The sequence below is a fragment of the Bartonella sp. CL162QHHD genome, assembly GCF_042195435.1.
Classification (GTDB): Bacteria; Pseudomonadota; Alphaproteobacteria; order Rhizobiales; family Rhizobiaceae; genus Bartonella.
In genome coordinates this window covers 57672-100903 of record NZ_JBHIOG010000050.1, presented here as the reverse complement: position 1 = coordinate 100903, position 43232 = coordinate 57672, and the positions used below count along the sequence as shown (strand labels likewise).

At 37.1% G+C, this 43232-nt stretch carries 28 protein-coding genes, 1 tRNA gene and 1 pseudogene (1 of these 30 only partly in view); 13 read left to right on the top strand and 17 right to left on the bottom strand.

The genetic code is table 11. The features are described from left to right. Positions 1 to 146 precede the first annotated feature (146 nt). Positions 147 to 221: transfer RNA gene (locus ACFILD_RS04895), tRNA-Glu, on the bottom strand. A gap of 1346 nt (positions 222 to 1567) precedes the next feature. Between ACFILD_RS04895 and ACFILD_RS04890 the strand changes: the two genes are divergently transcribed. Beyond that, positions 1568 to 2884 (top strand): homoserine dehydrogenase, encoded by a 1317-nt coding sequence (locus ACFILD_RS04890; protein WP_375664838.1) that lies wholly within the window; start codon positions 1568 to 1570, stop codon positions 2882 to 2884. 141 nt (positions 2885 to 3025) lie between these two features. Next, a complete protein-coding gene (glpX, locus tag ACFILD_RS04885) occupies positions 3026 to 4012 on the top strand; it encodes a class II fructose-bisphosphatase (protein ID WP_375664836.1) in 987 nt (328 codons plus the stop codon). A gap of 105 nt (positions 4013 to 4117) precedes the next feature. Here glpX and ACFILD_RS04880 read toward each other — a convergent pair whose 3' ends face one another. Next, a complete protein-coding gene (locus ACFILD_RS04880) occupies positions 4118 to 5224 on the bottom strand; it encodes a branched-chain amino acid aminotransferase (RefSeq protein ID WP_375637461.1) in 1107 nt (368 codons plus the stop codon). Positions 5225 to 5534: 310 nt separating this feature from the next. Between ACFILD_RS04880 and ACFILD_RS04875 the strand changes: the two genes are divergently transcribed. Further along, positions 5535 to 5810: a hypothetical protein gene (locus tag ACFILD_RS04875; RefSeq protein WP_375664835.1), complete on the top strand. Its 276-nt coding sequence runs from the start codon at positions 5535 to 5537 to the stop codon at positions 5808 to 5810. A gap of 176 nt (positions 5811 to 5986) precedes the next feature. Here the strand turns inward: ACFILD_RS04875 and ACFILD_RS04870 are convergent, their stop codons facing one another. The 3 genes from ACFILD_RS04870 to ACFILD_RS04860 form a co-directional block, all read right to left on the bottom strand. Next, complete coding sequence (locus ACFILD_RS04870; protein ID WP_375664833.1) at positions 5987 to 8503, bottom strand: SPOR domain-containing protein; 2517 nt, start codon at positions 8501 to 8503, stop codon at positions 5987 to 5989. Between the two features lie 151 nt (positions 8504 to 8654). Next, the gene (gene argS, locus ACFILD_RS04865; RefSeq protein WP_375637463.1) at positions 8655 to 10412 is read right to left on the bottom strand and encodes an arginine--tRNA ligase; all 1758 of its coding nucleotides are present in this window, start codon (positions 10410 to 10412) and stop codon (positions 8655 to 8657) included. 30 nt (positions 10413 to 10442) lie between these two features. Continuing rightward, entirely contained in the window at positions 10443 to 11645 is a 1203-nt protein-coding gene (locus ACFILD_RS04860) for a deoxyguanosinetriphosphate triphosphohydrolase (RefSeq protein ID WP_273791198.1), read from the bottom strand. A gap of 108 nt (positions 11646 to 11753) precedes the next feature. On the opposite strand from ACFILD_RS04860, the gene ACFILD_RS04855 reads away from it, so the two are divergent. The 5 genes from ACFILD_RS04855 (at position 11754) to glmS (ending at position 17299) form a co-directional block, all read left to right on the top strand. Then, the gene (locus ACFILD_RS04855; RefSeq protein ID WP_273791197.1) at positions 11754 to 12077 is read left to right on the top strand and encodes an iron-sulfur cluster assembly accessory protein; all 324 of its coding nucleotides are present in this window, start codon (positions 11754 to 11756) and stop codon (positions 12075 to 12077) included. A 39-nt stretch (positions 12078 to 12116) separates the two neighbouring features. Further along, the gene (locus tag ACFILD_RS04850) at positions 12117 to 13106 is read left to right on the top strand and encodes a carboxypeptidase regulatory-like domain-containing protein (RefSeq protein ID WP_375631277.1); all 990 of its coding nucleotides are present in this window, start codon (positions 12117 to 12119) and stop codon (positions 13104 to 13106) included. Positions 13107 to 13149: 43 nt separating this feature from the next. Then, entirely contained in the window at positions 13150 to 13938 is a 789-nt protein-coding gene (locus ACFILD_RS04845) for a cytochrome c biogenesis CcdA family protein (RefSeq protein WP_375660616.1), read from the top strand. A gap of 14 nt (positions 13939 to 13952) precedes the next feature. After that, entirely contained in the window at positions 13953 to 15302 is a 1350-nt protein-coding gene (glmU, locus tag ACFILD_RS04840; RefSeq protein WP_375664832.1) for a bifunctional UDP-N-acetylglucosamine diphosphorylase/glucosamine-1-phosphate N-acetyltransferase GlmU, read from the top strand. Between the two features lie 173 nt (positions 15303 to 15475). Further along, the gene (gene glmS, locus ACFILD_RS04835) at positions 15476 to 17299 is read left to right on the top strand and encodes a glutamine--fructose-6-phosphate transaminase (isomerizing) (protein ID WP_375664831.1); all 1824 of its coding nucleotides are present in this window, start codon (positions 15476 to 15478) and stop codon (positions 17297 to 17299) included. 391 nt (positions 17300 to 17690) lie between these two features. Here the strand turns inward: glmS and recG are convergent, their stop codons facing one another. Continuing rightward, entirely contained in the window at positions 17691 to 19799 is a 2109-nt protein-coding gene (gene recG / locus ACFILD_RS04830; protein ID WP_375664830.1) for an ATP-dependent DNA helicase RecG, read from the bottom strand. A gap of 376 nt (positions 19800 to 20175) precedes the next feature. Here recG and dnaE point away from each other — a divergent pair, with 376 nt between their 5' ends. Next, entirely contained in the window at positions 20176 to 23643 is a 3468-nt protein-coding gene (dnaE, locus tag ACFILD_RS04825; RefSeq protein WP_375664829.1) for a DNA polymerase III subunit alpha, read from the top strand. 193 nt (positions 23644 to 23836) lie between these two features. Here the strand turns inward: dnaE and ACFILD_RS04820 are convergent, their stop codons facing one another. Together ACFILD_RS04820 and ACFILD_RS04815 are read right to left on the bottom strand one after the other, a co-directional pair. Next, positions 23837 to 25084 (bottom strand): FAD-binding protein, encoded by a 1248-nt coding sequence (locus tag ACFILD_RS04820; protein ID WP_375657881.1) that lies wholly within the window; start codon positions 25082 to 25084, stop codon positions 23837 to 23839. A gap of 52 nt (positions 25085 to 25136) precedes the next feature. Then, positions 25137 to 25385: a zinc-finger domain-containing protein gene (locus ACFILD_RS04815; RefSeq protein ID WP_375657882.1), complete on the bottom strand. Its 249-nt coding sequence runs from the start codon at positions 25383 to 25385 to the stop codon at positions 25137 to 25139. 325 nt (positions 25386 to 25710) lie between these two features. Here ACFILD_RS04815 and ACFILD_RS04810 point away from each other — a divergent pair, with 325 nt between their 5' ends. Together ACFILD_RS04810 and ppx are read left to right on the top strand one after the other, a co-directional pair. Further along, a complete protein-coding gene (locus tag ACFILD_RS04810) occupies positions 25711 to 27876 on the top strand; it encodes an RNA degradosome polyphosphate kinase (RefSeq protein ID WP_375657899.1) in 2166 nt (721 codons plus the stop codon). Positions 27877 to 27897: 21 nt separating this feature from the next. Further along, complete coding sequence (gene ppx / locus ACFILD_RS04805; RefSeq protein ID WP_273791189.1) at positions 27898 to 29415, top strand: exopolyphosphatase; 1518 nt, start codon at positions 27898 to 27900, stop codon at positions 29413 to 29415. 271 nt (positions 29416 to 29686) lie between these two features. Here ppx and ACFILD_RS04800 read toward each other — a convergent pair whose 3' ends face one another. After that, complete coding sequence (locus ACFILD_RS04800; protein WP_375657900.1) at positions 29687 to 29872, bottom strand: DNA-binding protein; 186 nt, start codon at positions 29870 to 29872, stop codon at positions 29687 to 29689. Between the two features lie 648 nt (positions 29873 to 30520). Then, positions 30521 to 31675, bottom strand: coding sequence for a ribonuclease D (rnd, locus tag ACFILD_RS04795; protein WP_375657883.1), 1155 nt, complete (start codon positions 31673 to 31675; stop codon positions 30521 to 30523). Positions 31676 to 31807: 132 nt separating this feature from the next. On the opposite strand from rnd, the gene aspS reads away from it, so the two are divergent. Together aspS and parC are read left to right on the top strand one after the other, a co-directional pair. Continuing rightward, the gene (gene aspS / locus ACFILD_RS04790) at positions 31808 to 33601 is read left to right on the top strand and encodes an aspartate--tRNA ligase (protein ID WP_375637467.1); all 1794 of its coding nucleotides are present in this window, start codon (positions 31808 to 31810) and stop codon (positions 33599 to 33601) included. Between the two features lie 771 nt (positions 33602 to 34372). Then, a complete protein-coding gene (gene parC, locus ACFILD_RS04785) occupies positions 34373 to 36622 on the top strand; it encodes a DNA topoisomerase IV subunit A (RefSeq protein WP_273791186.1) in 2250 nt (749 codons plus the stop codon). Positions 36623 to 37099: 477 nt separating this feature from the next. On the opposite strand, the gene ACFILD_RS04780 is transcribed toward parC, so the two are convergent. From ACFILD_RS04780 to purC, 7 genes and pseudogenes are all read right to left on the bottom strand, one after another. Continuing rightward, positions 37100 to 38356, bottom strand: coding sequence for a multidrug effflux MFS transporter (locus ACFILD_RS04780; protein WP_273791185.1), 1257 nt, complete (start codon positions 38354 to 38356; stop codon positions 37100 to 37102). Positions 38357 to 38427: 71 nt separating this feature from the next. Then, on the bottom strand, positions 38428 to 38760 hold the full coding sequence (gene grxD, locus ACFILD_RS04775; RefSeq protein WP_375606638.1) for a Grx4 family monothiol glutaredoxin: 333 nt from the start codon (positions 38758 to 38760) through the stop codon (positions 38428 to 38430). 98 nt (positions 38761 to 38858) lie between these two features. Continuing rightward, positions 38859 to 39092, bottom strand: coding sequence for a BolA family transcriptional regulator (locus ACFILD_RS04770; protein WP_273791183.1), 234 nt, complete (start codon positions 39090 to 39092; stop codon positions 38859 to 38861). A 59-nt stretch (positions 39093 to 39151) separates the two neighbouring features. Next, positions 39152 to 41363: pseudogene (gene purL / locus ACFILD_RS04765) on the bottom strand (phosphoribosylformylglycinamidine synthase subunit PurL). Between the two features lie 292 nt (positions 41364 to 41655). Then, complete coding sequence (purQ, locus tag ACFILD_RS04760) at positions 41656 to 42327, bottom strand: phosphoribosylformylglycinamidine synthase subunit PurQ (RefSeq protein WP_273791181.1); 672 nt, start codon at positions 42325 to 42327, stop codon at positions 41656 to 41658. An 11-nt stretch (positions 42328 to 42338) separates the two neighbouring features. Further along, a complete protein-coding gene (purS, locus tag ACFILD_RS04755) occupies positions 42339 to 42578 on the bottom strand; it encodes a phosphoribosylformylglycinamidine synthase subunit PurS (RefSeq protein ID WP_273791180.1) in 240 nt (79 codons plus the stop codon). Between the two features lie 79 nt (positions 42579 to 42657). Continuing rightward, positions 42658 to 43232, bottom strand: partial view of a phosphoribosylaminoimidazolesuccinocarboxamide synthase gene (purC, locus tag ACFILD_RS04750; RefSeq protein ID WP_273791179.1) — the 3' portion only. It continues 190 nt past the right edge of the window; only the last 575 of its 765 coding nucleotides appear in the window; its start codon lies off the right edge, out of view; it ends in the stop codon at positions 42658 to 42660.

The window sequence follows — 43232 nt, the reverse complement described above, 5'->3', positions numbered from 1 at the left end:
GAGATGATTAGCGAAGCGCAAAGAAAAGAAAATGCTACTGTTGTAGACAAATGTTAGAAAATCCTATTCCCTAACTTTTATCCACATATCCCGTACTTTAAAAAAGATATATAAAATCAATAGACTGTGTACAGTAAAAAGAAACATGGTACGCCCAAGGGGAATCGAACCCCTGTTTCCGCCGTGAAAGGGCGATGTCCTAACCGCTAGACGATGGGCGCAAACCAATGATGAGGCTTATAGAGAGGATCTTTTTACTTCGCAAGCCCTCTGTGTCATTTTTTTTGAAAAAAGTGTGTTTTATTGAATAATTTTTGAGAAACTCTTGTTTGAATCATCTTATTTTCTAAGATTTTTTGTAGAAAAAATGTAAAGTTATCATCATTGATAGAAAGTTTTGATGTGGGTATCATCTCAGCAAATGATATTTGCATTTATTTTCAGTTTGAAAAGTAGGCAAAAATGATCAAAACAGCATTTTAAATGTATTTATTTTTTACATATTTTATCGTTTGTTATCTTTGTTGTCACATGAGAATATTATTTAACTTGCTTGAAAGAGCCTTTATACGGAAGATTTCTCATTTGAGCTTATCATAAAGCAAAAACTGTATAATTTATAAAGTAGAAATACAATATTTATTACCAAATAAACAAATAATACCAATCATACAAAAGTTTTTTTATGAATAATCCATAGATTACTTACAATTTAACAAAATATAAATAGATATCTGTATAATAAAAATGAAAATATTAAATCAATTTTTATAGAATATATTAAAAATATTTTTTATATTTACTTTTACATGTCTGTAAGAAATTTAAGATTAAAAACCCTTCATTTGCTCTTTTATATATTGAGAAGGTTCTTGATTTGAAAATGAATTAGCGTGGATAAAGGGTAGATTGAGTTTTTTTTCATTTCAATTCGCTAGTTTTTTAAAGAGGTGGCAATAAGTTGAGATAAAATATTCAAATTTTGAAACTTTATTCTCTATATTTATAATATTTCAGAATTATGGTGTGCGCATATTAAGTTTTGTTTTTTACTTTAATGTAAGGTTCTATTTTGATATATGAGTGCGTTAAGATTTTGCATTAAAGATTTATATTTAAAGCTATGGAATGGTAGGAAGAAATGTGTTATTATGTACTGATCTACTTTATTTTATCCATTCTCTTAATTTATCATATAAAAGAATGTTTTTTGTTCCATACTTGTTGATTTAGAAGAGATGTTTTATTCTTTCTTACTAAGTCTTCAATATTCTTTAACTTGTTATTGATTATTTTTTAGAACTTTTCTTTATGGAAACTTGCATTTATCAGTTTTACAGATTTTCATTCTGAATTAAATATTTTATAAAGATTCTGAAATCTTTGAAGACAATAAATATTATATTTTTAGGAATGTTGATTGAACAAGCGGGGATAATTCTATTGGAAAAAATGAAGTGAATAGAGCGGGGTATTTCTTTTGTTCTTATGGATGTAAATATTCTTTGTGTTGATTGGCACATCATTTAAACGATTTTTCAATGAAGATAGGGATCAGTGGTTAATAATGGCAGAAGCTTTAAAAGTTGGTGTTGCGGGACTTGGTACGGTTGGTACTTCAGTTGTTCGAGCTCTATGTGAAAAAGCGAATAGTTTAGCTTGTCAATGTGGGCGATTCATCAAAGTTGTTGCTGTTAGTGCGCGCGATAAAGGCCGCAATCGTGGACTTGATCTCAGTGATATAAAATGGTTTGATTCACCTGTGGAGTTGGCTGCTTCTGATGAGATTGATGTTTTTGTAGAGTTAATTGGTGGTGAATTGGATGTGGTGTATACCGCTGTTAAGAGAGCGCTTGAGGCGGGACGTCATGTTGTAACAGCCAATAAAGCTCTTCTTGCTCGACATGGAGTAGAGCTGGCTATAATTGCAGAAAAAAAAGGTGTTTTTCTTCATTTTGAAGCAGCTGTTGCAGGGGGGATTCCTGTCATCAAAGCGATGAGAGAATCACTTGTTAGTAATCGCATATCGCGAATTTATGGTATTCTCAATGGAACCTGTAATTATATATTAACACGCATGTTTACGGAAGGTCTTTCATTTAAAGATTGTTTAGCAGATGCACAGAGACTTGGGTATGCTGAAGCAGATCCAACTTTTGATATTGAGGGAAATGATACTGCTCATAAATTAGCTTTGTTGACAAGCTTGGCATTTGGAACAGCTATTTCGTTAGATGATGTTTATGTTGAAGGAATTCATAATATTTCGCAAATTGATATTCGAGCAGCTGATGAATTGGGGTATCGGATTAAGCTTTTAGGGGTTGCATTAAAAACGGATTCTGGAATAGAGCAACGCGTTCATCCAACAATGGTACCAGCATCCTCAATGATTGCACAGATAAATGGTGTAACCAATGCTCTTTCTATTCAAAGTGATTTATTAGGTGAATTACTGTTTTCTGGTCCTGGCGCTGGAGGAAAGGCAACAGCATCAGCCGTTATTGGTGATTTGGCTGATATAGCAAAAGCGCGTTCTGGTTTTCAGTATGCACCTGTTTTAAGACGCCCAGCATTAGAACTTGCTCCTCATAAAAAAGCACGTATTTCGCATCATGCAGGTGGTTATTTTATTCGTTTAAATGTTCATGATCGTACTGGTGTTTTTGCCGCGGTCGCAAGGCATATGGCTGATAATCACATCTCATTGGAGTCGATTGTTCAAAGATCTTTTGTAGAAGATCAAATTGAAAAAACAATTATTTTAATTACGCATGAAACAACAGAGGTGAATGTACGACAGGCACTTGCAGAAATTGAAAAAGATGGACATCTTGTTGCAAAATCTCAATTTATTCGTATTGAACCTATGGCAAAGAATTGAGAACTTTCTTGATAATAAAAAAAGCACGCTTGAGCTCTTTTATCTCTTGTGGAAAATTTTCATCTTTGCCAAAAAACTTTATTCTTAGTATTTAATAAGGACTCATATTTTTCTGGTATTCATTCGGTAGGATTTTTTCATATGCCCACAACTCAGAAGATTTTAAATGGACTTGATCGTATTTTGACGCTTGAATTGGTGCGTGTTACTGAACGTGCTGCTGTTGCTGCTGCACGCTGGCGCGGACGTGGCGATGAAAAGGCAGCGGATCAGGCTGCTGTAGATGCAATGCGGCAAGAACTTAATCGATTGCCTATTGATGGTACAGTGGTGATTGGTGAAGGTGAGCGGGATGAAGCGCCTATGCTTTATATTGGAGAAAAAGTGGGTCTTCAAAGTGGATTGGCGATCGATATTGCACTTGATCCACTAGAGGGTACAACACTTTGTGCTAAAAATATTGCTAATTCTTTGGCAGTAGTTGCAATTGCTGAAAAGGGTAATCTCCTTTACGCTCCTGATGTTTATATGAACAAAATTGCTATTGGTCCTGGTTATCCAAAGGGAATAGTCGATATAGATGCTTGTCCTACCGATAATATACATGCTCTTGCGAAGGCTAAAGGAGTGGCTGTTAATCAGATTGTTGTTTGTATTATGGATAGACCTCGTCATGAAAAATTGGTTGATGAAGTACGAGCGACAGGGGCGTCGATTCGCTTGATTGGGGATGGAGATGTGGCTGCTGTTATTGATACAACTGATCCAGAAGAAACAGGTATTGATATCTATATGGGGATTGGTGGAGCACCTGAAGGTGTTTTAGCTTCTGCTGCTTTGCGCTGCATTGGAGGACAGATGCAAGGTCGTTTGCTGCTTGATACAGAAGAGAAAATTGCTCGTGCAGCTAAAATGGGGATTAGTGATCCCAATAAGGTTTATACAATGGAAGAAATGGCAAAGGGTGATGTTTTGTTTTCAGCAACAGGGGTGACAGATGGTAATATGCTTTCTGGTGTTAAATTTACACCTCACTACATTCAAACGGAAACTCTCGTAATGCGCTCCCATACGGGTACAGTTCGTAATATTAAAGCACAGCATAGAGATCATTCAAAATTTGATTAATGTTTTCTTTTTTATCACTAAAAATAAAAGGAGTTTTTTTAGGAAATACGCTCCCATGGAGCTACTTTCATGGAAGCGTTTATAGATATGGGAATACCCTTAATATTATGAGAGCTGCACAGAATGCACCCAGCCATTTTTATCTTCTATGTTCCCTTTTTGAATGCCAACCAATTGTGTACGAAGCTGCTTTGTGACTTCTCCAACTGTTTCATTTCCAATAATAAATTCTCCTCCTTTATATCTAAAACGACCAATTGATGTGACAACGGCAGCTGTACCACAAGCAAAGGATTCTTTAAGGTGTCCACTCTTTGCATCTTCTTGAAGCGCTGCAAAAGAATAAGGACGCTCTTCTATTTTTAATCCCATTTGTTTTGCCAACTCTAAGAGTGAATGACGTGTTATTCCTGGAAGGATAGTTCCATTAAGTGGGGGGGTTACAAGTGTATTATTGTCCATAATAAAGCAGACATTCATACCACCAAGTTCTTCAATCCATTTATGTTCAATCATATCAAGAAAGAGTACTTGGCTACAATTGTTTTCAGTTGCACTTTTTTGTGCAAGTAAGCTTGCTGCATAGTTTCCACCACATTTGGCAGCCCCTGTTCCTCTTGGACCGGCACGACTATAATCTGTTTCAATCCAGACGCTGACAGATTTTTCTTCTCCTTTGAAATAGGATTCAACTGGAGAGGCTATGATACAAAAAAGATATTCTTGAGAAGGGCGGACTCCCAAAAAGTTTTCATTGCCAAACATAAATGGACGGATATAGAGGCTAGCGTTGGGCTGATCAGAAACCCATTTTTGATCAATCTTTACTAATTGATGAACGGCATCCAGAAAAATATCTTTTGGCAATTCTGGCATAGCTAAACGCCTCGCTGATTCTATAAAGCGTTGTGCATTGGCATCAGGACGGAAGAGCAAGATGCGCCCATCTTTTGCACGATATGCTTTTAAACCCTCAAAAATTTCCTGTCCGTAATGTAAAACGGTACTTGCAGGGTTAATTTCTAAAGCTTTGTATTGAGAGATGATAGCATTGTGCCAGCCTTTGTCTTCAGTCCATTGAATAGTACACATGTGGTCTGTAAAAAATTGCCCAAAACCGGGACTTTTTAAAATTTCTTCATATTTTTCTTCTGACAGAGGAGATGGGTGTTTTTCTATTTTAAAGGGAAGCGATGATATGGGAGATTTCATAAAAAACCTTTTGAGTATGTTTCATTTTTATTAATAAAAATAATGAAATATTTTGGTTATAACTCTATTATTAACAAAACCTTTGTGTCAATGTTTTATTATAGAATAAAAATGGGTTTATTATAGAATTCAAAGGCTAAGGTAGGGTAGATATTTTAATTCTATCCTCGCCTCTTTTTCTCAACTTTATGAAGTAAGCTGGAACTTTTGTCTATAATTATCGTTTTCTCATAATAAGTATCTGAATAATTTCATATATGCATATTTTCTAGAAATTTAAAGGTAAGGGAATTGAGAAAAGGAATCCACTATGATTGATAAAAATTATCACACATATGAAGAACGTATGGCCGCAGAAAGAAAAGGTCGTGAACAACGTGTTTCAATCGCTAAGGGTATTTTTGCTATTCTTCTTGCGATGGTTATTATTTGGTTTATTTTTGGTTTTTTAGGATCTTTTTTTGCAAAATCTCCTGAACATAGTTCGAGTTATAATACTCCAGAAACAAGCCAAAGTGTAACAACGCCCAAAAAAGATTTAAATTCGCTTCCTCCTGTACCTTATACCTATAAGGGTACGGAGTGATTTTTTCATAAATATAATCTTTTAGATAGGGCGAAAATCGACGTAGATTAAGGAATAAAGTCAGCACAAAGACATAAAAAGATTGGAACGATTTTAATTTCTGAAGTTTTTGATAAGTAATTAAATGGTATGAAAATAAATCATGCAACGGTTTTAACAACCGTTGCATGTTTGGTTTAGCGTGTGATGAAGCAGCTTCCACCAGAACTTTTAATGGATTCACAAAGGATTATGGCTTCATTACGGTCTTGCGCTTGAATCCGAACACGGTAATAAGTACCTTTTCCTGGTATAAAAGCGGATTGAATATTTAAAGAACGGGCGCCAATAAGGAATCCAAATTTAGATTTCATATTTTTTAAAGAATTTCTAGCGAGCTCATGCGTTGGTTGAGATGCAAGTTGTACGTAATAACTTTCTGAATTTTGTGCTGCGACTCTGTTTGGTGATGTGGAGCGAGACGCGGCTGGTGTTTCAACTTGTGTATTTCTTTCTGCATGAGAAGGAATAGGGATAAATTTTTCTTCAATATTTGAGCTAGAATTATTTTCTGCAATTATTTTATCAATATTATTTTTGAGATCATGATCTCTTTCTTGGTCGTTTATATCAGAATCATGCGACGAAACAAGGGACGAATCTTGAAGTTCATTAGAAGCTTGATCAATGCTTTCTTCAGATTGAGCAGCAGTTTTGCTGTTTGTTTGATGCGCGGGGGCTAGTGTAACTGTACCATCTTGATTGACAATAACAGTTTGTACTTCTCGCATTGGAATAGTATGGTTTATAGCTTCTGTGACTGCATCTTCAACATCAGATTCATTTAAAGACGATGAGGAAACGTTTGAAGATTCTTCAGGGTTTAATTCTTTTAAATTTTCAGGTTGTTCAGAGTTATCAATAAGAAATTGTTGTGTATTTTCTTGTTTCTCATTTTGTTCAGTTGTTTGTTTATAGATATCTAAATTATGTGCAACATCATTTTTCGTTTCAGTTGTTTCTGGTTTGAATTTAAAAGGCGTATTATCAGCGTGGATAATGACCGTTTCTTCATTTTTTTGTGATGGCATAAAAAAGTGAGAATAACCTGCAAATCCAATTCCTATTAAAATAAGTATAAAAAAACCTTTAATGAAAGTTTTACCAAAAATAAAACTTTTTAAGGGAGGAGGAGCTGATGGATGCGTGGGAACCTCATCTGAGCTTGTGTATGATGAATTCTCGCTAAAAGAGGGAAAATTATATTCCATATTGGCAGAAGAAGAATAGTCGGAATTTTGTTCTTTAGAGTTTATATAAACACCTTCTTTTGAATTTTGCATAGACTGATGAAAAACTTCACTAAAAACTTCATTCTTCTGTTGTTTTTGAGAAAAATTATCTGTTGGAACATTTCCTACATTGAGTACATCAGCAAATTCTTCTTCTAAACCACCATTAGTTGGCACATCATATTCTGGCGCTTCATACGGGACTTCTGGAACCATAATAGGACCAGTTTTTTCTACGATTTCCTCTGAAAATTTATAAGTATCAACATTGGGGGGGGGAGTATCTCTGTGCGTATAGTTATGGGCAAAAAAGCCATCCGTTTGTTTTGTATTTAAAGAGGGTGATGAGGAAAGAAACTCATCTAAATTATTTTCATTATATGAAATTTCTCTATTTGGGTTAGAGGCACCTTCGGCATTATTGATGTATCGGGCTCGAGCCTCATCATATATCGGAACTTTTTCGCTATAAGTTTCTTGTTGTGAGGGGGGGGCTTCAAAAAAATGGGGATAATTGGTTGTATGATCTTCTTGTGAAGCCCCCTTTAAATAAGATTGTCTATCAACTGGTGGAGAATCTAAAGGTGAGGAGAAGGTACTTGTTGTTTGATTTCTTGCAGTGTTTTGTCTTTCTGACACAAGATTAGAAGATGAGAAAAACTCATTTTCCTCTGTAGAAGAGGAGGCATCAGGATAATCTTTTTTAATCCAATTTTCTTGATCAGCTGAAATTTTATAGGGATGGTTTATAGGAGTGTCATAGAGGTTTGGATTGTCATCATAAGTTTTTTGTATATTCGTAGTCTCAGGTTGTTGTGAATTTATTTGTGAAAAACGATTGGTTTGTTCAACATCTTCTGGCATCTCTCTCTTATTTTCACGCCTTTCAGATTTATCAAAAAAGAAATTTTCTGATTCTGATTGTGACATAAGATTACTTTTTTCAAGAAAAGGATCAGCACTGGTTGCTGTTGTTTTCTGTTGATGTGATTGATTCTTTGGGATTGGTAATGGAGAAAGCTCATCTAAAATTTGTTCTTCATCATGACTGCTAGGTGAAGAATATTTCTCTTCAGATAAATTATTTTGTTTTGAATGGTTGAAAGAAGCAGCTTGTGCAATATTTGAGGCTGTTGCGTTGCTGGTTGCATACAAGTCCCATTGTTTTTTTTGATCATCAAACGGTAAGTCATGTGCTAAATTATTTTCAAGTTCCTCTTCTAGAAAGGACAAATCAAAATCATCATCATGAGATGATATTTCGGGGTGAGATGTTGATCGATCTGTTTTTAAAGAAGATTGCTCATTTTGGTTTCCGCTTTGTTTGTGCGGATTAAAAATGCGCGTAAGCCTTTCTAAAGGATCATGGTGTTCATGATCGTGTTTTGTTTCGTGTAGATTTTTGCGATCGTTATCGCTCATAGCTTTTCTCACATGGTGGTTTGCACTTACGTGCAATCAATGGTTGATTTTGATTTGTTATATTAAAATTATAAATTTTCCCCCTCTCATGCAATGATACATGAAAAAGTTTATCAATAGAGTACCTATTGTATGTATTTATAGAACTTTTTCAACGCATTTCTATGGGTGCTTCGACTCCTATGATGGTAAGCCCTGATGATAAAATATTGATAACAGCTTGTATCAATCCTAATCTTGCAAAGGATAACTCTTTATCATCAGGTTGAATAAAGCGTAAATTGAGATTTTCACTCCCTTTATTCCAATGGGTGTGAAAATTGGAGGCAAGGTCATAAAGATAAAACGCTAATCGATGCGGTTCCTTATGAACTACGGCCTGTTCAATGATACGTGGATATTCAGAAAGTTTGCGTATTAACAATATTTCATGGTCATCTGTTAATCGATGAAGATGGGCAATCAATGTATCATTTGAAAAGCTTTTAATATGAAGCGCTTCTTGTGCTTGACGAAAGACTGAGTGACAACGTGCACTTGCATATTGTACGTAAAAGATGGGGTTATCTTTTGATTGTTCTGTTACTTTTGCAAAATCAAAATCAAGAGGTGCTTCACACTTACGGTATAGCATCATAAAACGCACAGGATCACGCCCAACCTCTTCGACAACATCCCGTAGAGTGACAAAAGATCCTGCTCTTTTTGACATGCGTACAGGATGACCGTTGCGAAAAAGTTTTACCAATTGACACAAGAAGACACTTAATTTAGCCTTATCCCCAGAAATTGCTTTTGCCATTGCCTCCAGCCGCTTTACATAGCCAGCATGGTCTGCGCCTAGAATATAAATCATTTCATCAAAATGACGATTAAATTTATCCCGAAAATAAGCAACATCAGCAGCAAAATAAGTGTAAGAACCGTCAGATTTGACTAAAACACGGTCTTGGTCATCACCGACATTTGTTGAACGGAACAAAGTTTGTTCGCTTGGTTCCCAGTCTTCTGTATTTTGTCCCTTGGGAGGGGGGAGTTTTCCTTTGTAGATATAACCATTTAAAGTGAGGTCGTTGATGGTGTTACGAATGGCGCGTGCATTATCAGCATAAAGCATTCGCTCAGAGAAAAAGATATCATGATAAATATTAAGAGCAGCCAAATCTTCGCGAATCATGGACATCATTGCATGAATTGCACGTTCTTTCACAAGAGATAAGGCTTCATCTTTATCCATCGTGAGGAGTTGGTCACCAAACTCTTGAGCAAGCGATTGACCCAATGGTATCAAGTATTCTCCAGGATAGAGTCCTTCTGGAATTTCATTAATTTTTTGCCCAAGAGCCTCACGATAGCGCAATAGTACAGAATGGGCGAGGACTTCGATTTGTTGACCAGCATCATTGATATAATATTCTTTTGTAATGTTATAGCCCGTAAATTGCAGCAAATTGGAGAGAACATCCCCAACAACCGCTCCGCGGCAGTGTCCTACATGCATTGGTCCTGTCGGATTTGCTGAGACATATTCAACATTGATGCGTTTTCCTTGTCCCATTGGAATACGACCATAAGAAGTGCCTAATTCAAGCATGGATTTTATAGCATCTTGCCAAAATAATTTTGTAAGCTTTATGTTTATAAAACCAGGACCGGCAACATCTATATTTTCGATAGAGGGATCATTTTTAAGAAGTTCTATGATTTTATCTGCAAGTGCACGTGGATTGATTCCAATAGATTTTGCAAGCACCATAGCAGCATTGGTTGATAAATGACCATGGGAGGAATCACGTGGAGGATCAACAGTGATTTTTGATAAATCTAGATCTTCTCCATTTTTTCCTTTTAGATCAGATAATTCAATTGATCTCTTAATTTTTTTTTCGAAGTTTTTAAAGATATTCATATTTAGCTTCCATGATGATGCCAAAAGCCATTAAACGAAATTATCTGTATGGTCAAATAAACGGTGATATTCACGTAGAGCGTAGTGATCTGTCATGCCTGAAAGAAAGTCAGCAATCAAACGTGCTAACTCTTGATTTTTTAAGTGCACTGTTTTGCTCTGCCAACTTTCAGGCATTGTATTTGGATTTTCATAATAACAATTGAATAATTTTTGTACAATGCATTTTGCTGCATTGCGACGACTAAGAACTTGTTCATGATAGTAAAGATTTTTAAATAAAAAGTTTTTTAGTTCTTTTTCATAAACGGTCATTGTTGGTGAAAAGGTGACAATAGTTTGTTTTGCTTGGTGAATATCGTTTATGCTTGTTGGTTTGATGCGTGCTAAATTTTTTTGTGACTGTTTGATAACATCTTCAACCATGGTTGTTATTTGTCTTCGTACAAGTGTGTAACCGCGACGCGTTTGGTCGAGATGGGGATGCTCATCTGTTATATCTTTTAATATTGCTGCTGTTAGTGAAACATGTTCAAATTGATCGAGTGTTAAAAATTGCGAACGTAGACCATCATCAATATCATGCGCATTGTATGCGATATCATCTGCAATAGCAGCACATTGCGCTTCTAGTCCTGCAAAACAATCGAGTGCAAGGTCTTGCTTTGCATTGTATTGTAAAATATCGATAGGAACCTCCTTATTCTTCGCGTGGGGACCTAAAAGGGGACCATTGTGCTTTACAAGTCCTTCGAGGGTTTCCCATGTAAGGTTAAGTCCATCAAAATTTGCATAGCGCTGTTCTAGTTTTGTTACAATGCGTAATGCTTGTGCATTATGATCAAAGCCGCCATAATGTACCATGGCTTCATTAAGAGCATCTTCTCCAGCATGGCCAAAGGGTGTGTGTCCAAAGTCGTGAACAAGAGCAATGGCTTCGGCAAGGTCTTCATCAAGACACAGGGCACGGGCTAATGTTCTTGCAATTTGAGAAACCTCTATGGAATGGGTTAGGCGAGTACGGTAATGATCGCTTTCATCAGCAATAAACACTTGCGTTTTATGTTTAAGACGTCGAAATGCATTAGAATGGATAATACGATCTCTATCTCGTTGAAAAGGTGAGCGTGTGGTGCTCATCGTTTCATGGTATAACCGACCACGGCTTGTTTGTGGATGAGCACTGTACACTGCTCGAGATTGGTAATTGAAGTTGATATTGCCTATATCCATTGCAAGCTGCCCATTATCATCTTAAAATCGAGAGTGGTTTATGACAAATAAACTGATCTTTGAGTGTGGGATACTCTTTCTTGATGGTTTAATGCAAGGATATATAAAATGAATGTGAAAATTTCAGATGTTGCTGCTAAAAAAATTGCACAGATACTTTTGCGTGAACCCGATAAAATAGCATTACGTATTTCTGTTGAAGGTGGTGGGTGTTCTGGTTTTTCTTATAAATATGACTTGGTTTCTGAAATGTGTGAAGATGACCTCGTTCTCAAAAAAGACGGGGCAGTTGTGTTTATTGATTTACTATCACTTCCTTTCATGGAAGGAGCTGAGATTGATTTTGTTGATGATCTTATGGGGCAGTCTTTTCAAATCCACAATCCCAATGCTGTTTCATCATGTGGTTGTGGTGTAAGTTTCTCAATTTAAAATGATGGCTGTGTGATATTGTTTCTTGAAAAAAAGATCATGTTGGTCAACAATGCAAAAATGGGTATTCTTATAAAAATAGTGCACCGATGTATATGGTTGTGCGTGGTGCTTGCTTTATTGACTTGGAGCCACTGTGCTTTTTCTGAAGCAGGAGAAGGGCAAGATCAGCAGCAGGGACAATCAAGGAGTTTTATTGTAAAGACTCAAGAGCAGGAAAACGAAAATTTAGCATCTCAAACACAACTCATTTTGAATGCTCGATTAACAAATAGTCATCCGGATATTGAAAAAGGGCTTGTCTGGCGGGTTTATGCCCCTATTCTAGGGATTGATAATAAATTACCATTAGTGGCAACCTATAAGGGGGGAAGTGCACGTTTTGATCTCGAACCAGGAAGTTATCTTGTTCATGTCTCATTTGGTCATATGAGTGCTGTGCGCCATATTCGTTTAGAAAATGGGCAGAGTCTTGTAAAAAACTTTAATCTTGAGGCTGGTGGTGTCATTTTAAATGCAACACTGCTCAATGGCGTAATGAATGAAAAGGAACTCCGTTTTACCATTTATGAGGATGAAAAAGAAAATGATGATACGGGAGTGATTATATCAAATGTTAAACCCCAATCAGTTGTGCGTTTAAAAGCTGGCCGCTACCATGTTGCTTCCCATTATGGTTCCATTAATGCGACGGCTCGTTCGGATATTCAAGTGGATGCTGGTAAAATAACAGAAGTTACTCTTGAACATCAGGCCGCTCAGATTGTCTTAAAACTGGTACGGCAAGAAGGAGGGGAAGCGCTTGCAGATACAAGTTGGTCTCTTGCCAATGATTCTGGTGATATCGTTTATGAAACAGTTGGTGCGTATGTTTCACTCGTGTTAGCGGAGGGAGAGTATATTGCAATTGCTAAAAATAAAGATAAAATCTATCAGAAAGTTTTTTCAGTCGTTTCTGGTCATGATGAAGATATAAGTGTGGTGGCGAATGAACAAAATATGCAACAAATTGATGAAGATGTGGATTGATTGTTGTTCATGGGGGTAAGCTATGATGAAAGACGGGGTATGAATTTTGATTGAAATTTCAACAGTTGGTGTGTTTTTTGCTGGGGCACTCTCTTTTTTGTCACCATGCGTTTTGCCATTAGTTCCTCCTTATTTGTGCTATATGGCAGGGGTTGGTATTGATGATTTTCGTTCAGAAAAGCCTGATGAGAAAGTCTTTATACGGTGGGCTTTACTGTCTTCTGTTATTGCTTTTGTTCTTGGGTTTACGACTGTTTTTGTTGCTTTAGGTGCCAGTGCTAGCACAATTGGGAAATTCATCGGTTATTATCGTGATTGGTTTGCTCTTGCTGCTGGAATTGTCATTATTATTTTTGGTTTAAATTTTTTGGGGATTTTCAAAATCGCTTTTTTATTTCGTGAAGCGCGTTTTCAGACCAAAAAAACACCTGCTGGTCCTTTAGGCGCGTATATTATCGGTTTAGCTTTTGCTTTTGGTTGGACACCGTGTATTGGCCCTATTTTAGGTCCTATTATAACGCTTGCTGGAACAAAAGAAACTGTGGGAGAGGGAGCTGTTCTCTTAGCGGTTTATGCATTAGGTCTTGCTATTCCTTTTATGTTAGCAGCTTTATTTTCGAGCAGTTTTATGCGATTTTTAGGAGCTTTTCGTATTCATTTAGGAAAAGTTGAAAAAATTATTGGTGTTTTTCTTATTCTTACAGGGATTTTGTTTTTAACAGGTTCTATGCAGGATCTTTCATTTTGGCTTTTAGAACATTATCCTTCGTTGGGTTATATTGAAGATATTCGTTGGCACAATATTATGAATTTTTTTGGATTTTCTCGTTAGTCTTATGTGTTTTTATGGTTAGAAGTTGTCTTTCTATTGTTCTTGCCGCAGGTGAGGGGACGCGCATGAAATCGTCTCTGCCTAAGGTACTTCATAAAATTGCTGGATTGCCTCTTGTATGCCATGTTCTAAAACAAATAGAATTGGCAGGCTCTTCACAATTAGCAGTTGTTGTGGGATTTGGTGCTAAGGAGGTTACGCACGTTGTTCAGTCATTTGTAAAAGATGTAATGATTTTTGAACAAAAAGAGCGTTTAGGAACAGCTCATGCTGTTTTGTCTGCTCGTTCAGCTTTGCAAAAGGAAGTGGATGATGTTCTCATTGTTTTTGGGGATACTCCTCTCATTCAGCAAGATTCATTGCACCAAATGCGTGCACAGCTTGCTGATGGAGCAGATGTTGTTTTTGCAGGTTTTCATACCAAAAATCCAACAGGTTATGGGCGTCTTCTCGAGAAAAATGGTCAATTGATTGCAATTGTAGAAGAAAAAGACGCTAGCGATGAAGAAAAAAAGATTTCTTTTTGTAACGGTGGAATACTCGCTATGCGTGGAAAACATGCACTTTCTCTTTTAGAGAAAGTTGGTAATAACAATGTGAAAAAAGAATATTACTTAACAGATATTGCTTCTCTTGCAACACGCAAAGGATTAGATGTGCGTGTTGTTGAAGTTCCTTTTGAAGATATTGTAGGAATTAACAATGGTCTTGAGCTTTCTGAGGCTGATTCTTTGTGGCAAAAACGTAAAGCGCGCGATTTAATGTTATCGGGTGTTACACTCTTAAAGCCAGAAACACTCTATTTTTCTTATGATACAGAAATTGAACCAGGAGTGGTGATAGAACCAAATGTTTATTTTGGGTTAAGCGTAAAAGTACAATCTGGTGCGGTTATTCATGCATTTAGTTATCTCGAAGGTGCTGTGGTTGGTAGAGATGCACAGATTGGTCCCTATGCACGTTTGCGTCCTGGAACAGAGTTGGCGAAGTCCGTAAAGATTGGAAATTTTTGTGAAGTCAAACAAGCTAAGGTAGGAGAATCTTCTAAAATCAATCATTTAAGTTATATTGGTGATGCTGAAATTGGTGCACATACCAATATTGGAGCCGGTACAATTACTTGCAATTATGATGGATTTAACAAATATAAAACCGTGATTGGTGATCATGCTTTTGTTGGGTCTAATACGGCACTTGTTTCCCCATTGATAATAGGGGATGGCTCTTATGTTGCTTCAGGAAGTGTTATTACTGAAAATATTCCTATGAACAGTATGGCTTTTGGGCGTGCACGACAGGTTATAAAAGAGGGCTATGCGACAAAATTTCGAGAGCGCTTGTTAGAAAACAAACAGAAAAAATGATTATTTTCAGCTTATTCTTTTGTTTCGTGTTAATCTAACGATGGATGGGAGGTTTATTCTTAAAGATTGCCGTACTCCATGTTTGAATTATTTTTATTATTTATAGTTTTAAATAAAGGCTGTTGGATTGTTTTATAAGATTTAAATCTTAAGATGTGGGTTGGAGCTTTTTAATGTGTGGAATTATTGGAATTCTTGGAAAGAGGTGTGTTTCGTCCTCTTTGGTTGAGGGGTTAAAACGTCTTGAATATAGAGGGTATGATTCATCTGGGGTGGCAACGGTCCATAATGGGCATCTTTATCGTGTACGTGCTGAGGGGAAGCTTGTTCATTTAGAAGAAAAATTAAAAAAAACACCTCTGGAGGGAAATTTAGGGATTGGTCATACCCGTTGGGCTACGCATGGAATTGCTGTTGAACGCAATGCGCATCCCCATGTGACTGAAAAGCTTGCGATTGTTCATAATGGTATTATTGAAAATTTTGTAGAACTGCAAAAGGAACTCATAGAGGATGGTTGTATCTTTGAAACAGAGACGGATACGGAAGTTATTGCACATTTAATAACGCGTGCATTAAAAGATGGTCTTTCTCCGCAAGAAGCCATACGCACCAGTTGGAAAAGGCTGCAGGGGGCTTTTGCTATTGCTCTTATTTTCGAAGGTGAAGATAACCTTATGATTGCGGCGTGTTCTGGTCCACCTCTGGCAATTGGTTATGGAAAAGATGAATTTTTTGTGGGGTCAGATGCGATTGCTTTGGCACCATTCGTTGATTATATTAGCTATATGGAAGATGGGGATTGGGCTGTTCTCACACGGGAAGGCGTCACAATTTATGATGCTAATAATCAACCGGTAAAACGTCCTGTGACGACATTACTTGAAGGGGCTTTATTGATTTCTAAGGGTAATCATCGTCATTTTATGCACAAGGAAATGTTTGAACAACCTGAAGTGATTTCTCATAATTTGGCACATTATCTTGATCTTGGAAATTATGTCGTTCGACCCCTTGAGAATTTGATTGATTGGAAAAATATTCATCGTCTCCTTTTTGCGAGTTGTGGAACGGCGTATTATTCAACCTTAGTTGCGCGCTATTGGTTTGAGAAATTTGCCGCTTTAAGTGTTGATAATGATGTTGCTTCGGAGTTTCGTTATCGTGAACCTCCTATAACGTCTGATGTGTTATCGCTGTTTGTTTCTCAATCTGGTGAGACAGCTGATACATTGGCTTCTTTGCGTTATTGTCGTGAGCGGGGTGTAAAAACAGCAACAATTGTGAATGTAGAGCAATCAACAATGGCAAGGGAGGCTGATTTTATTTTCCCAACACTTGCCGGACCGGAAATAGGTGTTGCTTCAACAAAAGCTTTTACCTGTCAATTGGCAACGCTTGCTTCACTAGCACTTAGTGCTGCTAAACAACGTGGCTATCTTTCGGCTCAAATGGAAAAGAAACTGGTTCAACAGTTGGCAGAAGTTCCACGTATTTTAAATGAGGTCTTAAAACTAGAGAGAAAAATTGAATGTATTTGTCGTGATTTGGTAAATGCAAAAAGTGTTCTTTATCTAGGACGTGGAACTTCTTATCCGATTGCTTTGGAGGGAGCCCTTAAACTGAAAGAGCTTTCTTATATTCATGCTGAAGGTTATGCGGCAGGTGAATTAAAGCATGGACCAATTGCTCTGGTGGATGAGACAATACCCGTTATTGTTGTTGCACCGTATGATCGGTGGTTTGAAAAAACTTTTTCTAATATGCAAGAAGTGGTAGCGCGTAATGGTCGTATTATTTTAATAACCGATAAAAAAGGAGCAGAAGTAGCTTGTCTTAAGACTTTATCAACGATCACTTTGCCAGATGTTCCAGAATTTATTTCTCCTATTATTTATGCACTCCCTGTTCAGTTAATCGCTTATCATACGGCTGTTTTATTAGGAACAGATGTTGATCAACCCCGTAATTTAGCAAAATCAGTCACGGTTGAATAAAAGTATATTTCTGAATCTTTTGGAGAATAATCAAGTGTAAGAAATTGATTTATAATGAAACTTATTTTTTCATTTTTCTCTGTTGAACGAGAATACTGAAGAAAAGTTTTTTCTTTCTAAATCCTTTACGATAAAACGAAAAATATTTTCTTACCTGTCAAAAAATAGATCAGTTATGTGAATATAATGGTAAAAAAAGACGCAATATTGCTTCTACTGTTTTAATGCAAGAATAATTCAGATTGAGAGAGAAGATAGTGCTGTTGATTTGTTATTCGTTCATGAAGCATAAAGATGCTAAGAGACTGCGTAGATCATTTATGGGTAATTCTAAGAGAGAAAACCATATTTGAACAGAGAGGTATTTAAGTTTTTTATTAGAGGGGCTTTGTTATCCTGCTCGTAAGAGGCGTGCAGCATCGTTGTGTCCGAAAAGATAAAGGAGCAACCGTAAAGCTTGTCCTTGCTCAGAAGAAAGATGAGGATCGCGTTGTAAAAATAAACGAGCATCTTTTCTTGCCATTGACAAAAGATCGCTATGAACTGCAAGGTTTGCTATATGAAATTCAGGGACTCCGGATTGTTTTGTACCTAAAAGTTCTCCTTCGCCTCGTAGGCGCCAATCTTCTTCAGCAATTTCAAAACCATCTTCTGTATTGCGGATAATATTAAGGCGTGTTGCTGCTGTTTTAGTCAGTGGATCTTTATAAAGCAAAATGCAGGAAGATTTTTTATCGCCTCGTCCTACACGTCCACGTAATTGGTGCAATTGTGAAAGGCCAAAATGTTCCGCGTGTTCGATGATAATGATCGAAGCATCTGGAATATCTACTCCCACTTCAATGACGGTGGTTGCAACTAAAATACGTGTATTTCCACATTTAAAAGATGCCATAGCGGCTTCTTTTTCTGCTGTAGACATTTTTCCATGGATCATACCAACGTGTGCTCCAAAGCGCTCATGGAGAAATGCAAAGCGGTTTTCAATTGAAGTGAGATCAAGAGCTGTCGATTCTTCTACTAAAGGACAAATCCAATAGAGCTTTTCTCCTTTTTCTAATGCAATTGCGATTCTCTCTATAAGCTCATGAAGACGTTTCAAAGAAAGCGTTGCTGTTGTAATGGGTTGTCGTCCCATTGGTTTTTCGGTAATTTTAGAGACATCCATATCACCAAAAGCTGTTAAGACGAGTGTGCGCGGAATGGGTGTGGCGGTCATAACCAGCATATCAGCTTTATTGCCTTTTTCTGTAAGAGCGATACGTTGATGGACACCAAAACGGTGTTGTTCATCGATAATGGTTAAAGCGAGATTATTATAAGTAACGCTGTTTTGTATGAGAGCATGGGTTCCGATGACAATAGAAACTTGACCTGACAGAATATCATTCACGATATTTGTCCTCAACTTTCCTTTTTCTCGTCCTGTTAAAAGGGTTGTTTGTAATCCGACCTTTTCGGCAAGAGGAGCGATGGTGGCAAAATGTTGCCTGGCAAGCACTTCGGTTGGTGCCATTAAAGCTGATTGTCCTGAATTTTCAGCAATTTGTGCCATTGCTATCAATGCAACAACAGTTTTTCCTGCGCCTACATCACCTTGAAGTAGTCTTAGCATCGGTTCTGGTGAAGCAAGATCATTTGCGATATCTTCTACTGCTTTTTTTTGTCCGGTTGTGAGTTGAAAGGGGAGGATATTGAGCAATTTTTTAGTATAAATTCCTGTTGATGGTCGAGAAGTGCCAACAAGAGATTTAGTTTTCAAACGCACGAGTCCTAGTGCCAATTGACAAGCGAGCAATTCATCATAGGCAAGACGTTTGCGTGCTGTACTTTCTAAGGATAGATCGTCGGGGTTAATGGGCGCATGGATACGGCGTAAAGCAACAGAAAAAGAAGGAAAATTTTGCTGCTTTTTCACATTTTCATCTATCCATTCTGGGAGGAGTGGAATAAAATCAAGAGCGTTTTGTATGGCGCGTCTTAGTGTCTTTGCAGTTAGTCCTGCAGTAGAGGGATAGACAGGTTCGATGAGAGGTATCTGATTTGATTGTTCGCTCGGGGCAATATAGTCTGGATGCGCCATTGAAAGCTGTCCATTAAACCATTCAACTTTTCCTGATATAATGACTTTTTTTCCTTCGGGGAGTTGTTTTTTTAGCCAAAGAGGTTGAGCATGAAAAAAGACTAAATTTATTTTTCCTGTGTGATCATGGGCAATAACTCGATAGGGAATTCGGTTGTGACCACGGGGTGGTGATTGATGTTGATCGATGATAATTTCGAGCGTAACAGTATCTCCTTCTTTTGCACAAGCAATGCTGGGACGCATTCTGCGGTCTATAACGGAATGGGGCATTAATTGAAGAAGGTCAATAAGAGTTGCTTCGCGTTGTGTAGGATTAACATCTAAGAGTTTGGTCAATAAACCATAGACTTTAGGTGTAATACCAGAAAGAGTTCGAATAGAATTAAAAAGAGGGGTAAGAAGACTTGGAGGCATGAGCAAACTTAACCTGCCCTTTTTGTTTTTTCTAGACCTTTAGAAGAGCTTTTTGGGGATAACGTCATAAAGAGGAGGTTGCTTTATTTACACATTGAACTTTAGGAAGAAAAATACAATTAAAGGGTCAAAAATTAAAGTGCTTAGATGAGGTATATTGTTTTTCTTTTTATTTTAGGTGTTTATTTGCTGTGAATAGAAGCATTTTCTTGATAGAACTCTCTTATAAATATTAATAAAATTGGGATATTTCTCCTATGTATGATGATGAATTTATAGCTTTAAAGTTATGATAAACAGAAGTTTTTTCTTTTATAAGGGGTGCTGTTTAGCATTTATTTTGTAGTGGGAAATTGTGAGAGTGGTAAAAAATAAAATGCAAGAGAACAAAAATTCTCTTCCTCGCTTTATTCATTTGAGAGTGCATTCAGCTTATTCCTTGCTCGAGGGGGCTTTAAAAATCCCCCAAATTATTCAACAGGCGATTTCAGATCATGCACCAGCGGTTGCTATTACCGATACCAATAATTTATTTGGTGCTTTGGAATTTTCACAGCATTGTCTTTCTCATGGGGTCCAACCTATTATTGGTTGTCAGCTTGCTGTTGACTTTCGTGATGAAAATGATCATTCACGTTTGGCTAAATGGCGTAATTCTTCTGATTTCTGCTCTATTGTTCTTTTGGCTGCTAGCAAAACTGGTTATGCTCATTTGGTTCGTCTTGTTAGCCGTGCTTATCTTGATAAATGTGATACTGATCCTCCTCATATTAAAGCTGATTGGTTGTCAGAACACAGTGAAGGAATAATCGCTTTAACGGGAGGAAAGGGAGGACCTATTAATCTTTCTTTGGCAGAAGAGAAAAAAGAACATGCTGTTGAGCGCTTAATTTATTTGAAAAAATCTTTTGCTGATCGTCTTTATGTGGAGTTACAACGGCATGGCTCTTATGATCAGAGAGTAGAAGCTGATCTTATTGAATTGGCTTATGCGCATGAAATTCCTCTTGTTGCAACAAATGAAGCTTTTTTTCTGAAAAGAGAAGGATATGAAGCCCATGATGCGCTGATGGCTGTTTCAGAAGGACAAATCGTCTCTAATCCAGATCGCAAACGTGTGACGCCAGATCATTATTTGAAGTCACAAGATGAAATGGTTACACTGTTTTCTGATCTTCCAGAAGCTTTGGAAAATAGTGTTGAAATTGCATTGCGTTGTCATATTGCCACGCCTCTTCGAAAACCGATATTGCCTCGTTTTATAGAACAATCTGCTAATTCAGAAACTACTTTAGAAATAGAAGATAGTGAGTTGTTAAATCAAGCTAAAGCTGGTTTGAAGATGCGGCTTGAAACAATAGGGTTGGCTGAAGGGTATACGATTGCAGATTATGAACAGCGGCTTGATTATGAAATTTCAGTTATTACGCGTATGCAATTTTCTGGATATTTTCTTATCGTTTCAGATTTCATAAAATGGGCAAAGGTTCATGATATTCCCGTTGGACCAGGACGGGGTTCTGGTGCTGGTTCACTTGTTGCTTATGCATTGACGATTACTGATGTTGATCCCTTACGGTTTTCTCTTCTCTTTGAACGTTTTCTCAACCCAGATCGTGTTTCGATGCCAGATTTTGATATCGACTTTTGTCAAGAGCGGCGCGAAGAAGTTATTCAATATGTTCAAAAAAAATATGGACGTGATCAAGTTGCTCAAATTATTACCTTTGGTAAGTTACAGGCGCGTGCAGTTTTGCGTGATGTGGGGCGTGTTTTAGAAGTTCCTTATCGTCAGGTGGATTATCTTACAAAATTAATTCCTGCCACGCCAGGAAGTCAGGTAGAATTGGCTGATGCTATTAAGGATGAACCTAAATTTGAAGAGGAAAAGAAAAAAGATCCCGTTGTTGGCCGCGCATTAGATATAGCACTTCAGTTGGAGGGACTTTATCGTCATGCTTCAACTCATGCTGCTGGGATTGTTATCGGAGATCGTCCACTTTGGGAGCTTGTCCCGATGTATCGTGATCCTCGTTCTGATATGCCTGTTACACAATTTAACATGAAATATGTGGAACAGGCGGGGCTGGTAAAATTTGATTTTCTTGGATTAAAAACGCTTACTGTTTTGAAAATGGCAGTCGATTTTGTTGCCAGAAAGGGGATTAAAATAGATTTATCAAATATTCCTCTGAATGATGAAGCAACCTACGCTATGATGGCACGTGGTGAAACGGTTGGTGTGTTTCAGGTGGAAAGTTCTGGTATGCGCAAGGCGTTGATTGGGATGAAGCCAGACCGTATTGAAGATATTATTGCGCTGGTCGCACTTTATCGTCCAGGTCCAATGGAGAATATTCCAACCTATAATGCACGCAAACATGGGGAAGAGGAAATTGCTTCTATTCATCCTAAAATAGATCATCTGATCAAAGAAACACAAGGTGTGATTGTTTATCAAGAACAGGTGATGCAGATTGCTCAGGTTCTTGCTGGTTATTCGCTTGGAGAAGCTGATTTATTACGTCGTGCTATGGGGAAAAAAATTCATGCTGAAATGCAAAAACAGCGTACGCGTTTTGTCAATGGAGCTGTTGCAGGTGGCGTGGATAAAGATCAAGCTGATATTATCTTTGATCTTTTAGCAAAATTTGCCGATTATGGTTTTAATAAATCGCATGCTGCTGCTTATGCAATTGTTTCTTACCAAACGGCTTATATGAAAGCAAACTATCCCGTTGAGTTTTTAGCTGCTTCAATGACATATGATATGACGAATACAGATAAGCTCAATGATTTTCGGCGTGAAGCATTAAGGTTGGGTATTGAAGTTATTGCACCTTCTATACAAACATCTCATCGTGTTTTTGAGGTTGGTGATAACTGTATTTATTATTCTCTTGCTGCCATTAAAGGTGTGGGAGAAACTGTTGTAGATCATATTGTTTCTTGTCGTGGGAATAAGATTTTTAAGGATTTGGAAGATTTTTGTGCGCGTGTTGATCCTCGTATTGTTAATAAGCGTGCGATGGAAAGTTTAGTTTGTGCTGGTGCTTTTGATTGTTTTAACATTGCACGTGAGGTTTTATTAGCCAATCTTGGAACCCTTCATGCGCGTGCACTTCGTATTCTCGATGACAATTCTAGCGGGCAGGTTGATATATTTGGAATGGCAGGCGGATTAAAAGAACCATTGATTTTATCGCAAACAACCCCTTGGTTGCCGGCTGAGAAACTTTATCGAGAATTTCAAGCTATAGGTTTTTACTTTTCTGCGCATCCTTTGGAGGAGTATCAAGCTATTCTAAACAAAAAACGCATTCAGACTTGGGGTAATTTTGCCAATGCCGTTAAAGGGGGAGCAACGGCTGCACGGCTTGCTGGAACTGTTGTGGCAAAAAACGTGCGCAAAACAAAATCTGGTAAAAAAATGGGAATTATTCATTTTTCTGATACAAGTGGACAATATGAAGCAGTTCTCTTTTCTGAGGCACTCTCGGATTATGAAGAGATGCTAGAACCCGGAAAATCTTTTATTATTACGGTGAGCGCAGAAAATCGTTCTGAAGGAGTTAGTTTGCGAATTGAAACAATTCAGTCTTTGGAAAATGAATCATTACAACAGCATAAAATGATGCGTCTCTTTATAAAAACAGTTGATATGCTTCCACAAATTGAACAAAACTTAAATCTTGGGGGGAATGGAGAGGTGGGGCTTATTTTAATTCAAGAGGATGGATTGCGAGAAGTCGAAATTGCGCTTCCTAAGCGATATAAGGTAAATTCACATGTCGCAAATGCTATGAAATTAATTCAGGGTGTTGTTGATGTAGAATTGAGTTAAAGAAAGATTAAAGATGGGAGCTGATTTTGAGTGGTGTTTTTGCTTTTAGGAGAGCTAAAAATTGAGCTTTTAAAATCGGATTGTAGGTTTCGAAAAATATTGCTTTTATTTGAGTAAATTATGATATTTTTTTAGTGTCATAAAATTAAAAAAAATCTCGTTCTTTCGTAATATTCAAAGTGTCGGAAGGATTTTATAAGTTTTTATCATTATTTTTTATAGAATTCATCGCATCATACATGTAAAGCCAATTGAGATCTGACATAATGCTCTCTGGTGTACGAATTTTCATCATGAGATTGCGTGCAATTGCTATGGGACCGGTTGCATGATAGGCTAATCTATTGAAATCTCCGCGTTTTTTTACTGCTGCAATACGGGGTGTGCGTGTTGTTTCGTAAAGCGAAAGTGCTTTCGTTAATGAAAAATCTTTCAATGAAAGTGCTTTTGCTAATGTGGCAGCATCTTCGATTGCCATAGCGGCACCCTGTGCTGCAAAAGGTAAGGTAGCATGTGCGCAATCGCCAACAAATACTTGTCTCTCTAAACCGATAAAACGATTTTGTTTCATTTGAAAGAGTGGCCAATAACTCCATTCATCAATATGATCGAAAATTTGTAAGATTTTTGAATTCCAATCTTTAAAAAGAGATTTGAGTTTTTCTTTATTTCCTTTATGGGCCCATCCTTCTTTTGAATTTTTTCCATGCGTAATGGCGACAAAATTAAAAATTTTTTCTGATGATTGAATGGGGTAGACAACAAGATGATTTTTTGGTCCCATCCAAGCCGTAATTGTCTTCATATTTTGCAATGAAGAACGAAAGTTTTGAGGAAGATTATCAAATGTTGTTGTTGCACGCCAAGCAATAAAGCCACTAAAATTTGCTTTTTCATGAAAAGGAGATTGTTGCCGTAATGTTGACCAAACGCCATCACATCCGATCAGGAGGGGCGTTGAATGAAGCTGTTCTGTTGCCGTATCTGTTTTTATTGTCGTGATTTTAATGTTGGTTGCAGATTGGGTAGAAGATACAATCGTTTCGCCTGCTTTGTATTTGATCAAAGGATTTTCAATCACTGCATTATATAAAATTTTTTGTAAAGCCGCACGGTGAATCGTCATATAAGGGGCTTTCCAATATTTTTCTGTTAGATTAATAAGATGAGCCCGTAGATGTATTTTTAAAGATAATCCATCTTTTAACTCAAGAAAATATGGGATTGTCGCGACTTCAGTGAGTTTGTTAAGAAGTTTCCAGCGAGCAAGAATAGATGTTGCATTTGGTGTCAGTTGAATACCAGCGCCTATCGTTTCAAGTTGCTTACACTTTTCGATAATGGTGCTTGCAATTCCTTTATGAGCGAGTGCTAAAGCAGTGCTTAAACCAGCAATTCCTCCTCCAACGATGATGGGTGACTGTTCCACAAATGATTTCATATTAAACAAGCAGAATGAAAAGAGGGGTTATTAAGAAAGCCAAAAAACGCAATTATAATAGCTTTTCTGGATGATATAAGCATCCTGTTGGGTTTGTTTGATCGTATGATAGCGAGGGAACATAACGATAAAGGGTTGAGCAGTAAGGGCAAATTTTCTCATCTGCTGTTCCCATATCGATAAAGATATGAGGATGATCGAATGGGTGTGTAGCGCCTACACACATAAATTCTTTCACACCAATTTCGATTGTTTTATATCCAAGGTCATTTTGGAAATGAGGAATATTGTGATCAGCCATGGCATACAAACTCCAGAATAAATTTTCTCATCAGCTATGATTGGGCTCTTCTATTTTATAGGCGTGAGTTTGTAATAAAGCGTATAATAATGCAAGATGCTTTTTAAGACAAATTTCTCTTCTTTTATGCTATATTAGAATAGTTGTCTTACTTTTAGTGCTTTGCGCATAGCAATAATTCCAAGTATTTTTAAATATTAAATGGAAAAATGATGAGGGAAGTTAGGCATTGATATATTATTATGATGATAACATATTATCAAATATTATGTGAGATATTTTGTCAAGGATTTTAGAAAATATAAAAGAAAATTATTTAGGATATATGGAACAGAGGGTGGTAAATAAAATTTCTATATCGAATATAACAATGAAAAATCCGGTACGGTTTATTAATCGAGAGTTTTCATGGCTACAATTTAATAATCGTGTTTTGATGGAAGCGGCTAATTCGAAACATCCTTTATTAGAACGTCTACAATTTCTTTCTATTTCAGCTGCAAATCTTGATGAGTTTTTTATGGTTCGTGTTGCAGGACTGGCAGCTCAAATTCGTGCTCGCGTTACAGCGTGCAGTGCAGATGGGCACACTCCACAGGAACAACTTGATATTGTATTAGCTGAGATTTTAAAGCTGCAGGCTCACCAACTACGAGAATTGAATGTTTTACGTGATGAATTAAAAAAGAATGATATTGAAATTATTTGTTCTGATGATCTTTCAGAAATTGAAAAATTATGGCTTGAAAAATATTTTCTTGAGACAATTTTTCCTGTTTTAAAACCTTTGCCTGTTGATTCTACTCATCCTTTTCCATTTATTCCTAATTTAGGGCTTTCTATTGCGCTTCAATTGTCTGGAGAAACTGATCAGAACTCACACATAGTGTTGTTGTCTATTTCAATGCTTTTAAGGCGTTTTATTCTTCTTCCTCAAGAAGGCAATCATTTTCGTTTTATTGCATCTGAAGATGTTATTTGCCTTTTTATTAAACATGTATTTCCTAACTATGAGGTTAAAGGAATTGGTACATTTAGAGTAATCCGAGATAGCGATATTGAAGTAGAAGAAGAAGCTGAGGATCTTGTTCACTTTTTTGAAATTGCTCTTAAAAGGCGGCGCCGTGGGCAGGTTATTCGAGTTGAGTTTGACGCAAAAATGCCAGAGAGTTTACGTCAATTTATAGCGAATAGTCTCGCTGTTCCTGATAATTGTATTAATGTTCTTGATGGATTTTTAGCGCTTAATACGGTATCAGAAATTGTTTCTATTCCTCGTGATGATCTCAAATTTATTCCTTATATTTCTCGTGTTCCAGAATGTATTCGTAAACATAAAGGGGATTGTTTTGCGGCTATTCGTGAAAATGATATTGTGATTCATCACCCCTATGAGACATTTGATGTTGTTGTCCAATTTTTACGTCAAGCTGCTTGCGATCCTGATGTTGTGGAAATCAAACAAACACTTTATCGTACATCAAATGATAGTCCAATTGTTGGCGCTTTGATTGAAGCAGCTGAACAGGGAAAGTCTGTGACTGCTTTGGTAGAACTTAAAGCACGTTTTGATGAGGAAGCAAATATTCGTTGGGCCCGAGATCTTGAATGTGCTGGGGTTCAAGTTATTTTTGGTTTTATTGCATTAAAAACGCATGCTAAGATGTCATTGGTTGTGAGACGTGAGGGAAAACGTCTTTGCTCTTATGTTCATCTTGGGACAGGAAATTATCATCCCATTAACGCTAAAACTTATACCGATCTTTCTTTTTTTTCCACAGATGATGATATCGCTCATGATGTTGCGTTATTGTTCAATTATATTGCGCAATATGAGCGTCCAAATGAAACAATGAAGATTGCTTTTTCACCCTTAACATTGCGTGGTCGTATCTTAGAGCATATTGAGGAAGAAATTGTTTACGCACAACAGGGAAGGTTTGCTGCTATTTGGATGAAAGTTAATGCATTGGTAGATCCTGAAATTATTGATGCTTTATATCGTGCTAGTCAAGCAGGGGTGCAAATTGATTTGGTTGTGCGGGGGATATGTTGTTTACGTCCTGGTATTCTAGGAATTTCGGATAATATTCGTGTAAAATCAATTGTCGGGCGTTTTCTTGAACATAGTCGCATTTTTTGTTTTGGGAATGGTCAAGATTTGCCTAATGAAAATGCAATCGTTTACTTAGGCTCTGCTGATATGATGCCTCGTAATCTGGACTATCGTATTGAAATATTGGTTCCAGTTTTTAATAAAATAGTCCGTCAAAAAATTCTTTTACAGATTATGTTAGCTAATATCATTGATAATCAACAAAGCTTTGATATACTTAAGGATGGAACATCAAAACGTATTACACCGCAGATAGGTGAAAGTCTATTTAATGCGCAGGAGTATTTTATGGCCAATACAAGTTTTGCGGGGGAAAATGAGTCTTTTGAGTCTTCTGTTTCGCGCTTGGTTGCGTTGCATCGGCAACAAGCCTAAATACATAAAGACTGAAATCCAATGACATATAGAGATGCTCAAGGTCGGTTAAAAGGGTGTAAGCCTGTTGCTGTTATTGACATTGGCTCAAATTCTGTTCGGTTGGTTATTTATGAGGGGCTTGTTCGATCACCAACAGTTTTGTTTAATGAAAAGATTCTTTGTGGTCTCGGTCATGGTGTGGCAAAAACGGGATTTTTAGAAGAAAAATCGATGAAAATGGCGTTGCAAACACTGAAACGGTTTCGTACGCTTTGTCGACAGATTGGGGCAGATGAGGTCTATACTTTAGCAACAGCAGCAGCACGAGATGCACAGAATGGCGTAGCATTTATTCAGCATGCTGAAGATATTTTGCAAAATAAAATATATCTTCTTTCAGGAAGTGAAGAAGCTATGTATTCAGCATATGGAGTTGTGTCTACTTTTTATCAACCAAAAGGTATTTCTGGGGATCTTGGTGGTGGAAGTCTTGAGCTGATTGATATTGATCATTCTGATGTTGGTGAAGGGATAACTCTTCCATTGGGTGGTTTAAGGCTACAGTATATGTCAAATAATGATAGTGCTGTAGCTACAAAAATTGTACATGAGCAATTTTATAAATCGTCTGTTGTTCGTACTCGTAAAGGTATAGCACGTTATTTTTATGCAGTAGGGGGGACATGGCGTAATTTGGCAAAACTCCATATGGCAATGAAACACTATCGGCTCCCTGTTATGCATGGCTATGAAGTTGATGCCGTTGAAATGGAGAACTTTTTACGTCTTGTAGCACGTGGCAATATTGATAATATGAGAGGGATTGCAGCGGTTTCTCAGAATCGTCGAAAACTTTTATCTTATGGGGCAATAGTTCTTATTGAACTCATTCAGTGTATGGAGTTTGAAAAGATAATCTTTTCTGGTGCTGGCGTTCGTGAAGGTTTTCTTTATTCACGTTTGCCGCAGGCGATTCGGCTTTCAGATCCTCTCATTGCAGCATGCACAGAAATGGCTATTTTACGGGCACGTTCACCAAAACAAGCAGAAGAACTCATTGATTTTACGACGAATGCTTTTGAAGTTTTTGGAATTTCAGAAACTGAAAATGAATGCCGTTATCGTCAAGCCGCTTGTCTTCTTGCAGATATTGGTTGGCGTATACATCCAGATTATCGAGGCAATGAAGCAGCAAATCAAATAGCTTTAGGATCTTATCCAGGAATTTCTCATGAAGGGCGCCTTTATGCAGCGCTTGCTGTTTTTTTTCGCAATACGAGTTTATTGGTTGATAAAGAATCTCTTCCCATTTTTCAATTAGCAACTCAAAATATAATTGAAAAAGCACGTATTCTTGGCGAAACTATGCGTATTGCTCATCTTTTTAGTGCTTCTGTTGCAGGAATTTTACCTCATTTATTGTGGCATAAAAAAGCAGATCATATTATCCTGCAGATCCCAAAGAATTACGCTGGGTTATTAGGAGAACGTCCTCTTGGACGATTACAGAAGTTATCAAAAATAATAAAACAACCTCTCGCTTTTGAAATTTTTTGATTTTTTTCTAATTTATTCGTGTTTTATGTCTTATAATAGGGCCATTGACAAGGGATAAACTAGGCAATCTATCATCACGAGCTGGACAATAGGACTTGTTCCATAACGCCCAAGCCAGACTCCATGCAAGGCATTTGTAATGCCCTGAGCATTCATAAAAGAAAACATAATTTTTTATTCTGTTATTTGCGTCACAGGATGGATTTTTCACTTCATAAGCTTCATGTGAAAATGAAAAGCCTTGTCCATTTTTACGTGAAAAGGTTTTCTTTTATGCTGCGTCGTTATAACGTTTCTGTTTAGCTTGCTCGATTATCTTGATAAGATTCGATTGTAACCAACGCGATAAAAAACAAAACTTTAAAGGTTTTGGAAGAGATCCATTGGTTACATGACGGCGGAATGTTGAAATACCCATATGAAACAGTTTTGCACTTTCACGGTCTGGCAAAAGAATATCATTTCAGTCATTATAAAATCCTTCCACTATAAAAAATAAAAATAAATCATAACTATTTATTAACCATGATTTTTGAATCCTTTGAAATGTGTTTAATCTATAAAAAAAACAGCGCTTTATAATATAATTTCTTATGTAAAACTTTATGAGTCTTATTGAGATGGAATGAGAGAAACTTACGATATTCGGGGGCTAATTTAAATATAAATAACGCTAGATTATCTTTATAAATAAATATATTGCCTTTGTTAGGTATTTTAGTTGTTATGCTGGATCGTTTTTGATTGTTAGATTGCAATCTCGGTAGTTTTTTTTAATACGATATGGTGACGTGAGGCATTATATCTTTGTTTGTTCCGATTGCTAGGCTACTATTTTTGTAATGAATACGCTTTTATTATCAGAGCTTTTTCTTTTTAAAACTTTTAAATGAGGAGCTGTCTGTTTTTTTAGATTTTCTTAATAAGATTGCTATTTGATTGATCTAATAAAGATTTATCTGTCATTTTTAATAAGAGTTTACTATTCAAGTTTTTAACTTTGTCAGAAGTAGGTTTTATTTATCCTATTTGCGTTGGCCTATAGGGCATACCAATTGATGTAGATTATATGTATCATAATGGATTTTTAAAATAAAAATGTAAATTAAAGCTGTTTTGTGCTTATTTTTCCATCGTTAAAGTAAAATCCTATCTGGCCCTTTAGCAGTTGTTCGGCTTTTTGACCAAATATTTCATAGCGCCAGCCATTCATAGCGGGAATATTTTTCTTTATTCCTCCATTGGCAATTTTTTCTAAATCATTAGATGTTGCAATAATTTTAGGGGCAATGCTGTTTTCATTTGCAACAATTTTTAATAACACTTTGAGTAGATCGATAACAGCGGCCGTCGTATCATTGAGTGGATTATGTTTAGGAATGGGGGGTAAAGCAGAAAGATCCACCTCTAATCCTTCGTGGACAGCTTTGATTAATGATTGAGAAATTGAGAGTTTATCCCAGTTCTTATTAAGACTGCGCAACCGCTTTAATGCAGATTCATCTTTTGGTTGTTGGGTTGCTATTTCTATAAGACATTCATCTTTTATGATATGACGACGTGGCATATTGTATTTTCGTGCTTCACGTTCCCGCCAAGCTGCTATCTTTTGTAATACAGCAAGTTCACGTGGCTTTTTAATTTTTCCTTTCACTTTTTTCCATGCTTCATCTTCTGGCATATCATAGGTTTTAGGATTTAAAAGGATTGTTATTTCATCGTCCATCCAGTGAGCACGTTGATTTTTTTCTAACCTTTTTTTCAATAACAGGTAAACATCTCTTAAGTAAGTTACATCGGCAAGTGCATAGAGCAGTTGTTTTTCAGACAAAGGGCGGTAACTCCAGTCTGTAAAGCGGGAGGATTTATCAAGATGATGCCCCGTGCAGCGTTGTACAATTTGATCATAGGAGATAGAATCACCAAATCCACAAATTGATCCTGCTATTTGCGTATCAAAGAGAGGGGAAGGAATAACACCTCCAAGATGATAAATTGTTTCAATATCTTGGCGCGCAGCATGAAAAACTTTTACAACTTTTTTATCGATCATAAGGTCAAAAAAAGGTTGTAAATCAATATCTGGTGCTATGGGATCAATCAAAACTGTGACATCTGGTGATGCGAGCTGGATTAAACACAGTTGAGGCCAAAAAGTTGTTTCGCGGATAAACTCAGTATCGACTGTTACAAAATCAGAGGTACGTAGAGCGTTAAGTGCAATTTCAAGATCTGTTGTTTGTGTAATAAGATTCATCATTTTATTATAATTCGATAAATTAAATTTGTGCTTTATTGACTTTATTTTTGAGTTTTTATTCTCATATCTTGACAAATGGTTATTAAAAAGCGTTTGTAGCGCATGTGAATATTATAATCAAAGGTAAAAAACATGCACCGTTATCGCAGTCATCATTGTGCGGCTCTTCGTAGATGTGATGTAGGAACACAAGTTCGTCTTTCGGGGTGGGTTCATCGTGTTCGTGATCATGGAGGGATTCTTTTTGTGGATTTACGTGATCATTTTGGAATCACACAAATTGTTGCTGATCCTGCTTCACCAGCTTTTAAAGTTATTGAAAAAGTGCGTTCTGAATGGGTTATTCGTGTGGATGGGGAGGTGTGTGCTCGTTCTGATGAGGTTATTAATGCAACGCTTCCAACAGGTGAGATTGAAATTTTTGCACAAGAGGTAGAAATTCTTTCAAAATCTGATGAGCTTCCTTTACCGGTTTTTGGTGAGCCTGATTATCCAGAAGATATTCGATTAAAATATCGTTTTCTTGATTTGCGTCGGGAGACTATGCACAAAAATATCATGCGTCGGACTGAAATTATTGCGGCTATGAGACGGGCTATGCAAAATAATGGTTTTACGGAATTTACGACGCCACTTTTGACAGCTTCATCGCCGGAAGGAGCGCGTGATTTTTTGGTTCCAAGTCGTGTTCATCAGGGAAAATTTTATGCGTTACCGCAAGCGCCACAGCAATATAAACAATTGTTGATGATGTCAGGTTTTGATCGTTATTTTCAGATTGCTCCATGTTTTAGAGATGAAGATCCAAGGGCCGACCGTCTTCCTGGTGAATTTTATCAATTAGATGTTGAAATGAGTTTTGTTGAGCAAGAAGATGTTTTAGCAACTATGGAACCTATTATGCGTTCTATTTTTGAAGAATTTGCAGATGGAAAGACTGTGACACAAAGCTTTCCTCGCATTTCCTATGATGAAGCAATGCAAAAATATGGTTCTGATCAGCCTGATCTCCGGAATCCGATCATTATGGAAGATGTTTCTCAGCATTTTTATAACTCTGGTTTCAAAGTCTTTGCTCAAATTTTAGCGAATGATGAGAATGCTCAAGTGTGGGCTATTCCAGCTAAAACGGGTGGAAGTCGTGCTTTTTGTGATCGTATGAATGTATGGGCACAAGGTGAGGGGCAACCAGGGCTCGGTTATATTTTTTGGCGTGAAGAAGAAGGAAAATTTGAAGGAGCAGGGCCTATTGCCAAAAATATTGGTGAACAGAGGACTGAAGCAATCCGTATACAGCTTGGGCTTGAAAGTGGGGATGCCTGTTTTTTTGTAGCTGGCGATCCAAAAAAGTTTTCATCTTTTGCCGGAGCAGCACGCACAAGGGTAGGGGAAGAATTAGATCTTCTTGATAGAGATAGTTTCTCTTTGGCGTGGATTGTTGATTTTCCATTTTTTGAATGGAATGAAGATGAAAAAAAGATTGATTTTGCACATAATCCTTTTTCCATGCCTCAAGGGGGAGAAAATGCCCTTGCCTGTCAAGATCCTCTTACTATTAAAGCTTTTCAATATGATCTTGTTTGCAATGGTTATGAAATTGCATCAGGTGGAATTCGTAATCACTTACCAGAAATGATGCTTAAAGTTTTTGAACTTGTAGGACTTTCTAAGGAAGTTGTGAAAGATCGTTTCGGTGGTCTTTATCGTGCATTCCATTATGGGGCTCCACCACATGGTGGTATGGCTGCGGGAATTGACCGCATCATTATGCTGTTGCAAGGTGTTAAAAATTTGCGTGAAGTTGCTTTATTTCCTATGAATCAACAGGCGCTTGATCTTTTGATGAGTGCTCCGTCTGATGTTTCTCCTACACAATTACGTGATTTAGGAATCCGCATGGCTCCTACTCACAAAAATAGCTCATAAAGTTGATAATGGATTGTTTTCATCTTTTCTACGTAGAGTGAAGTTTTGATGCCTTTCAAGAGCCATCGGTGTGTGTGGCTGTTTGTGAAATTTAGATAGGTAAAAACGCTATTGTGTTGATTCTTTACGAGGCATTTTTATTCCTTGTTTCTATAGTGGCTCTTCCACTTGTGATAGGTGAGGAAATGATTATGATTGCTTGATCATGAATAAATTAGAATGAAAGAACTCTATAATATTCGGGAGTCTCATTTTAGTTGAAAAAAATGAATTATCTTTATGTGTTAATATATTATTTATTTTTTATTGAAGTTTTTACAACGTTGTAGCAGAGAATTGTGTCTCTTCGTTTTTATGAAAATAATGTGATTTTCCATTCTATGGACTTACTCTAAAAAGTTTAAATTTCATAAGTTTTGAATATTTTTTAGTTTTTCATAGAAAAACTGAAGGGGATTGTTATACAATTTATCTTTATAATAAAAGATGATGTTTGAAAGGTGCTTTTGTCATTCCAGAAAGGATGAAATAGCTCTTTGTGGGCAGTTAATTATCGTCGGATTTGACAAAGCTTTCAATAAATTACTTAGGACAAGGGGGACGGACATGTATAAATTTTTCAAATTGATATAATTTTCTGTTCATGTTCTAATTGCAGCGTTTGTTTTTATGTAATTGACTTTTAATAAAAAAGTCGACTCATAGAAGATTTCACTAAATAAATCCTATAAGATAATTTCTTATTATTGTGGGAATTGTTGTTTTAATACTATGTCTGATAAAATGAATTTACCTTTTGATAAAGAACATATTGAACCAATAGAATTACGCTCTGCTTTACAGGAACGTTATTTGGCTTATGCACTTTCTACGATTACACACCGTGCATTGCCTGATGTACGTGATGGATTGAAGCCGGTCCACCGGCGGATTGTTCATGCGATGCGTCTTCTCAAACTAAATCCTGGACAGTCTTATGCGAAATGTGCGCGGATTGTTGGTGATGTCATGGGAAAATTTCATCCTCATGGGGATGCGTCTATTTATGATGCCTTGGTGCGCTTGGCTCAAAGTTTTGCTGTTCGTTATCCGTTGGTTGATGGGCAAGGCAATTTTGGTAATATTGATGGTGATAATGCTGCTGCCATGCGTTATACGGAAGCACGTATGACTGAAGTGGCTGCATTGTTACTTGAAGGAATTAATGAGAATGCTATTGATTTTCGTTTAACCTATAATGAGGAAGATGAAGAGCCGGTTGTTTTACCAGGAGCTTTCCCTAATCTTTTAGCAAATGGTTCTTCTGGTATTGCTGTTGGTATGGCAACATCTATTCCACCCCATAATGTTGCTGAGCTTTGTGATGCAGCACTCCATTTGATTGCGCATCCCGATGTAAATGATGAGGCATTAAATCAATTCGTTCTTGGTCCTGATTTTCCGACGGGGGGAATTTTAGTTGAACCTAAAAAAAGTATTGAGGAATCCTATCGTGTTGGGCGTGGATTCTTTCGCTTGCGTTCACGTTGGCATCAGGAACCTGGTAGCCGTGGTTCTTATGTGATTGTTGTGACTGAAATTCCCTATCAGATTCAAAAGTCACGTCTTATTGAAAAAACAGCAGAGTTATTGCTTGCACGCCGATTGCCAATGCTTGAGGATATCCAAGATGAATCAGCAGAAGATATCAGAATCGTGCTGGTTCCTAAAAATCGGTCGGTTGATCCGGAGCTCCTTATGGAGTCTCTTTTTAAATTGACTGACTTTGAAGTAAGATTTCCCCTCAATCTGAATGTTTTGTCTTTGGGAAAAATACCCAATGTTCTTTCTTTACGAGAAAGTTTGCAGCAATGGCTTGAACATCGTCAAGAAGTGCTTATTCGTCGCTCTCATTATCGGCTTGATCAAATTGATAGCCGATTGGAAATTCTTCATGGATATCTTATTGCCTATTTAAATCTCGATGAGGTCATTCAGATTATTCGTGAAGAGGATGAACCGAAAAAGAAGCTGATTAATCGGTTTGAATTAACAGAAAATCAAGCTGAAGCTATTCTTAATATGCGCTTGCGTTCTTTGCGTAAACTTGAGGAATTTGAAATTCGTAAAGAATTTGAAAGTTTGAAAGCTGAAAAAGAAAAACTACAGAATTTGTTAGCTTCTCCTATAAAACAGTGGAAAATAATTTCAGAAGAAATCAAAAAAGTTCGAAACACTTTTGGTCCTGAAACACTCTTGGGGAAAAGACGTACGACGTTTGAAGAGGCACCAAGACATGATCTTGATGATATTCAACAAGCAATGATCGAAAAAGAACCGATTACTATTGTTATTTCTGAAAAGGGGTGGATGCGCGCTTTGAAGGGACATTTGACCGATTATAAAGCGCTTTCTTTTAAAGAAGGAGACAGTTTAAAGTTAGCATTTCCGGCATTTACAACCGACAAGATTGTGCTGATCAGTACGGGTGGAAAGTTTTTTGCTATTGGTGCAAATAGTTTACCTGGAGGGCGGGGACATGGTGAACCTATTCGTCTTTTAGTTGATATGGATGATGAGCACGATGTTCTCACAGCTTTTGTGCATCGCGCCGAGGAAAAATTGCTCTTGGTTTCATCTCACGGTAATGGTTTTATTGTTTCTTCTGCAGAAGTGATCGCCAATACACGAAAAGGAAAGCAAGTGATGAATGTGAAAGCTCCTGATAAGGTAAAGCTTTGTGTTCCGGTAAATGGTGATCATGTGGCTGTAGTTGGTGAAAACCGTAAAATGCTTATTTTTTCTATTGAACAAATACCAGAAATGAATCGCGGTAAAGGTGTTCGTTTACAGCGTTATAAAGAAGGTGGTGTTGTTGATGCCAAGACTTTTAATTTATCAGAAGGCTTAAGTTGGCAAGATACAGCTGAACGAATCTTTAACCGTCAGGCGGACGATCTCTTTGAATGGATGGGAACGCGTGCGGGAGTTGGGCGTTTGGTTCCAAAAGGATTTCCAAAATCAGGAAAATTTATTAATTAAATGTATTTTATAAATGGGGAAAATTCCCTATAGTTTTATGATTGTTTAAGATATTAATTTATAAGGATAATTTATTATTTTTTATATTGAAAGAAAGACCTAAAGCGTAAGTTTTTCTCTTATTTCGATCTTGTTCAGGTTAAATCAATCAAAACTGTTTGTTTGCCTATCATGAGATGAGAGACCAGCCCGTCTTCATAAAAACTATTGAAGAAAAGAATAAAAATATTTTTTAATAAACCGTTTCACATACAAGAGTTGTTGCAACAATAGGTATGTTTGTTTTTTTACATTATACCATTTATGGGTGCTGTCGTGAAATGATTTGATATTTCGAGAGCTGTACCTTTAAACAAACAATGTGAATGTTAACACAAGAGTGTTCTATTTGGAGATGTTTTATTTTGTCTGATAGGTTTATCTTCTTATTGTTTCTTATTGTTCAAGAGAGATGTTATTAATCTTTCATAGTAATATTTATTCGTTAGGATTACTATGATATTGTCTAAAAAGATGACCACGTTCAGCCCATAAGACGAGAAGTATGGCAGTGAGACTCAGAAAGAAAAATCCTGCTGAGTTTGGGATGGTTGTTTCATCAAATTGTTGGGCAATAAAAAAGCTAAGTCCTGCACCGATAGATGTTTGAAGAAAGCCGGATACAGAAGAAGCTGTTCCAGCTATTTCTCCTACAGGTTCAAGAGCGAGTGTATTGAAATTGGCCATAATACCACCGCAGGTAAACATTAATATACAATATAACGTCATATAAAAAGGAAAAGGGATAACACCACCTGCTAAGATGGACCCAATAAACCAAATGCATGAAGCGGCACAAAAGAGCAAAAGCATAGTATGAGCAATACGCCGCATTCCAAGGCGTCCAACGAGTTGAGAGTTAAAGAATGATGATAGAGCTTGAAATGCAGCACCAACTGCAAAAGCAATAGGGAACCAAAGTCCTAGATTATAGATCCCTTCATATGTTTGTTGTGATGTATTAACGGCGGTAAAGATACAGCCTAAAATAATGGAAGTTGCAAGTGTATAGCAAAGTGTTGTGCGATTGGTTATTACAATCCATAAGTTGTGTTTAACTGAAAAAAAGGAAAGAGAGCGTTGCGTATAAAGAGTTTCAGGCAAGCGCAGTTGAATCCAAATCATCAGTCCTAAACCAATCATTGCCATGAAAATAAAAATATATTGCCAATGTCCGAGCAGTAAAATGATCTGTCCTGTTGCGGGACCAACCATTGGTGCAACAAGAAAAACCATCATAACAATAGACATAACTTCTGCCATTTTTCGACCACTGTAAAGATCACGTACGACGGAAACTGTAAGAACCCGCATAGCAGCCCCTCCAATACCTTGCAAGATACGTAAAATAAGCAAGAGAGAAAAATCAGTTACAAAGGCACAGCCAATCGCCGTAAATGAATAGAAAGCAAGCCCGAGAAGAATAAGTTTACGTCGTCCATACCTATCGCTTATTGGACCGAAAAATATTTGAGCAATGCCATAGCTAATAAGATAACTCGAAATGATATAATGTTGATCATTTTCATTGAGAACATTTAAGCCGTCTAAAATATTGGGCATAGCTGGCAGCATAATATCAACAGCTATAGCGTTAATAGCCATAAGCGAAGCAATAAGAATAACAAATTCTTTATAGCCAATTTTGTTTCTAATCGCATCTCTATGCGTTTGTTCATCGACTGAATATGACATATGGCATCCTTGAAATAAAAATTTCGTCTGAAAACAGCTCTTTTTAAGAGTCTGAATAAAATGAAAGATACCTATGATTGATTACAGGGAATATTTTTTTCTTTCAAAAGTTCCTGTAACTCATTGTTTTGAAACATCTCTTTAACAATATCACAGCCTCCGATAAATTCACCTTTGATATAAAGCTGTGGAATTGTTGGCCAATTTGAGTAATCTTTAATCCCTTGACGCAATTCGTTAGAAGTTAAGATATTAATCCCTTTATAATTCAATCCTAAATAATCAAGGATTTGAACCACTTGTCCTGAAAACCCGCATTGCGGAGCGTCAGGTGTTCCTTTCATGAATAAAATGACGTCGTTTGTTTTAATTTCGTTGTCAATAAAATCATGAACAGTGGTCATTTTTATCCCTCGATATTTCAGATTTTTATCAGTGTGTAATTTATATCCATACTGCTTTTAATCGTATTAAATGTGTGAATGCAAGAAAAAATTTTAGATTATTTTGGGACATTTGTTTGCAACATTAAGGCGTGAAGGTCATTTCCCATATTGCCTTTAAGGGCATCATAGACCATTTTATGTTGTTGAACACGGGTTTTACCACGAAAACTTTCAGAAATAACTTCTGCAGCATAATGTTCCCCATCTCCAGCAAGATCACGAATTGTTACAGTAGCATCAGGAATGCCTTCACGAATAAGCGTTTCAATTGCATGGGCACTCATTGCCATCATTATTCTCCTATGTTGTTCATTTTTTTATAAAGGCTGTTTAAGAGAAAAAACAATTTTTATTCTTCACCCATAAATTGTGGAAACCAGTTTTCATAGGCTTTTGTGAGTTTGTCTACTGAAAGTGTTAATATCCCATCTATATTAAGGGAAGTACCCTCGACTTGACCTAGCTCTGTTAAAGAAACTGTATTGATTTGTGCACGCTCTTTAAGACTATTAAGAGAGTGAGGTTTGACGGCTAAAAGATAACGTCCTTGGTCTTCTCCAAAAAGTTCTGCATGATGGGGTGATTTATTGCTTAATTTTACTTTGATTCCTTTACCTGCTTTAATCACCATTTCAGCAAGTGCTATCGCTAATCCTCCGTCAGAAAGGTCATGGGCGGCGTGAATAAAACCACGATGTATGACATCTCGAACAAATTGACCATGCTTTTTTTCAAGTTGTAAATCTACAGGGGGGGGGGGCGCCTGCATCAATATTTAAAATGTTACGTGCATAGATTGATTGTCCTAAATGGGAGCCGCAATTTCCTACTAAAACAAGAATATCTCCATTTTGCATACCACTTATTGTTACCATTTTAGACCAATCATTAAGAAGACCTACCCCAGCAATTGTGGGGGTTGGAAGAATGGCTTCCCCATTTGTTTCATTGTAAAGAGAAACATTGCCTGAAACGATAGGAAAATCGAGGATTCTACAAGCTTCTCCTATACCTTTAATAGCAAAAACCAGCTGTCCCATAATTTCAGGTTTTTCAGGGTTACCAAAATTGAGATTATCTGTAGCAGCCAGTGGTGTTGCACCTGTCGTACTAATGTTTCGCCAGCATTCTGCGACAGCTTGTTTCCCCCCTTCATAAGGGTCTGCTTCACAATAGCGAGGTGTTACATCAGAAGAAAAAGCAAGAGCACGTTTGCTGTTGTTTCCTACACGGATAACGCCTGCATCACCTCCTGGACAAACAAGGCTATTTCCTTGGATAAGGGTATCATATTGTTCATAAACCCATCGCCGTGAACTTTGATTAGCGGAATTCAATAAGGTCAGAAGCGCATCACCAAGATTTTCAACTTTTTTGACGTCTTCTGCTTTCAAGAGTGTTTTTTTTGCCGGCTCACTCCAAGGACGATCATAAACAGGCGCTTCATCACCAAGCTCTTTGATGGGAAGATTGACAACTTCTTCCCCTTGATGAAATACACGAAAACGTAAATCATCGGTTGTTTTCCCAATGATAGAAAAATGTAGCCCCCACTTATGAAAAATTGCTTCTGCTTGCTTTTCTAGTTCTGGTTTAAGGACCATGAGCATACGCTCTTGACTTTCAGAAAGCATCATTTCATAGGCTGTCATGTTTTCTTCTCGAACAGGAACTGTATCGAGATTAAGCTGTATCCCTAAATTTCCTTTTGCTCCCATTTCAACGGCAGAAGAGGTGAGTCCTGCGGCTCCCATATCTTGAATAGCAACCACGGCTCTAAGTTCCATGAGCTCTAAACATGCTTCAAGGAGACATTTTTCTGTAAAAGGATCACCTACTTGAACAGTTGGGCGTTTTTCACTGATTGAATCATCAAATTCAGCAGAGGCCATTGTTGCTCCACCGACACCATCACGTCCTGTTTTTGCACCAAGATAAACAACAGGGAGTCCAATACCTTGCGCTTTAGAATAAAAAAGGGCGTTTGTCTTTGCAATACCGGCGACAAAAGCGTTAACAAGGATATTGCCATTATAACGCTCATCAAAATTTACTTCTCCACCAACCGTTGGAACGCCAAAAGAATTGCTGTAACCACCTATTCCAGAAACAACACCAGAAACAAGATGGCGTGTTCGTGGATGATCAGGAGCACCAAATCGCAATGCATTCATAGCAGCAACAGGACGGGCTCCCATTGTAAATACATCACGTAAAATACCACCAACACCTGTCGCTGCACCTTGATAAGGTTCAATATAAGAAGGGTGGTTATGGCTTTCCATTTTGAAAACAACACATTGTCCTTCTCCAATATCGACAACACCAGCATTTTCACCAGGTCCTTGGATGACACATTTTCCTTCTGTTGGAAGAGTTTTTAGCCATTTTTTAGATGATTTATAGGAACAATGTTCGTTCCACATTGCAGAAAAAATTCCTAGTTCAGTAAATGTTGGTTCTCTACCAATTAACGTTAGGATACGTTGATATTCATCTTCTTTTAGCCCGTGTTGTGCAATGAGTTCTGGTGTAATAGTGATGTTATTGCAAGGCTTCATGAGTATTTATCCGTCAAATTAATCGAAATTTAGCATTTTTATTTTTTTAACCTAGCAGCTTATATTATAAACAATAATGTTGTTTAATAATAAAAATATTTATAGACAGTAAGCTGAAGATTTTGTCCGTTTGTTTGGTGGGATTTAAGACTAAAAATGGTCTTAAATAATTATGTGTTTAGAAAATAATATCCATTGTTGTTTGTGAAGAGCTTTGTTTATAGATTTACGATGCGAGAAATGGTATAAATCCTTGTTTTTTAAATTATGGAGCGCGAGTATTTTTGCAGCATTATCCATTTACTAACTCTAAAGCACTTTGAAAAAGTAAACGACCGTCAGTACCTCCATGGGCGGGTTCAATAAAGTTTTCAGGATGGGGCATCATACCAAGAATATTACCAGCTTTATTAACAATACCAGCAATATCTTTCATTGAGCCGTTCGGGTTTGTATTTTCTGCATAGCGAAAAACAATTTGTTCATTGTCTTCCATTTGTTTCAATGTTTCACTATCAATAAAATAATTTCCGTCATGATGGGCAACAGGACAACGAATAATTTGTCCTTTAGAATAATATCGAGAAAATTTTGTCTTGGCGTTGACGACTTCAAGTTTGATTTCACGACAAACAAACTTTAAAGAAGCGTTACGCATTAAAGTACCGGGTAATAATCCTGCTTCCAACAAAATTTGAAATCCATTACAGATACCTATAATTGTCGTACCTTCTTGTGCTTTTTCACGAATGGCTTTTAAGACGGGAGTTCGCGCTCCAATCGCACCACATCTTAAGTAGTCGCCATAGGAAAAGCCACCAGGAATAATAATAACATCTACATCTGGAATTGTTGTTTCTGTTTGCCAAATTTTTAGTGGCTCAACTCCCGTTATATGATGTAATGCTGCAACCATATCTCGATCACGATTTAATCCAGGAAGTTGAATGATGGCAGTTTTCATGAGCGTTTCACTTAAAAAAGTTCGATTGTATAATTTTCAATGACAGTATTTGCGAGTAACTCTTCACACATTTGTTCAAGTTTTTTCTTTGCGGTTTCAGAAGGTAGTTCATCAAGAACAATATCAAAAACCTTTCCTTGACGAATGGATTGAATGCCTTCGAAAGCTAAACTTTTTAAAGCACCGACAATTGCTTCTCCTTGTGGATCAAGAACGCTTTCTCTTAAAGTAACTGTAATGCGTGCTTTCATTTTTTGCTTCCTGCTTTTTAAAAGAACCTCTCCTTTGAAGAGGGGTATTTATATAAGGTGATATTTTTTTACCTTGTTTTTACTTTACGAGAACGGGACCACTTGGTCGTGTTGGTTCATTTTCATTCATAATACCAAGACGTTTGGCAACTTCTTGATAGGCATTAATAAGCCCACCCATATCACGACGAAAACGGTCTTTATCCATTTTTTCTTGTGTGTGCATATCCCATAGTCGTGCAGAATCAGGAGAGATTTCATCAGCAAGAACAATGCGCATCGTTTCATCTTCCCACAGGCGACCAAATTCCATTTTAAAATCAATTAATTGGATGTTAACACCGGCAAAAAGCCCAGAAAGAAAATCATTAATACGAATTGAAAGTTGCATGATATCTTCTATCTCTTGTGGGACAGCCCACCCAAAAGCTGTGATATGTTCTTCCGTTACCATAGGATCATCGAGAGAATCATTTTTATAGTAGAATTCAATGATGGATTGCGGAAGCGGGGTTCCTTCTTCCAGTCCTAAACGCTTAGCAAGAGAGCCAGCAGCAACATTGCGAACAACAACTTCCAACGGAATGATTTCCACCGCTTTAATAAGCTGTTCGCGCATGTTTATACGTTTGATAAAATGTGTTGGGATGCCCA

Excerpts from the sequence above, each read along its gene's own strand:
- ACFILD_RS04890 (WP_375664838.1), top strand. The coding sequence starts at position 1,568 with ATGGCAGAAGCTTTAAAAGTTGGTGTTGCGGGACTTGGTACGGTTGGT.
- glpX (WP_375664836.1), top strand. The coding sequence starts at position 3,026 with ATGCCCACAACTCAGAAGATTTTAAATGGACTTGATCGTATTTTGACG.
- ACFILD_RS04880 (WP_375637461.1), bottom strand. The coding sequence starts at position 5,224 with ATGAAATCTCCCATATCATCGCTTCCCTTTAAAATAGAAAAACACCCA.
- ACFILD_RS04875 (WP_375664835.1), top strand. The coding sequence starts at position 5,535 with ATGATTGATAAAAATTATCACACATATGAAGAACGTATGGCCGCAGAA.
- ACFILD_RS04870 (WP_375664833.1), bottom strand. The coding sequence starts at position 8,503 with ATGAGCGATAACGATCGCAAAAATCTACACGAAACAAAACACGATCAT.
- argS (WP_375637463.1), bottom strand. The coding sequence starts at position 10,412 with ATGAATATCTTTAAAAACTTCGAAAAAAAAATTAAGAGATCAATTGAA.
- ACFILD_RS04860 (WP_273791198.1), bottom strand. The coding sequence starts at position 11,645 with ATGGATATAGGCAATATCAACTTCAATTACCAATCTCGAGCAGTGTAC.
- ACFILD_RS04855 (WP_273791197.1), top strand. The coding sequence starts at position 11,754 with ATGAATGTGAAAATTTCAGATGTTGCTGCTAAAAAAATTGCACAGATA.
- ACFILD_RS04850 (WP_375631277.1), top strand. The coding sequence starts at position 12,117 with ATGTTGGTCAACAATGCAAAAATGGGTATTCTTATAAAAATAGTGCAC.
- glmU (WP_375664832.1), top strand. The coding sequence starts at position 13,953 with ATGGTTAGAAGTTGTCTTTCTATTGTTCTTGCCGCAGGTGAGGGGACG.
- glmS (WP_375664831.1), top strand. The coding sequence starts at position 15,476 with ATGTGTGGAATTATTGGAATTCTTGGAAAGAGGTGTGTTTCGTCCTCT.
- recG (WP_375664830.1), bottom strand. The coding sequence starts at position 19,799 with ATGCCTCCAAGTCTTCTTACCCCTCTTTTTAATTCTATTCGAACTCTT.
- dnaE (WP_375664829.1), top strand. The coding sequence starts at position 20,176 with ATGCAAGAGAACAAAAATTCTCTTCCTCGCTTTATTCATTTGAGAGTG.
- ACFILD_RS04820 (WP_375657881.1), bottom strand. The coding sequence starts at position 25,084 with ATGAAATCATTTGTGGAACAGTCACCCATCATCGTTGGAGGAGGAATT.
- ACFILD_RS04815 (WP_375657882.1), bottom strand. The coding sequence starts at position 25,385 with ATGGCTGATCACAATATTCCTCATTTCCAAAATGACCTTGGATATAAA.
- ACFILD_RS04810 (WP_375657899.1), top strand. The coding sequence starts at position 25,711 with ATGGAACAGAGGGTGGTAAATAAAATTTCTATATCGAATATAACAATG.
- ppx (WP_273791189.1), top strand. The coding sequence starts at position 27,898 with ATGACATATAGAGATGCTCAAGGTCGGTTAAAAGGGTGTAAGCCTGTT.
- rnd (WP_375657883.1), bottom strand. The coding sequence starts at position 31,675 with ATGATGAATCTTATTACACAAACAACAGATCTTGAAATTGCACTTAAC.
- aspS (WP_375637467.1), top strand. The coding sequence starts at position 31,808 with ATGCACCGTTATCGCAGTCATCATTGTGCGGCTCTTCGTAGATGTGAT.
- parC (WP_273791186.1), top strand. The coding sequence starts at position 34,373 with ATGTCTGATAAAATGAATTTACCTTTTGATAAAGAACATATTGAACCA.
- ACFILD_RS04780 (WP_273791185.1), bottom strand. The coding sequence starts at position 38,356 with ATGTCATATTCAGTCGATGAACAAACGCATAGAGATGCGATTAGAAAC.
- grxD (WP_375606638.1), bottom strand. The coding sequence starts at position 38,760 with ATGACCACTGTTCATGATTTTATTGACAACGAAATTAAAACAAACGAC.
- ACFILD_RS04770 (WP_273791183.1), bottom strand. The coding sequence starts at position 39,092 with ATGGCAATGAGTGCCCATGCAATTGAAACGCTTATTCGTGAAGGCATT.
- purQ (WP_273791181.1), bottom strand. The coding sequence starts at position 42,327 with ATGAAAACTGCCATCATTCAACTTCCTGGATTAAATCGTGATCGAGAT.
- purS (WP_273791180.1), bottom strand. The coding sequence starts at position 42,578 with ATGAAAGCACGCATTACAGTTACTTTAAGAGAAAGCGTTCTTGATCCA.